The organism is Lysobacter sp. Root76 (assembly GCF_001428685.1).
In the GTDB taxonomy this organism is placed as follows: Bacteria; Pseudomonadota; Gammaproteobacteria; order Xanthomonadales; family Xanthomonadaceae; genus Lysobacter.
In genome coordinates this window covers 950353-1006222 of record NZ_LMIK01000005.1, presented here as the reverse complement: position 1 = coordinate 1006222, position 55870 = coordinate 950353, and the positions used below count along the sequence as shown (strand labels likewise).

Annotated in this window: 53 protein-coding genes, 1 other RNA gene, 1 pseudogene and 1 riboswitch (2 of these 56 running past the window's edge); of the genes and pseudogenes, 10 read left to right on the top strand and 45 right to left on the bottom strand. The window is 69.7% G+C overall.

Going from position 1 to position 55870, the window contains the following annotated elements:
• Window positions 1–837, bottom strand: partial view of a M23 family metallopeptidase gene (locus tag ASE10_RS11875; protein ID WP_055908585.1) — the 5' portion only. It extends 75 nt beyond the left edge of the window; only the first 837 of its 912 coding nucleotides appear in the window; it begins with the start codon at window positions 835–837; its stop codon lies beyond the left edge, outside the window.
• Between the two features lie 7 nt (window positions 838–844).
• Here ASE10_RS11875 and ASE10_RS19655 point away from each other — a divergent pair, with 7 nt between their 5' ends.
• A complete protein-coding gene (locus ASE10_RS19655; protein WP_156087587.1) occupies window positions 845–1294 on the top strand; it encodes a DUF721 domain-containing protein in 450 nt (149 codons plus the stop codon).
• A gap of 231 nt (window positions 1295–1525) precedes the next feature.
• Here the strand turns inward: ASE10_RS19655 and lpxC are convergent, their stop codons facing one another.
• From lpxC to rnpB, 16 genes are all read right to left on the bottom strand, one after another.
• On the bottom strand, window positions 1526–2434 hold the full coding sequence (gene lpxC / locus ASE10_RS11870; protein WP_055908588.1) for a UDP-3-O-acyl-N-acetylglucosamine deacetylase: 909 nt from the start codon (window positions 2432–2434) through the stop codon (window positions 1526–1528).
• A 377-nt stretch (window positions 2435–2811) separates the two neighbouring features.
• On the bottom strand, window positions 2812–4035 hold the full coding sequence (gene ftsZ / locus ASE10_RS11865; RefSeq protein ID WP_055908591.1) for a cell division protein FtsZ: 1224 nt from the start codon (window positions 4033–4035) through the stop codon (window positions 2812–2814).
• A 181-nt stretch (window positions 4036–4216) separates the two neighbouring features.
• Window positions 4217–5455, bottom strand: coding sequence for a cell division protein FtsA (ftsA, locus tag ASE10_RS11860; protein WP_055908594.1), 1239 nt, complete (start codon window positions 5453–5455; stop codon window positions 4217–4219).
• Window positions 5452–6207, bottom strand: coding sequence for a cell division protein FtsQ/DivIB (locus tag ASE10_RS11855; RefSeq protein WP_082575432.1), 756 nt, complete (start codon window positions 6205–6207; stop codon window positions 5452–5454). The genes ftsA and ASE10_RS11855 overlap by 4 nt, the downstream gene beginning before the upstream one ends.
• On the bottom strand, window positions 6204–7199 hold the full coding sequence (locus ASE10_RS11850) for a D-alanine--D-alanine ligase (RefSeq protein ID WP_055908597.1): 996 nt from the start codon (window positions 7197–7199) through the stop codon (window positions 6204–6206). Before ASE10_RS11850 ends, ASE10_RS11855 begins: the two co-directional genes overlap by 4 nt.
• Entirely contained in the window at window positions 7196–8629 is a 1434-nt protein-coding gene (gene murC / locus ASE10_RS11845) for a UDP-N-acetylmuramate--L-alanine ligase (RefSeq protein ID WP_055909367.1), read from the bottom strand. The genes ASE10_RS11850 and murC overlap by 4 nt, the downstream gene beginning before the upstream one ends.
• Window positions 8630–8637: 8 nt before the next feature.
• A complete protein-coding gene (murG, locus tag ASE10_RS11840) occupies window positions 8638–9753 on the bottom strand; it encodes an undecaprenyldiphospho-muramoylpentapeptide beta-N-acetylglucosaminyltransferase (RefSeq protein WP_055908598.1) in 1116 nt (371 codons plus the stop codon).
• Window positions 9750–11051, bottom strand: a complete 1302-nt coding sequence (gene ftsW, locus ASE10_RS11835) for a putative lipid II flippase FtsW (RefSeq protein WP_055908601.1) — start codon at window positions 11049–11051, stop codon at window positions 9750–9752. Before ftsW ends, murG begins: the two co-directional genes overlap by 4 nt.
• The gene (mraY, locus tag ASE10_RS11830; protein ID WP_055908605.1) at window positions 11051–12136 is read right to left on the bottom strand and encodes a phospho-N-acetylmuramoyl-pentapeptide-transferase; all 1086 of its coding nucleotides are present in this window, start codon (window positions 12134–12136) and stop codon (window positions 11051–11053) included. The genes ftsW and mraY overlap by 1 nt, the downstream gene beginning before the upstream one ends.
• The gene (gene murF / locus ASE10_RS11825; RefSeq protein ID WP_056304944.1) at window positions 12126–13532 is read right to left on the bottom strand and encodes a UDP-N-acetylmuramoyl-tripeptide--D-alanyl-D-alanine ligase; all 1407 of its coding nucleotides are present in this window, start codon (window positions 13530–13532) and stop codon (window positions 12126–12128) included. Before murF ends, mraY begins: the two co-directional genes overlap by 11 nt.
• The gene (locus ASE10_RS11820) at window positions 13529–14989 is read right to left on the bottom strand and encodes a UDP-N-acetylmuramoyl-L-alanyl-D-glutamate--2,6-diaminopimelate ligase (RefSeq protein WP_055909371.1); all 1461 of its coding nucleotides are present in this window, start codon (window positions 14987–14989) and stop codon (window positions 13529–13531) included. Before ASE10_RS11820 ends, murF begins: the two co-directional genes overlap by 4 nt.
• A gap of 17 nt (window positions 14990–15006) precedes the next feature.
• Window positions 15007–16950: a penicillin-binding protein 2 gene (locus ASE10_RS11815; protein WP_082559894.1), complete on the bottom strand. Its 1944-nt coding sequence runs from the start codon at window positions 16948–16950 to the stop codon at window positions 15007–15009.
• Window positions 16947–17213, bottom strand: a complete 267-nt coding sequence (ftsL, locus tag ASE10_RS11810; protein ID WP_055908611.1) for a cell division protein FtsL — start codon at window positions 17211–17213, stop codon at window positions 16947–16949. The genes ASE10_RS11815 and ftsL overlap by 4 nt, the downstream gene beginning before the upstream one ends.
• Window positions 17210–18151, bottom strand: coding sequence for a 16S rRNA (cytosine(1402)-N(4))-methyltransferase RsmH (gene rsmH / locus ASE10_RS11805; RefSeq protein ID WP_055908614.1), 942 nt, complete (start codon window positions 18149–18151; stop codon window positions 17210–17212). Before rsmH ends, ftsL begins: the two co-directional genes overlap by 4 nt.
• An 11-nt stretch (window positions 18152–18162) precedes the next feature.
• Window positions 18163–18609 carry a division/cell wall cluster transcriptional repressor MraZ gene (gene mraZ / locus ASE10_RS11800; protein WP_055908618.1) on the bottom strand — a complete coding sequence of 149 codons (447 nt, stop codon included), beginning with the start codon at window positions 18607–18609 and terminating at the stop codon, window positions 18163–18165.
• A 787-nt stretch (window positions 18610–19396) separates the two neighbouring features.
• Window positions 19397–19757: RNase P RNA component class A (rnpB, locus tag ASE10_RS11930), an RNA gene on the bottom strand.
• 91 nt (window positions 19758–19848) lie between these two features.
• On the opposite strand from rnpB, the gene ASE10_RS11795 reads away from it, so the two are divergent.
• On the top strand, window positions 19849–20187 hold the full coding sequence (locus tag ASE10_RS11795; RefSeq protein WP_055908620.1) for a hypothetical protein: 339 nt from the start codon (window positions 19849–19851) through the stop codon (window positions 20185–20187).
• 12 nt (window positions 20188–20199) lie between these two features.
• On the opposite strand, the gene rsmI is transcribed toward ASE10_RS11795, so the two are convergent.
• Window positions 20200–21024 carry a 16S rRNA (cytidine(1402)-2'-O)-methyltransferase gene (gene rsmI / locus ASE10_RS11790; protein WP_055908623.1) on the bottom strand — a complete coding sequence of 275 codons (825 nt, stop codon included), beginning with the start codon at window positions 21022–21024 and terminating at the stop codon, window positions 20200–20202.
• Window positions 21025–21094: 70 nt separating this feature from the next.
• Here rsmI and ASE10_RS11785 point away from each other — a divergent pair, with 70 nt between their 5' ends.
• From ASE10_RS11785 to ASE10_RS11770, 4 genes are read left to right on the top strand one after another with little or no spacing between them, the layout of a single operon-like run.
• The gene (locus ASE10_RS11785) at window positions 21095–22555 is read left to right on the top strand and encodes a penicillin-binding protein activator (protein WP_235567556.1); all 1461 of its coding nucleotides are present in this window, start codon (window positions 21095–21097) and stop codon (window positions 22553–22555) included.
• Window positions 22556–22569: 14 nt separating this feature from the next.
• Entirely contained in the window at window positions 22570–22962 is a 393-nt protein-coding gene (locus ASE10_RS11780) for a YraN family protein (RefSeq protein WP_055908626.1), read from the top strand.
• Between the two features lie 7 nt (window positions 22963–22969).
• Entirely contained in the window at window positions 22970–23506 is a 537-nt protein-coding gene (locus ASE10_RS11775) for a metal-dependent hydrolase (protein WP_055908631.1), read from the top strand.
• Window positions 23503–24885, top strand: coding sequence for an FAD-linked oxidase C-terminal domain-containing protein (locus ASE10_RS11770; protein ID WP_056304942.1), 1383 nt, complete (start codon window positions 23503–23505; stop codon window positions 24883–24885). Before ASE10_RS11775 ends, ASE10_RS11770 begins: the two co-directional genes overlap by 4 nt.
• A 259-nt stretch (window positions 24886–25144) precedes the next feature.
• Here ASE10_RS11770 and thiL read toward each other — a convergent pair whose 3' ends face one another.
• From thiL to glyA, 12 genes are all read right to left on the bottom strand, one after another.
• Entirely contained in the window at window positions 25145–26092 is a 948-nt protein-coding gene (gene thiL / locus ASE10_RS11765; protein ID WP_055908639.1) for a thiamine-phosphate kinase, read from the bottom strand.
• A 17-nt stretch (window positions 26093–26109) separates the two neighbouring features.
• Window positions 26110–26571, bottom strand: a complete 462-nt coding sequence (gene nusB / locus ASE10_RS11760) for a transcription antitermination factor NusB (RefSeq protein ID WP_055908641.1) — start codon at window positions 26569–26571, stop codon at window positions 26110–26112.
• Window positions 26568–27065: a 6,7-dimethyl-8-ribityllumazine synthase gene (ribH, locus tag ASE10_RS11755; RefSeq protein WP_055908643.1), complete on the bottom strand. Its 498-nt coding sequence runs from the start codon at window positions 27063–27065 to the stop codon at window positions 26568–26570. The genes nusB and ribH overlap by 4 nt, the downstream gene beginning before the upstream one ends.
• A gap of 129 nt (window positions 27066–27194) precedes the next feature.
• The gene (gene ribB, locus ASE10_RS11750; RefSeq protein WP_055908646.1) at window positions 27195–28328 is read right to left on the bottom strand and encodes a 3,4-dihydroxy-2-butanone-4-phosphate synthase; all 1134 of its coding nucleotides are present in this window, start codon (window positions 28326–28328) and stop codon (window positions 27195–27197) included.
• Window positions 28325–28933 carry a riboflavin synthase gene (locus tag ASE10_RS11745; protein ID WP_055908649.1) on the bottom strand — a complete coding sequence of 203 codons (609 nt, stop codon included), beginning with the start codon at window positions 28931–28933 and terminating at the stop codon, window positions 28325–28327. Before ASE10_RS11745 ends, ribB begins: the two co-directional genes overlap by 4 nt.
• A 131-nt stretch (window positions 28934–29064) precedes the next feature.
• A riboswitch (FMN riboswitch) is annotated at window positions 29065–29223 on the bottom strand.
• A gap of 407 nt (window positions 29224–29630) precedes the next feature.
• Window positions 29631–30392, bottom strand: a complete 762-nt coding sequence (locus ASE10_RS11740; RefSeq protein ID WP_055908653.1) for a class I SAM-dependent methyltransferase — start codon at window positions 30390–30392, stop codon at window positions 29631–29633.
• Between the two features lie 10 nt (window positions 30393–30402).
• A complete protein-coding gene (ribD, locus tag ASE10_RS11735; protein WP_055908656.1) occupies window positions 30403–31503 on the bottom strand; it encodes a bifunctional diaminohydroxyphosphoribosylaminopyrimidine deaminase/5-amino-6-(5-phosphoribosylamino)uracil reductase RibD in 1101 nt (366 codons plus the stop codon).
• Window positions 31500–32405, bottom strand: coding sequence for a hypothetical protein (locus ASE10_RS11730; protein WP_157488358.1), 906 nt, complete (start codon window positions 32403–32405; stop codon window positions 31500–31502). Before ASE10_RS11730 ends, ribD begins: the two co-directional genes overlap by 4 nt.
• Window positions 32406–32423: 18 nt before the next feature.
• Window positions 32424–33623, bottom strand: a complete 1200-nt coding sequence (locus tag ASE10_RS11725; protein ID WP_055908662.1) for a hypothetical protein — start codon at window positions 33621–33623, stop codon at window positions 32424–32426.
• A gap of 44 nt (window positions 33624–33667) precedes the next feature.
• On the bottom strand, window positions 33668–34186 hold the full coding sequence (gene nrdR / locus ASE10_RS11720) for a transcriptional regulator NrdR (RefSeq protein WP_055908665.1): 519 nt from the start codon (window positions 34184–34186) through the stop codon (window positions 33668–33670).
• Window positions 34187–34238: 52 nt separating this feature from the next.
• Window positions 34239–34901 (bottom strand): TonB family protein, encoded by a 663-nt coding sequence (locus tag ASE10_RS11715; RefSeq protein WP_082559896.1) that lies wholly within the window; start codon window positions 34899–34901, stop codon window positions 34239–34241.
• The gene (gene glyA / locus ASE10_RS11710; RefSeq protein ID WP_055908671.1) at window positions 34894–36147 is read right to left on the bottom strand and encodes a serine hydroxymethyltransferase; all 1254 of its coding nucleotides are present in this window, start codon (window positions 36145–36147) and stop codon (window positions 34894–34896) included. The genes ASE10_RS11715 and glyA overlap by 8 nt, the downstream gene beginning before the upstream one ends.
• Before the next feature lie 210 nt (window positions 36148–36357).
• Here glyA and lpxO point away from each other — a divergent pair, with 210 nt between their 5' ends.
• The 4 genes from lpxO (at window position 36358) to ASE10_RS11690 (ending at window position 41164) form a co-directional block, all read left to right on the top strand.
• Window positions 36358–37260: a lipid A hydroxylase LpxO gene (gene lpxO, locus ASE10_RS11705; RefSeq protein ID WP_056099823.1), complete on the top strand. Its 903-nt coding sequence runs from the start codon at window positions 36358–36360 to the stop codon at window positions 37258–37260.
• Between the two features lie 311 nt (window positions 37261–37571).
• Window positions 37572–39233, top strand: coding sequence for an energy-dependent translational throttle protein EttA (gene ettA / locus ASE10_RS11700; protein WP_055908674.1), 1662 nt, complete (start codon window positions 37572–37574; stop codon window positions 39231–39233).
• 64 nt (window positions 39234–39297) lie between these two features.
• A complete protein-coding gene (gene pyrF / locus ASE10_RS11695) occupies window positions 39298–40110 on the top strand; it encodes an orotidine-5'-phosphate decarboxylase (protein WP_055908678.1) in 813 nt (270 codons plus the stop codon).
• 97 nt (window positions 40111–40207) lie between these two features.
• Window positions 40208–41164, top strand: coding sequence for an MBL fold metallo-hydrolase (locus ASE10_RS11690; protein ID WP_055908681.1), 957 nt, complete (start codon window positions 40208–40210; stop codon window positions 41162–41164).
• Window positions 41165–41183: 19 nt separating this feature from the next.
• Here the strand turns inward: ASE10_RS11690 and ASE10_RS20575 are convergent.
• From ASE10_RS20575 to ASE10_RS11615, 15 genes and pseudogenes are all read right to left on the bottom strand, one after another.
• A pseudogene (locus ASE10_RS20575) lies at window positions 41184–42030 on the bottom strand (glycosyltransferase family 2 protein).
• Between the two features lie 28 nt (window positions 42031–42058).
• Window positions 42059–42895, bottom strand: coding sequence for a glycosyltransferase family 2 protein (locus ASE10_RS11680; RefSeq protein ID WP_055908689.1), 837 nt, complete (start codon window positions 42893–42895; stop codon window positions 42059–42061).
• 52 nt (window positions 42896–42947) lie between these two features.
• Window positions 42948–45164: a type II secretion system secretin GspD gene (gene gspD / locus ASE10_RS11675; RefSeq protein ID WP_055908693.1), complete on the bottom strand. Its 2217-nt coding sequence runs from the start codon at window positions 45162–45164 to the stop codon at window positions 42948–42950.
• 10 nt (window positions 45165–45174) lie between these two features.
• Window positions 45175–45996, bottom strand: coding sequence for a hypothetical protein (locus tag ASE10_RS11670; protein WP_056304941.1), 822 nt, complete (start codon window positions 45994–45996; stop codon window positions 45175–45177).
• Complete coding sequence (gspM, locus tag ASE10_RS11665; protein ID WP_235565899.1) at window positions 45986–46654, bottom strand: type II secretion system protein GspM; 669 nt, start codon at window positions 46652–46654, stop codon at window positions 45986–45988. Before gspM ends, ASE10_RS11670 begins: the two co-directional genes overlap by 11 nt.
• A complete protein-coding gene (locus ASE10_RS11660) occupies window positions 46644–47771 on the bottom strand; it encodes a PilN domain-containing protein (RefSeq protein WP_055909384.1) in 1128 nt (375 codons plus the stop codon). Before ASE10_RS11660 ends, gspM begins: the two co-directional genes overlap by 11 nt.
• A gap of 71 nt (window positions 47772–47842) precedes the next feature.
• Window positions 47843–48757 (bottom strand): type II secretion system protein GspK, encoded by a 915-nt coding sequence (locus tag ASE10_RS11655; protein WP_055908698.1) that lies wholly within the window; start codon window positions 48755–48757, stop codon window positions 47843–47845.
• A complete protein-coding gene (locus tag ASE10_RS11650; RefSeq protein ID WP_055908700.1) occupies window positions 48754–49428 on the bottom strand; it encodes a general secretion pathway protein GspJ in 675 nt (224 codons plus the stop codon). Before ASE10_RS11650 ends, ASE10_RS11655 begins: the two co-directional genes overlap by 4 nt.
• Window positions 49425–49886: a prepilin-type N-terminal cleavage/methylation domain-containing protein gene (locus ASE10_RS11645; RefSeq protein ID WP_055908702.1), complete on the bottom strand. Its 462-nt coding sequence runs from the start codon at window positions 49884–49886 to the stop codon at window positions 49425–49427. Before ASE10_RS11645 ends, ASE10_RS11650 begins: the two co-directional genes overlap by 4 nt.
• Window positions 49883–50416 (bottom strand): GspH/FimT family pseudopilin, encoded by a 534-nt coding sequence (locus ASE10_RS11640; RefSeq protein ID WP_082559897.1) that lies wholly within the window; start codon window positions 50414–50416, stop codon window positions 49883–49885. The genes ASE10_RS11645 and ASE10_RS11640 overlap by 4 nt, the downstream gene beginning before the upstream one ends.
• 7 nt (window positions 50417–50423) lie before the next feature.
• Window positions 50424–50855: a type II secretion system major pseudopilin GspG gene (gspG, locus tag ASE10_RS11635; protein WP_055909387.1), complete on the bottom strand. Its 432-nt coding sequence runs from the start codon at window positions 50853–50855 to the stop codon at window positions 50424–50426.
• A 252-nt stretch (window positions 50856–51107) separates the two neighbouring features.
• Complete coding sequence (locus ASE10_RS11630; RefSeq protein WP_055908708.1) at window positions 51108–52325, bottom strand: type II secretion system F family protein; 1218 nt, start codon at window positions 52323–52325, stop codon at window positions 51108–51110.
• Window positions 52326–52332: 7 nt separating this feature from the next.
• Window positions 52333–52797, bottom strand: a complete 465-nt coding sequence (locus ASE10_RS11625; protein ID WP_157480856.1) for a hypothetical protein — start codon at window positions 52795–52797, stop codon at window positions 52333–52335.
• A gap of 41 nt (window positions 52798–52838) precedes the next feature.
• Window positions 52839–54611: a type II secretion system ATPase GspE gene (gene gspE / locus ASE10_RS11620; protein WP_235565900.1), complete on the bottom strand. Its 1773-nt coding sequence runs from the start codon at window positions 54609–54611 to the stop codon at window positions 52839–52841.
• A 127-nt stretch (window positions 54612–54738) separates the two neighbouring features.
• A protein-coding gene (locus ASE10_RS11615) for an Ig-like domain-containing protein (RefSeq protein WP_082559899.1) crosses the window boundary here: on the bottom strand, window positions 54739–55870 show its end. 2231 nt of this gene lie beyond the right edge of the window; only the last 1132 of its 3363 coding nucleotides appear in the window; its start codon lies beyond the right edge, outside the window; it ends in the stop codon at window positions 54739–54741.

The following is a 55870-nucleotide window of genomic DNA, read 5'->3' as shown; positions in this document are numbered from 1 at the left end:
ATGCACGTGGGCGCCGGTCGAACGGCCGGTGGAGCCGGCCTTGGCGACTTCCTGGCCCGCGCGGACCAGCTCGCCGACCTTGAGCAGCAGGCGCGAGTTGTGCGCGTAGCGGGTCACGTAGCCGTTGCCGTGGTCGACCTCGACCACGTTGCCGTAGCCCGAACGCACGCCGGAATAGCTGACCACGCCGTCGGCCACGGCCAGCACCGGGTCGCCGACGTCGGCTTCGAAGTCGATGCCCTTGTGGAAGGCGCTACCGCCGTTGAACGGATCGGCGCGGCCGCCGAAGCCGGAGGTGATATAGCTGTTGGCGATCGGGGCGCGCGAAGGCACCGCATTCATGTCGAGCTGGCGGTTGAACAGCAGCGACTCCAGCACCGAGAGCTGCTCGCCGGAGGCCTTGAACTGGCCGTCCAGCTTGGCCATGCCCATCGATAATTCCGCCTTGGGCATGTCGCGGACCGGACCCGCGCCACCTTGACCGACCGGCTTGTTGAAATCGAACTCGCCGTCCTGCAGCTGGCCGATCCGGGTCAGCCGCTCGCCGAGGGCATTGAGGCGGTTGGCCTCGGCCTGCAGCTCGCCCATGCGCGCGGCCAGGGCGTTGATCTCGCGCTGGGCGTCGCGCCGGGTGGCGTCGATCTGGGCCTGCTGCTCGCGCACCTGGGCGCGCAGCATGACGTTGTCGGCGATGCCGGCGCCGGCGCCCAGCGCCACGCCGGTACCCAGGAGCAGGGCGACCGCTACGGCAGGACGGCGTCCGCCGAAGTGGCCGACGTGCTGGAAGAACGTCCCCAGCTGCGCCCGCGATTTGTTTACGATGGTTTGATAGGTCATTAGCTCTATGTCTGATTCCAAGTCCAAACCACCAACGCGCCCCCCCTCGACCCCTCGCGACGCGCTCGAAGCGCTGCTCGCGGAGCCGGCGGGGAACCCGATCCGTCGAGCGCTCTGGCTGGACGGTCTGGACCGACGGTTACGCCCCCTCTTGCCGCCTTCGCTGGCCGCGCACGCGCGGCTGGCTAACTTCGAGAACGGCAAGCTCGTATTTGTCGTCGATGCTCCGGTGTGGCGGGCCAAGCTGCGGCTCGCGGCTCCGGAACTACTCGACGCGGCCCGTTCCGTCGGGCTGGATGCAGCTGAACTGATCGTCAAAACGACAGCGCCGGTTCCCCTGCCTGTGCAGCCGAACCGGAAAGCCTTACCCATGTCGGCGTACGCGCAAAAAGCTTTGGCGGACGCCCTGGCATCGCTGAAGGAACCCGATCCTTCGGGCTCGGATGATGCCGCCTGACCCCCGTTCGACGACTGGCACGGTCTGTGCACGCCGCCGGCAACAGGCCGGGTCGGGGCATGCTAACGGCCTAAATCCTTGAATTTGTTAAGGACGCACTAAAGATTCGGTAAGAAACCGTTAAAATTTAGTTAAAGCGTCACCGGACGTTCACGTCTGTGATCCGTCGCACGTTGGGGTCATGCTTTGTGCACCCTGTGTCCCCAGGCTGTGCCAGGGCGGGTGGCAGGCTCAGGCCGTGACCGGGTCGCCGTAGGCCACCGGCGGCGCATCCACGTCGGTGTAGGTGACTTCTTCCCAGGCCGAACGCTCGGCCAGCAGGGCGCGCACGAGCTGATTGTTGAGCGCGTGACCGGACTTGTAGCCCTCGTAGGCGCCGATGATCGGGCGCCCGGCCAGGTACAGGTCGCCGACCGCATCGAGGATCTTATGGCGCACGAACTCGTCGGCGTAGCGCAGGCCGTCGTCGTTCAGGACCCGGAACTCGTCCAGCACGATCGCGTTGTCCATCGAGCCGCCCAGGCCGAGGTTGCGCTCGCGCATGTACTCCAGGTCGCGCATGAAACCGAAGGTACGGGCGCGGCTGACCTCGCGGATGTAGTTCTCGGTCGAGAACTCCACTTCCGCGCGCGACTGCGAGGCCGGGATCGCCGGATGGTCGAAGACCACGGTGAAGCCCAGGCGGAAGCCGTCGTAGGGCTCGAACCGGGCGACCTTGTCGCCGTGGCTGACCTCGATCGGGCGCTTGATGCGGATGAAGCGCTTCGGCGCCTCCTGCTCGGCGATGCCCGCCGACTGCAGCAGGAACACGAAGGGACCGGCGGAACCGTCCATGATCGGCACTTCGGCCGCGGACAGCTCAATGAAGATGTTGTCGATACCCAGGCCGGCCAGGGCCGACAGCAGGTGTTCGACGGTCATGACCTTGCCCAGGCCCTGGGTCAGCCCGGTGCACAGCACGGTCTCGGTGACCAGCTGCGCGGCCGCGGGAATCTCCACCACGGGATCCAGGTCGACGCGACGGAACACGACGCCTGCGTCCACCGGGGCCGGACGCAGGGTGAGAAAAACCTTCTCGCCGCTGTGCAGGCCCACGCCGGTGGCGCGGATCACGTTCTTGAGGGTGCGCTGACGCAACATGGATCGGTGGATACCTGGCTCTTGGCGGGAACGGCCGGTCTTGAAGGTATTGGAGCTTGGGGCCTGCGACCGACTCCATCTCTATGGGGCCGGGTCGAAACCGCGCAAGATTAGCACGCAGGCAGCTGAACCTGAACGGAAAGGACGCACTGTCCTACCGGTGGTCCGGCACCGAGAAACCGACCGGCCGACCCGCCTAGGGACGGGTCGACCGGTCCAAACGCCACGCGCCGGAGCGGGCGGCGGGGTGCTGCCGCTGGCCGGGGGACGAAGCCGGCCAGCGTTTCGGGCGGGCCGCGGCGCCGCGCTACGGCCGCGGAGACGGGAATGCGATCCCGTCCCCACCGCCGCGGCGCCGTGCCGCGACCGTCTTGCGATCAGTCCGCCTGGCGGCGCAGGAACGCCGGGATGTCCAGGTAGCTGCTGTCGTTGCCGAAGTCGGCCACGGCCGGGGCCGAGGTCTCGATCGGACGCGAGCCGCCGCGCAGGCTGCCGCCGAAGCTGGGCATCGGCGAGGACGGCATTTCGTCCATGGCCGAGAACTCCGGCTGACCGGTGGTCGCGTTGCGCACCAGCTGGATCGGCGCGCGCTGCGATTCGCGGTCGTAGCCCTGGCCGCGCACCGACTGCTTGGCGGCGACGCGGTTGAGGCCGGTGGCGACCACGGTGACCTTGACCTCGTCCTGCATGTCCGGATCGAGCACAGTGCCGATGACCACGGTCGCGTCTTCGGAGGCGAAGCCCTCGATCGTGCGGCCGACCTCGTCGAACTCGGCCATGGTGAAGTCCGGACCGGCGGTGATGTTGACCAGGATGCCGTTGGCGCCGGACAGGTTGACGTCGTCGAGCAACGGGTTCTGGATCGCCGACTCGGCCGCGGCCTGGGCACGATCGTCGCCGCGCGCCGAACCGGTGCCCATCATCGCCAGGCCCATTTCGGACATCACGGTGCGCACGTCGGCGAAGTCGACGTTGATCAGGCCCGGACGCACGATCAGGTCGGCGATGCCCTGCACGGCGCCCAGCAGCACGTCGTTGGCGGCGCGGAAGGCCTGGATCATGGTCGCGTTGCGGCCGAGCACGGTGATCAGCTTCTCGTTCGGGATCGTGATCAGCGAATCGCAGTGGTGCGACAGCTCCTCGATGCCCTTGAGCGCGACCTGCATGCGGCGGCGGCCTTCGAACGGGAACGGCTTGGTGACCACGGCCACGGTCAGGATGCCCATTTCCTTGGCGAGCTGGGCCACGACCGGCGCCGCGCCGGTGCCGGTGCCGCCGCCCATGCCGGCGGTGATGAAGACCATGTCGGCGCCGGTCAGCGCGTCCATGATGCGTTCGCGATCTTCCAGCGCAGCCTGACGGCCGACTTCCGGATTCGCGCCTGCGCCCAGGCCCTTGGTGACGTTGCTGCCCAACTGCAGCTGCAGCTTGGCGCCGCAGTTCTTGATCGCCTGGGCGTCGGTGTTGGCGGTGATGAACTCCACCCCGTCGACGTTGCCGCTGACCATGTGCGCCACGGCGTTGCCGCCGCCGCCGCCCACGCCGACGACCTTGATGACCGCGTTCGGGGCCATTTTTTCAACCAATTCGAAATGTGCCATGTCCTCGTCCTCGTTATGTGTTGCTAGTTATGGATAGTTCGCTGATACCGCTTGAAACCTTTCGCCTTCGCCGCCCTCGCCTGCCCGCTTGATCCGGACCTGCGTCCGGATCGGGAATCGGCGCCGCTGTCGCCCGGCTCGATTCCTTGAAACCCGCGTCGCTCACGACCGTTCGCATCGGTCAGAACTCGCCGCGGTACCAGTTCTTGATCTTGTTGAAGAAGCTGCCGGCGCGACCGGTCGGGATCACCGAGCTGCGCCGGGGGTGCTCGATCTGGCTGCCCATCAGCAGCAGCCCGACGCCGGTGGCGTGGACCGGGTTGCCGACCACTTCGCCCAGGCCGGTCACGTGCTGCGGGATGCCCACGCGCACCGGCATCTGCAGCATTTCCTCGGCCAGCTCGACCACGCCTTCCATCTTCGCGGCGCCGCCGGTCAGGACCATGCCGGCACGCACGTGCTGTTCGAAGCCCGAACGGCGCAGCTCGGCCTGGATCATTTCGAAGATTTCCTCGTAGCGCGCCTGCACCGCCTGCGCCAGCGAGTGGCGCGGCATGCGCCGCGGCGGCCGGTCGCCGACGCTGGGCACCTGGATCGATTCCTCGGCGGTCGCCATCTGCGCCAGCGCGCAGGCGTAGCGGACCTTGATCTGCTCGGCCTCGGGCGTGGGCGTGCGCAGCATGTGCGCGATGTCCTCGGTGACCTTGTCGCCGGCGATCGCCAGGCTCGCGCTGTGCGCGATCGCGCCCTGCACGAACACCGCGATGTCGGTGGTGCCGGCGCCGATGTCGACCAGGACCACGCCCAGTTCGCGCTCGTCGCTGGTCAGCACCGCGGTGCTGGAGGCGAGCACGCTCAGGATCAGGTCGTCGACCTGCAACCCGCAGCGCTGCACGCACTTGCTGATGTTGGCCGCGGCCGACTGCGCGCACACCACCAGGTGCGCGTGCACCTCCAGGCGCACGCCGGTCATGCCGACCGGATTGCGGATGCCTTCCTGCGAATCGTCGAGCACGTAGTCGCGCGGGATCGCATGCAGGATCTTCTGGTCTGCCGGGATCGCCACCGCCTTGGCCGCCTCCAGCACCCGGTCGAGGTCGCCGTAGGTGACCTCGCCGTCGCGGATCGGGGCGATGCCCTGCGAGTTGCGGCACTGCACGTGATTGCCGGAGATCGAGGCGTAGACCGAGCGGATCTCGCAGCCGGCCATCAGCTCGGCCTCTTCGATCGCGCGCTGGATCGACTGCACCGTCGACTCGATATCGACCACCACGCCGCGCTTGAGACCGCGCGATTCGTGCGAGCCGATGCCGATGACCTCGATCGGATTGCCCGGCGAGTACTCGCCCACCAGCGCGACCACCTTCGAGGTGCCGATGTCGAGACCGACGATCAGCGATTTGTCGCCTTTGCGATTCATGACTTTTCCTGCTGTTGCTGCGTTGCCGCCGTGGGCGCCGTGATCGGCGCCCAGGACAGCGCGAAACCGTTGGTGTAACGAAGATCGGCGCGGGCGAGGATCTGCACCCGCTGCGCCAGCAGTCGCGGCATCAGCCGCACGAAGCGCGCCAGCCGCGCGCGCGCCTGATCGCGCCCGACCACGACCTCGGTGCCTTCCGGCGCGGCGCCGTTGACCAGGCCGAGCGTGCAGCTGCCGCGCTGGTCGATCTCGACCCGCTGCACATCCATTCCGATCGGCGCGAACATCGCGCGCGACTCGTTGTAAAGCGCGACCACTTCGGCCACGCGCGTATCAGGCCCGGCGAACTGCGGCAGCCCCTTGGGCACCTCGACGCCCTGCGACGGGAACAGCCGGCCCTGCTCGGACAGCAAGCGGTCCTTGCCCCAGCGCGCGAACGGACGGTGCTCGGCTACGCTCACTTCCAGCACGTCCGGCCAGCGCTTGCGCACTTCGGCGTGTTCGACCCACGGCAGCCTGGCGACCGCACCCTGCGCCGAAGCCAGATCGACCGCGAAGAAGCCGCGCTGCGCGTACGGCAGCAGCGTGCGTCGCAGCAGCGCCTCGTCGACCCGATCGAACTGCCCGGTCACGCGCAGCTTGCGCAGCGGCCATTGGCCGGCGCCGATCCAACCGTTGAGCACGGCGACCACCGGCAGCGCGACCAGCGCCAGCGCGAGCAGCCAACCGATGAGGCGCAGCATGGCGTTCACGCCGGCGCACCTCCTCGCACGGTCGCTTCCAGCACGCGCCAGCACAGCTCGTCGTATTCGATCCCGACCTGGCGCGCGCCCTTGGGCACCAGCGAATGGCTGGTCATGCCCGGCGCGGTGTTGACCTCGATCAGGTACAGCTGACCGCTGTCGCGGTCGCGCATCACGTCGACCCGGCCCCAGCCCTTGCAGCCGGCCGCGACGAAGGCGCGCATCGCCAGGTCGCGGATTTCGTCCTCGGCCGCGCCCTCCAGGCCCGGGCACAGGTACTGGGTGTCGTCGGCGATGTACTTGGCGTGGTAGTCGTACCACAGCCCCTTGGGCACGATCCGGATCGACGGCAGCGCGGTATAGCCGTCGCCGTTGATCAGCACCGCCACGGTCAGCTCGTCGCCGACCACCATCTGCTCCATCAGCATCTCGCCGGGGTAGCGCGCGGCCAGGGCCACGGCCTCGTCGATGTCGGCGTCGTTGAGCACGCGCGACACGCCGACGCTGGAACCTTCGCTGGACGGCTTGATGATCACCGGCAGGCCGATTTCGCGCGCCGCCGCATGCACGTCGTCGCCCTTGGCGATGCGCTTGTAGCGCGGGGTCGGCAGGCCTTCGGCCATCCACACCTGCTTGGTGCGGATCTTGTCCATGGCCAGCGCCGAGCCGAGCACGTCCGAGCCGGTGTAGGGCACGCCGAGCGCTTCGAGCAGGCCCTGCAGCACGCCGTCTTCGCCGCCGCCCTTGTTGCCGTGCAGGATGTTGAACACGCGGTCGACGCGGCCAGCGCCGGATCGTTGACCGGCGATCACCGCTTCGATCAGCGCCGGGATGCCATCGACCGCGAATGCGTCGACGCCGCGCGAGCGCAGCGCTTCGAGTACGCCGCGGCCGGAATCCAGCGATACCTCGCGCTCGGCGCTGGTGCCGCCCATGAGCACGGCAACGCGTCCGAACACGGCCGGATCGGTGACGCGGAGCGGAGCGAACTGCGAACTCACTTGGATTCTCCCTGGAAACCTTGGCTGGCGATCTGCTGCGCGGCATGACCGATGTCGCCGGCCCCCATCATCAGCAGCAGGTCGCCGTCGTTGAGGACGTCGGGCAGTACCGCGGCCAGCTCGGCGGCACCTCCGACCACGACCGGATCGATGCGGCCGCGCGCGCGGATCGCGCGCGCCAGCGACTTGGCGTCGGCGCCGGCGATCGGCGCTTCGCCGGCCGGATAGATCTCGGTGAGCACCAGCGCGTCGACGCTGGACAGCACCGCGGCGAATTCGTCGAACAGATCGCGGGTGCGGCTGTAACGGTGCGGCTGGAACGCCACCACCAGACGCTTGTCCGGCCAACCGCCGCGGGCGGCGGCGAACACGGCCTCAAGTTCCTTCGGGTGATGGCCGTAGTCGTCGACCAGCTGCACGGTCGCGCCCTTGGCGGTGCGCAGCTGTGCGAGCAGGTTGAAGCGACGGCCGATGCCGGCGAAGTTCTGCAGCGCACGCGCGATCGCGTCCGGCTGCACGCCCAGCTGCCAGCCCACCGCGGCCGCGGCCAGGGCGTTCTGGACGTTGTGCCGGCCCGGCAGGGCCAGCGTCACCTCGGTGCGGGTCGCGTCCGGCAGGCACAGGGTGAAACGCATGTTCGGACCGTGCTGCTCGACATCCTCGGCGCGCACGTCGGCGGCCTCGTCGAAGCCGTAGGTCATCACGTGGCGCGGCGTTTCCGCGGCCAGCGCGGCGACCTTGGGGTCGTCGATGCACAGCACGGCCAGGCCGTAGAACGGCAGGCGGTGCAGGAATTCCTCGAACGCGGCCAGCACCTTGGCGAAGTCGCCGCCGTAGTTCTCCAGGTGATCGGCGTCGATGTTGGTGACGATCGCGATCTGCGGGTTCAGGCGCAGGAAGCTGCCGTCGCTCTCGTCGGCCTCGGCCACCAGCCACTGACCGCCGCCCAGGCGCGCGTTGGCGCCGGCGGCGAGCAGCTGTCCGCCGATCACGAAGGTCGGATCGATACCGCCCTCGCCGAGCACGCTCGCGGCCAGCGAGGTGGTCGTGGTCTTGCCGTGGGTACCGGCGACGGCGATGCCTCGGCGGAAGCGCATCAGCTCGGCCAGCATCTCGGCGCGCGGCACCACCGGAATGCGCTGAGCGCGCGCTTCCATCAGTTCCGGGTTGTCGCGCTTGATCGCGCTGGACACGACCACGCAGTCGCTGCCGAGCACGTTGGCGGCGGCATGGCCCCGGTGCACGGCGATGCCCAGCGAGGCCAGGCGGCGGGTGACCGCGTTGTCGGCCATGTCCGAGCCGGACACCTGATAGCCCAGCGTGCACATCACCTCGGCGATGCCGCTCATGCCGGTGCCGCCGATGCCGACGAAGTGCACGCGCGGAAAGGCCTTGGCCAGATCGCCCGTGTGCTGCAGCCGGCGGCGCAGGGCCGTACTCATGCCGGCTTCCTCATGTTCGATTGCTCCAGGACGATGTCGGCGACCCGTTCGGCCGCGTCGGGTTTGGCCAGGGCGCGCGCGGCGATGGCCATCTGCAGCAGGCCCTCGCGCTCGCCGAGAATTTCGATGGTGGCCGAGATGCGTTCGGCCAGATCGGTGCTCTGCGGCAGCAGCTGGGCCGCGCCGCGATCGACCAGGTACTGCGCGTTCTTGGTCTGGTGGTCGTCGACCGCCTGCGGGAACGGCACCAGCACACTGCCGACGCCGACGGCGCACAGCTCGGCCAGGGTCAGCGCGCCGGCCCGGCAGATCACCAGATCGGCCCAGGCGTAGGCGGCGGCCATGTCGGCGATGAACGGTTCGACCGAAGCGGTCACGCCGGCGTCGGCATAGGCGCGCACCGCGTCGTCGCGCAGCTTCTCGCCGCACTGATGACGCACCTCGCAGCTCAGGCGGCCATGCAGACCGGCGATCGCCTTGGGCACGGCGGCGTTGAGCGCGCGCGCGCCCTGGCTGCCGCCCAGCACCAGCAGGCGCAGCGGCCCGCTGCGTCCGCCGAAGCGTTCGGCCGGAGGCGCGACCGCGGCGATCTCGGCGCGTACCGGATTGCCGACGACTTCTTCGTTGCGGTTCGTGAAGGTGTCGGGGAAACCGGTCAGCACGTGGCGGGCGAAACGCGCGAGCACGCGGTTGGTCATACCGGGGGCGCGGTTTTGTTCGTGCACGATCAACGGAATGCCGGCCAGGCGCGCAGCGATGCCGCCGGGCCCGGCGGCGTAACCGCCGAAGCTGATCACCGCGCACGGCTGACGCTCGCGCAGGGTTTGCGCCGCTGCACGCACCGCCGATAGCACCTTGAACGGCGCCGCCAGCAGAGCGGCCACGCCCTTGCCGCGGATGCCGCGCACCGCGATGGTGTCGATGGCGATGCCGTGCTGCGGCACCAGCCGCGTTTCCATGCCGCCGTCGGCGCCCAGCCACAGCACCGGCGCGCCGCGCGCGATCAGCGCATGCGCGACCGCGAGCCCCGGGAAGATATGCCCGCCGGTGCCGCCGGCGAGGATCATCACCGGATGCAGGTCGGAGTCGGTGGCGGCGTTGTGCACGCTCATGCCGTCGTCCTCCCCAGGCTGGGTTCGGCGCGCTGGCGCAGGCGGCTGGTGCCGCGCGCGGGATCGCCAGCGACGCCCGGCAGCGGATTGGCGGTCGCCGGCACGCCGGCCGAAGGCTGCGCGGCCTCGTTGCGCAGGCGCGCGACCTGACGCTGGGCGCGGTCGAGCTCGTAGGACACCCGCAGCAGCACGCCCAGCGCGGCGCAGGTCATGATCACGCTGGAGCCGCCGTAGGAAATCATCGGCAGGGTCAGGCCCTTGGTCGGCAGCAGGCCCAGGTTCACGCCGATCGAGACGAAGCTCTGCAGGCTCATCCACAGGGCGATGCCGAAGGCGATATAGCCGGAGAAGTGGCGGCGCATCTCGACGCACTTCAATCCGATCCAGAACGCGCGCCCGGCCAGCAGCGCGTACAGGCCGACCACCAGGCATACGCCGAGGAAACCGAACTCCTCGGCGATCACCGCCAGGATGAAGTCGGTGTGCGCCTCGGGCAGGTACGACAGCTTCTGCACCGACGCGCCCAGGCCCACGCCCAGCCATTCGCCGCGGCCGACCGCCATCAGCGCGTTGGTGAGCTGGTAGCCGGTCTTGAACGGGTCCGCCCAGGGATTCAGGAACGAGGTCAGACGGCTCACGCGGTAGGGCTCGGCGATCGCGACGATCGCCAGCACCGGCAGGCCGATCAGCACCGGGCCGAACATGCGCGGCATGTTCACGCCGCCCAGCACCAGCATTCCGGCGGTGATCGCCAGGATCAGCGACGAGGAACCGAAGTCCGGCTGCATCAGCAGCATCGCCACCAGCACCACGGCCACGCCGATCGGCTTGAGCATCGCCAGCCAGGTCGCCGAGATATCCTCGCTGAAGCGCTTCAGATAGCTCGCCAGCCACAGGATGTAGAGCAGCTTGACCGCTTCCACGGCCTGGAAATTCGACACGCCCAGGTTGAGCCAGCGGCGCGCGCCGTTGACGCTCTTGCCGATGCCGGGCACGAACACCGCCAGCAGCAGGGCCAGGCACACCAGCAACAGCAGCTGGTTGTGCTGCTCGATGGTCTTGAGTTCGGTGCGCATCAGCCACACCGCCGCGACCAGGCCGATCGCCAGGAACACCGCGTGCCGGGTCAGGAAGTAGAACGGGCCAACGTCGTGGCCGTCGGCCACGCCGATGGAAGCCGAGCCGACCATGACCAGACCGACGCAGGCCAGCGCGCACGACACCGCCAGCAGCCACGGATCGTAGCGTCCGTGGATGGCGTCCAGTCGTGTTGCCTGGCGAGCGGCGGAGTCGTTCATCAGCGCACCTTCAAGGTCGCCAGGCCGACGAGGACGAGCACCACCGAGATGATCCAGAAGCGCACGATCACGCGCGGCTCGGGCCAGCCCTTGAGCTCGAAGTGGTGATGGATCGGCGCCATCCGGAACACGCGCTTGCCGGTGAGCTTGAACGAGGCGACCTGGATCATCACCGACAGCGTTTCGATCACGAACACGCCGCCCATGACCACCAGCACCAGTTCCTGGCGCACGATCACCGCGACGGTGCCGAGCACCGCGCCCAGCGCCAGCGCACCGATGTCGCCCATGAACACCATCGCCGGATAGGTGTTGAACCACAGGAAGCCCAGGCCGGCGCCCGCGATCGCGGCGCAGATGATCACCAGCTCGCCCGCGCCCGGTACCTGAGGGATCTGCAGGTAGTTGGAGAACACCGCGTTGCCCGAGGCGTAGGCGAACACGCCCAGCGCGCAGGCGACCAGCACGGTCGGCATGATCGCCAGACCATCCAGGCCATCGGTCAGGTTGACCGCGTTGGAGAAGCCGACGATCCAGAAGTAGGCGATGGCGATGAAGCTCACGCCCACCAGCGGCAGCGCGACCGACTTCAGCATCGGGATGTAGAAGGTGGTCGCGGCCGGGGCGTCGGCGGTGTAGTACAGGAACACGCCCGCGGCCAGGCCGAAGATCGACTGCAGCAGATACTTCCAGCGCGACTTCAGGCCGTTGGGATCGCGGTGCACGATCTTGATCCAGTCGTCGTACCAGCCGATCGCGCCGAACGCGAGCATCACCGCGATCACCAGCCAGACGTAGCGGTTGCGCAGGTCGCCCCACAGCAGCACCGAGGCCAGCACGGTCATCAGGATCAGCGCCCCGCCCATGGTCGGCGTGCCGGCCTTGGAGAAGTGCGACTGCGGGCCGTCCTTGCGGATCGGCTGGCCGCCCTTGTATTGGGCGAGCTTGCGGATCACCGCCGGCCCCCACCACAGCGACAGCCCGAGCGCGGTCAGCGCGCTGAGGATGCCGCGAAACGTCAGGTATCCGAACAGACCGAACAGGCTCTGCAGTTGTTCCAGCCAGCGCGTCAGTTCAAGCAGCATGCGTCGATTCCTCCCCATCCGGCGACGCGTCGCTGGCCAGCAGCGCAGTCACGATCCGATCCATCGCGCTACCGCGCGACCCCTTCACCAGCGCGCGCACACCCTCGCGCAGCTCCGCCGCGAGCGCCTGCGACAGCGCCTCGTGGCTTTCGTAATGCGTAGCGCCTTCGCCGAACGCGCGCGCCGCTTCGACGCTGAGCGGACCCAGCGCGAACAGGCGCTTGAGGCTGGCGCCCTTGGCACGACGGCCGGCCTCGGCGTGCATCGCCGCACCGTCCGGGCCGAGCTCGCGCATGTCGCCCAGCACCAGCCAGCCCTCGCCCGCGCGGCCGTGCGCGGTGGCGTCGGCGAGCGTGTCGATGGCCGCGGCCACCGAACCGGGATTGGCGTTGTAGCTGTCGTCGATCAGCACCGCGCCGCTGCGCAGGCGATGCGTGACCAGGCGCCCGGACACCGGACGCGCGGCGTTCAGGCCCTCGGCGATGGTCGCCAGAGCCACGCCTGCGCCCAGCGCCAGCGAGGCGGCCGCGAGCGCGTTGCGCACGTTGTGGCGGCCGGGGATGGCGAGCGCGATCGCGGCCTGGCCCTGCGGCGTGGTCAGCACGAACTGCGAACCTTCCTCGCCCAGGCGGATGTCGCGCGCGCTCACGTCGGCGCTGGCGTCCAGGCCGAAACGGATCAGGCGACGGCCGTGCGCGCGTTCGGCGAAGAACGGCGCGAACGCATCGTCGGCGTTGATCACCGCGACCCCGTCCGGCGGCAGCGTGTCGTAGACCGCGGCCTTGGTGTCGGCGATCGCGAGCAGGCTGCCCATGCGCTCCAGGTGCGCGGGCGCGACGTTGTTGACCACGGCCACGCGCGGCGGCGCGATCGCGGTCAGGTAGGCGATATCGCCGGGCGCGCCGGTGCCCATCTCGTAGACCGCGAACTGCGCGTCCTCGGGCGCGGCCAGCACCGCCAGCGGCATGCCGATCTCGTTGTTGCGGTTGCCCGGCGTCGCGTAGGCGCGGCCGGCGCGTTCGAGGATCGCGATGGTCAGGTTCTTGACGCTGGTCTTGCCGCTGCTGCCGGTGATCGCCAGCGTGGTCGTGGCCGTGCGCTCGCGCTGCACCGCGGTGGCGAAGGCGGCCAGCGCGCGCTCGGTGTCGGCGACGATCACCTGCGGCAGCGCCGTATCGAGCTGGCGCGACACCAATGCGCCGGCCACGCCGGCAGCGGCCGCGGCGCCGACATGGTCGTGACCGTCGAAGCGTTCGCCCTTGAGCGCGACGAACAAGGCGTCGCCCGCCTCGGCCAGGGCGCGGGTATCGGTGACGACAGCGGCGACCACGGCGTCCTCGCCGTGCAGGCGGCCGCCGGTCATGCGCGCGATCTCGGACAGGCGCAGCCGCTTCATGGCCTCGCCTCCAGCGCCGCATGCGCGATGCGAGTGTCGTCGAAGGGATGCTGCACGCCGTCTATTTCCTGGTAAGGCTCGTGGCCCTTGCCGGCGACCAGCACGATGTCGTCCGGACCGGCATCGGCGATCGCGCGCGCGATCGCCGCGGCACGGTCGCGCAGCACGATCGCGCGCTCGGGATGGGCGAAGCCGGCGACGATGTCGGCGACGATGGCATCGCCGTCTTCGCGGCGCGGGTTGTCGTCGGTGACCACGACCGTGTCGGCGCGGGCCTCGGCGATCGCCGCCATCTGCGGACGCTTGCCGCGGTCGCGCTCGCCGCCGCAGCCGAACACGCAGATCAGGCGCGCGCGCGCGTGGCCGCGCAGCGAGGTCAGCGCCTGCTCCAGCGCATCGGGGGTGTGAGCGTAGTCGATCACCACCAACGGACGGCCGGCGTCGCCGCCGAGGCGGTTCATGCGGCCGTGGATCGGCTGCAGCTGCGACAGGGTCGCGGCGATCTGCGCCGGCGCGTCGCCCAGCGCATACAGCGCGCCGGCCACGGCCAGCAGGTTGTCGACGTTGAAGCGGCCCAGCAGCGGCGAGACCACCGCATGGGCCTGGCCGTCGACCACCAGATCGAAGCCGATACCGCGGTTGTCGAAGCTCAGGCGCTCGGCGCGCAGCTGCGCATGGTCCGCGCCGCGCGAGCTCAGGCCGATCGCGCGCACCGTCGCCGGCAGGCTCGCGTGCAAACCGCGGCCGAACTCGTCGTCGAGGTTGATCGCGCCCGCCTTCAGGCCCGGCCACGCGAACAGGCGCGCCTTGGCCGCGCCGTAGCTGGCCATGTCGCCGTGGTAGTCGAGGTGATCGCGGGTGAGATTGGTGAACACGCCGACATCGAAATGGGTGCCGTCGACGCGGCCCTGGTCGAGCGCGTGCGAGCTGACTTCCATCGCCACGGCCTGGGCGCCGGCGTCGTGCATTTCGGCGAGCAGCTCATGCAACTGCAACACCAAAGGCGTGGTGAAGCCGGTCGGCACGACCTCGCCGTAAAGTCCGGCGCCGAGCGTGCCGATGGTGCCGCAGCGCAGGCCGCGCAAGGTCCAGGCCTGCGCCAGCAGCTGCACGGTCGAGGTCTTGCCGTTGGTGCCGGTCACCCCGACCACGGTCATCGCCTCGCTGGCCCGGCCGTGGAAGCGGTCGCCCATCTCGCCCAGGCGCGCGCGCAAACCGGGCACGGCGATGGCGTCGGCGGGCGCCGGCAGGTCGGCGGGCGCCGGCGGTTCGAACAGGATCGCGCTAGCGCCCGCGGCGCGCGCCTGGGCGACGAACTTCAGCCCGTGCGCGCCGAAACCGGCGATCGCGACGAAGGCGTTGCCGGCGCGCACGCTGCGGCTGTCCAGGGTCAGCCCGGTGATTTCCAGGTCCGCGGGAACGCCGGCCACGTCGGGCAGCAGTTCGCGCAAGAGCATGCGGCGGCGGACGGCGCTCATCGTCCGGCTCCGATCGGCGCGACCGCGCCGGCCGCCACCGGCGGCAGGTCGGCCGGCAGTTCCTCGAAGCCCTCGGCGACCGCCTCGGCGTCGACCGGCAGCACCGGGCCGCTGGGCTTGCCGCCGTTGGCCCTGAGGCGCTTGGCCTCGGCCGCCGACTGCGCCGCGAGCCAGGTGTCGATATCGTCGGGCGCCACGTCCATCAGGCGCAGCGCGCCGTCCATGACGTTGCGGAACACCGGACCGGACACCGAGCCGCCGTAATAGCCGCGCATCGACGGATCCGGCTCGCTGATGACCACGGTCATGGCGAAGCGCGGGCGCTTGACCGGCACCACGCCGGCGAACAGCGAGATGTACTTGTTGGAATAGCCGCCCGTGCCGCTGAACTTGCGCGCGGTGCCGGTCTTGCCGGCGACGTGATAGCCCAGGATCGCCGCGGCCTTGGCGGTGCCGCCGGGCTCGGTCACGGTCTGCATCATGCTCATGACTTCCGCCGCGATCTTCGGTTCCAGCGCCTGGCGCGGCTCGTTGCGCTGGCCGCGCACGAAGGTCGGCGCGATCAGCTTGCCGCCGTTGGCCATCGCCGCGTAGGCCATCGCGATCTGCAACGGCGTCGCCGACAGGCCGTAGCCGTAGGACATGGTCGCCTTGGTGGTGCCGCTCCAGCGGTCCGGCGCCATCAGCACGCCCGAGGACTCGCCCGGGAAGCCGCTTTCGGGCTTGCTGCCGTAACCGAAGCCCTTCACGAACTGGTAGTAGTAGTCGTTCGGCAGCGGCAGCGCGAGCTTGGCCGCGCCGACGTTGGAACTCTTGGTGATCACGCCGGTGACCGTCAGCACACCATAGTTATGGGTGTCGTTGATGCGGTAGCGGCCGTTGGCCATCGAGCCGGGCGTGGTGTCGACGATGGTGTTGGGCGTGACCCGGCCCGACTGCAGGGCCGCCGCGATGGTGATCGGCTTCATGGTCGAGCCCGGCTCGACCACGTCGGTGACGGCGCGGTTGCGGTGCGTGTCCGGGTTGCCCGAGCCGAGCAGGTTCGGGTTGTAGGTCGGCAGGTTGGCCATCGCCAGCACTTCGCCGGTGTCCACGTCCAGGACCACCGCCGAACCGCTGCTGGCGCCGGTTTCGAGCAGGGCGCGGCGCAGTTCGCGGTAGGTCAGGTACTGGATGCGGCGGTCGATCGTGAGCGTCAGGTCGTGGCCGGGCTCGGCCGACTTGAGCAGATCGACGTTCTCGATGATGCGGCCGGCGCCGTCGCGGATCACGCGCTTGGCGCCGGGCTTGCCGCGCAGCCAGTCGTCGAAGGCCAGCTCCAGCCCTTCCTGGCCGCGGTCGTCGATGTTGGTGAAGCCCAGCACGTGCGCCATCGCTTCGCCCTGGGGGTAGAAGCGGCGGAATTCGCGCTGCGAGAACACGCCCGGGATCTTGCGGGCGAGGATGCGGTGCGCCTCGTCCGGATTGATCCGGCGCTTGAGGTACAGGAATTCCTTGCCCGAGCGCTGGCTGAGCTTGCGGGTCAGGTAGTCGGTCGGCACGCCCAGCGCGGCCGCGAGTTCCGGCAGGCGGGCCGGATTCTTCAGCAGTTCCTTGGGGTTGCCCCAGATCGATTCGACCGGCGTCGACACCGCCAGCGGCTCGCCGTTGCGATCGGTGATCATGCCGCGCGAAGTCGGGATCGGAATCTCGCGCAGCGCGCGCGCGTCGCCCTGCTGGCGGTAGAAGTCGTTGCCGAGCACCTGCAGATAGAACGCGCGCCCGACCAGCGCCACCGCGCACAGGCCCAGGACGCCGCCGACGATCAGCAGACGGTTGCGCAGGTCGAAGCGGGCGCGGCCGCGCGGCTTGCCGCCACGGTCGGGGCCGCCGCGCTTGCCGCGCTCGCCCAGCAGGCGATCCAGCGGGCCGCTGCGATGGTCGTCGCGACGGCCGCTCATGGCTTGATCACCACGGTTTCGGCGCCTTCCGGGAACTTCATGCCGAGGCGGTCGCGCGCGACCTGGTCGATGCGGTTGCTCTCGGCCCAGGTCGCCTGCTCCAACTGCAGGCGGCCGAACTCGATGTTGAGTTCGTCGCGCTCGCGGTCGAGCTTGTTGAGCTGGATGAAGTACTGGCGGTGCTGATGGCGCGCGTAGACCACGGCCAGGGCCGAGGCCAGGTTCGCCACCACCAGCACGGTCAGGAGCAGGCGCAGGGTCATGCCGCCTCCCCCAGTTTCTCGGCCACGCGCAGCACCGCGCTGCGCGCGCGCGGGTTGTCGAAGGTTTCGTCGTGGTCGGCCTTCTGCGCGCCGCCGATCGCCAGCAGGGTCGGGGTGAATGCGATCTCGACCGGCATGCGTCGGTTGGCCGGCGGGGCCTTGCTGTGGCGCGCGATGAACTGCTTGACGATGCGGTCTTCCAGCGAATGGAAGCTGATCACGGCCAGCCGGCCGCCGGGCTTGAGCCGCGCCAATGCCGCGTCCAGGCCGATTTCCAGATCGGCCAGCTCGCGGTTGATGAAGATGCGGATGGCCTGGAAGCTGCGGGTGGCCGGGTGGATTTTCTGGTCGCCGCGCGGGATCACCGAGGCGATCAGGTCGGCCAGCTGCGCGGTGCGCAGCAGCGGCTGCTCGCCGCGGCGGGCGACGATGGTGCGCGCGATCTTGCGGCTCTGGCGCTCCTCGCCGTAGGTCCACAGCACGTCGGCGATCTCGCGCTCGTCCGCGCGCGCCAGCCACTGCGCCGCGCTTTCGCCGCTGTCGGGGTCCATGCGCATGTCGAGCGGACCGTCCTTGCCGAAGCTGAAGCCGCGCTCGGCCACGTCCAGCTGCGGCGAGGACACGCCCAGGTCCAGCAGCACGCCGTCCAGACCGGACGCGGTCGCGTCCCACTGCGCCAGTTCGGCGAAGCTGCCGCGGAAGATCGCCACGCGCGGATCGGCGCCGAACTCGCGTTCGGCGACAGCGATCGCTTCGGGATCCTTGTCCATCAGCAGCAGCCGGCCTCCGGCGCCGAGTTGATCGAGTACGCCGCGCGCGTGACCGCCACGGCCGAACGTCCCATCCAGGTACGTCCCACTCCCGTTGACCTGCAGGCCTTCCAGTACCTGCCGATACATGACGGGGAGGTGGCCGGACCGCGCACCCGGGCGCTCCATGCCACCGCCCGTCACAGCTGCAGGTCGAGCAGCTCGTCGCTCAGATCGTCGTCGGTAATGGTCTGACGGATCTGGGCGTGATGCGCCTGCTCGCTCCACAACTCGAATTTGTCGCCCATGCCCAGCAGCACGGCCTTCTTCTCTATGCCCACGGCGGCGCGATGGCTGGCCGGCACGGTGATGCGGCCGTTGCCGTCGAGCTCGACGAACGACGCCGCACCGACCAGCTTGAGCTGGATGTTGCGGTTGACCTTCTTGGCCTTGGGCAGGGCGTTGACCTGGTCGCGCACGCGCTCCCAGACCGTCAATGGATAGAGATAGAGGCTGCCGGCCTCGAACGGGTTGTAGGTGATGACCAGGCGGTTGCCGCAATCGCGCGCGACAAGATCGCGGTAGGCGGTGGGCACCGCCAGCCGGCCCTTGTCGTCGATCGTGATGGCGGTTTCGCCCTGGAACATTGCCCACCTTGTGCGGCGCCCCTCTCTACCGGACGGGTCGCCTGGTTAGGTCCGCCTTGTGGGCGGATTACCTGCGTTCTGGCCGCCAACCGGCGGCCAAGGCCTCTGAAAAACCACAAAAAACCCGGTTTTCCCTCAGATGCCCACCTTAGCACTGCGCACAAGGTTGTCAACAACTTTTGAGACGGAATTTCGCTAGGCGCATCAATGGCTTGCGGCAATCTTCAGAGTTTTATTCAAGACTTATCCACTAACCTTTGTTTCGTCTCATGTTTTGAGATTCTGGCGATTAGTTTGACCGTCGTCGCAATCCTGAACCGGAGCCGAGCGGGCGTGCTGCGGTGCAACAATAAATCTCAGCGTGTCGTGAGCCGGCGGAATGGACAGGGAAGCGGTCAGAGTCGGTCAGAAATAGGAAGAATCTCACCGATTGACGCGACTAGGTCGTCTCAACGTCGTCGATTTCATGCGTTTGCGCCTGCGGCGCGCCCTCACCCCAGCCCTCTCCCGCAAGCGGGAGAGGGAGCGAAAAGCGCGTTCGACATAAATGCACGCATCGCATGCAATTCGTCAGAGGCCCAATGCAGGAACGCGAGAAAACCGGCGCCCGTTTCACCCTCTCAATCTGAAACGCCCAGACCACAAACGGAGCGCTGCCCCGCTTATGGAGAGCCCCCTTAGTAAGGGGGCGCGGCGACAGCCGCGAGGATTGGAGAAGTGGCCCGGGGCCCAAAGTTTGCTCCGCAAACTTTGGGGCTTTTTTAGACGCCCTCGGCGTCTAAAAAAGCGGCGGAGCCGGCCATAAGCCGGGTTCTGTCGTGAGCAGTCATTCCTCTAGGCGCAGCGTCACCGCTACGCTCAAGCAGCCTACCCGGAGACACCGCGGGCCGCGGCATAGTCTCCCTATTTGGCCTTGCTCCCGGTGGGGTTTGCCGTGCCGGTCCGTTGCCGGACTCGCGGTGCGCTCTTACCGCACCGTTTCACCCTTACCACGCACGTCTTGCGACGCCGTTCGGCGGTCTGCTCTCTGTTGCACTTTCCGTCGGCTCGCGCCGCCCAGGCGTTACCTGGCACCGTGCCCTGTGGAGCCCGGACTTTCCTCGGCACCCGATCTTGCGATCCGATGACGCGACTGCCTGGCCGACTCCGCCGCGCGCATTGTCGCACGTGCGACGCCGCGGCACCGCTAAATTGGCGATTACGACGCAGCCCGCGCTCAGGCGAGGATCAGTTGGTTCCATGCGAAGCGACGACCCGGAAGACCATTACCCGCTGTATCCGCTGGGCATGCTGCGCCGTCATGGCCTGATCGGCGCTCAGGATCTGGCCGAGCGCCTGCCCGACTGGACCGAACGGCAACTGCGCGACGCCTTCTGGCCCGCCTATCGCTCGATCCGCGAGACCGAAGCCGAACTGGAGCAGGTGTCCGGCATCGACGGCGGCGAGCGGGTGATGCTGCTTAACGGCCTGCCGATCTTCGTGTCCGAAGACATCTGGAACTTCCAGGTACTGGCCGGCCCGGAATTGATGGATCGATTGGTCGCCGCGCTTGCGCACCCACGTCCGCCGCGAACATAGGCGCGGGACGTTTCAATCGCCGCCGTACAGCGCCTTGCGCGGCGCACCGCTGAGTTCGGCGGCGAGCTTGGCCGCCTGCGAGGGCTTCAGGTACTCGACCAGTTTCGCGTACAGCCTGCGCCCCTCGACTACCTGGGCGTCGGCGTCTTCGCCCGCTCCTTCGATCATCACCACGAACTCGCCCTTGCGCTGGTTCGGATCGGCGGCGACGCGTTCACGCAATTGCGCCAGGGTGCCGTCGAGCACGGTTTCGAACAGTTTGGTCAGTTCGCGCGCGATCACCGCCGGGCGCTCGTCGCCGAACGCCGCCGCCATGTCGGCCAGCGCTTCCTCGATGCGGTGCGCGGATTCGTAGAACAGCAGGGTCCGAGGTTCCGCGGCCAGCCGCGCCAGGCGCTCGCGGCGCGCGGAGGCCTTGGCCGGCAGGAAGCCCTCGAACGCGAACCGGTCCGAGGCCAGCCCGGCCACGCTCAGCGCGGCGATCGCGGCGCAGGCGCCGGGCACCGGCGAAACCCGGATGCCGGCGGCGCGCGCGGCCCGCACCAGGCGGAAGCCGGGGTCGCTGACCAGCGGGGTGCCGGCGTCGGAGACCAGCGCCAGCGAATCGCCCGCCTGCAGGCGTGCGACCAGCTGCGCCACCTGCGCGTCTTCGTTGTGCTGGTGCAGGGCCAGCAGCGGCCGCTCCAGGCCGAAGTGGGCGAGCAGCTGACGGGTGTGGCGGGTGTCCTCGGCGCAGATCGCGGCGACGCCTCGCAGGGTCTCGAGCGCGCGCGGCGAGAGGTCGCCGAGGTTGCCGATCGGGGTCGCAACGATGTGGAGGGTACCGGGGCTTTGCATCGTGCTTCCGTGTCGGGGCCGGGTAGAATCGTACCCGGTCCCCCAAGGAACGCCGCGTCGCGGCGAAATCATGCCGATGCGCCTTCAGCCCGAGATCACCGGATCCCACTCCACGCGCTCCCACCCCACGCGCTCCGCCGCGCGCGCGCGCGCCGGTTGGCGCGGCGCCCGGATCGCGCTCGCCGCCCTGGCCCTCGGCCTGACCCTGGCCGGCTGCGGCACGGTGACCACCCACACCGGTCCGGCGCCGGCACGCACCGCCGGGCATCCGCTGGTGGTCCAGGCCAGCGAACTCGCGCGCAACGGCGCGGCCCTCAGCGGCGCCGCGCGCACCGAGAACGACAGCCAGATCGAGCGCCTGCTGACCCAGCTGGACAACGACAGCCTGGCGCGCGAAGCCGCCGCGCTGCCGCCCGGCGACCCGCTCTACAACTACGCCGGCCGCGCCCTGCTGCGCCGGGGCCTGCCGCTGCCGCGTCCGTTCGACCGCGGCGAAGGCTGGCGCTTCGACGCCAAGCGTCCGCCGGCCGACAGCGACGGCTACCGTCCGCCGACCAAGATCGCGGTGCTGCTGCCCTTGTCCGGCGCCATGGCCACTGCGGCCTCGCCGGTGCGCGACGGCTTCCTGGCCGGCTACTACGGCGAAAACCGCCGGCGCCCGGACGTGGTGTTCTACGACACGCTCGGCACCGCCGGCGGCACCCTCGCCGCCTACGACAAGGCCGCCGCCGAGGGCAACGATTTCGTGGTCGGCCCGCTCGGCCGCGACGAAGTCAGCGCGCTGTTCGGCAAGGGCGCGCTGCCGGTACCGGTGCTCGCGCTCAATCGCGGCTCGGTCGCACCGCCGTCGGGCAATGCCAGCTTCTCGCTGTCGCCGGAAGACGAAGGCATCGCCGCGGCCGATTACCTGCTGAGCCAGGGCGCGCGTCGCGTGCTGGTGGTCGGCGGCGCCGACGACGGCCAGAACCGCGCGGTGGCCGCGTTACGCGCGCGGCTGGGCGACCGCGGCGGCAGCGTCACCGACGCGGTCGGCGAAGGCACCGCGGACTTCGCGCCGTTCGCCAGCAAGGACGGCGGCGTCGATGCGGTCTTCCTCGCGGTCAAGGGCGCCTCGGCGCGCACGCTGATGCCGAAGCTGGCCCTGGCCGGCCTGGGCGGCAAGCCGCGCGTGGCGACCTCCTACGTGCTCTCGGGCACCGGCAAGCCGGAACAGGACCGCGTCCTCGACGGCGTCGTGTTCCCGTCCGAAGCCTGGACCACGCGCGGCGTGCGCGGCCTGCCGGCGGCGGCGGCGGCCGGTCAGACCCTGCCGACCGCACGCGGGCCGGCCGCGCGCCTGTTCGCGTTCGGCTACGACGCCTGGCTGCTGTCTGCGTATCTGGAACGCCTGGCGACCGCCGCCGACGGCCAGGTCGCCGGCGCGACCGGCACCCTGCGCGTCGACGGCTTCGGCAATGTGATGCGCACGCCGGCCTGGTCGGTCTTCAGCAGCGGCGTGGCCGTCTCGTTGAGCGACGTCGCGCGCCATTAAGCGGGCCTGAGCGCATGCCCGCGCCACTGGACCGACGCAGCCGCGGCGCGGCGGTCGAGGCGGCCGCGCGTGCGCACCTGCTCGCACAAGGGCTGCGCGAGATCGCGGCCAACGCCAGCTTCCGTTTCGGCGAACTCGATCTGGTGATGCTCGACCCGGGCCCGCGCGAGCCGTGCGTGGTGTTCGTCGAAGTGCGTTACCGCCGCAGCGCAGCCTTCGGCGGCGGTGCGGTCTCGGTCGATGCCGGCAAGCGCCGGCGCCTGGTGCAGGCGGCGCTTGCCTTCCTCGCCGCGCACCGCCAGTACAGCAACGCGCCCTGCCGCTTCGACGTGATCGAAGCCGACGGCGATCCCGACGCGCCGCGCCTGCATTGGCTGCGCGATGCCTTCCGTGCCGACGAGATCTGAATCCGCCATGCCGACCGTCATCAGCCATGCCGTGGTCCCGCTCGCCCTGGGCTGGGCCCTGGGCCCGCGCCGGGTCGATCGCCGGCTGCTGATCGCCGGCGCGCTCGCGGCCATGCTGCCGGACGCCGACGTGGTCGCCTTCAAGCTCGGCATCGCCTACGCCGACGATTTCGGCCATCGCGGCGCCAGCCATTCCTTCGCGTTCGCCGCCGCGGTCGGCGCGCTGGGCGCGCTCGCCAGCCGCTGGCTGCGCGCGCCGCCGCTGTGGGCGGCGCTGTGGCTGGCGCTGTGCGTGGCCTCGCATCCGCTGTTGGACGCATTCACCGACGGCGGGCTCGGCGTCGCCCTGCTGTGGCCGTGGTCGGATGCGCGCCTGTTCGCACCGTGGCGGCCGATCGCGGTGTCGCCGATCGGCGCCGGCTTCTTCAGCCTGCGCGGATTGCAGGTGCTGTGGTCGGAGGTGCAATGGGTGTGGTTGCCGGCGCTGTTGCTGGCCGCACCGTTGGCCCTGATCGCGCGTCGGCGCCGGGCCGCGCCGGCATGAGCGCGCTGCCGGCCGATCTCGCGCGCACGCTCGCCGGGCTGCTCGGCGACGGCTGGCTGACCGATCCCGGCGAACGCCTGGCCTACGCCTACGACAACTCGCGCCGGCAGGCGCTGCCCGATGCGGTCGCGCTGCCGCGCACGCGCGAGCAGGTGCAGGAGCTGGTGCGCGCCTGCCGCGCGCATCGGGTGGCGGTGGTCGCGCGCGGACGCGGCACCAATACCACCGGCGCCTCGGTGCCGGTCGCGGCCGGTGTGGTGGTGTCGTTCGAACGCATGAACCGCATCCTCGACATCCGCCCCGGCGACCGCTGCGCGGTGGTCGAGCCCGGAGTGATCAACGGCGACCTGCAGGCGGCGCTCAAACCGCACGGCCTGTTCTGGCCACCGGACCCGACCAGCGCCGCCTTCAGCACCGTCGGCGGCAACCTCGCCTGCAACGCCGGCGGGCCGCGCGCGGTGAAGTACGGCGCCAGCCGCGACAACGTGCTCGCGATCACCGCGGTCACCGGCGCCGGCGAACTGATCGTCTGCGGCACCGCCACTACCAAGGGTTCGACCGGCTACGACCTGCACCGTTTGCTGGTCGGCAGCGAAGGCACCCTGGCGCTGATCGTCGAGGCCAGCCTGCGGCTCACGCCCTCGGCGCCGCAACGACGCGCCGTACGCGCGATCTACCGCGACGTCTCGTCCGCGGCGCAAGCGGTGGCCCGGCTGATGGCGCAGCCGGTCACGCCGTCGATGCTGGAATTCATGGACGGCCACGCGCTGCGGCTGGCGCGCGACGTCGGTGGCGCGGATCTGCCGCACGAGGCCGGCGCCCTGCTGATGATCGAAGCCGACGGCGATGGCGACACCTTGCCGCAGGCGATCGCGGCCTTGAAACGCGCGGCCGCCGGCGATGGCCTGCTGGCGCTGGACGATGCCGCCGACGAGGCCGCGAGCGAAAAACTTTGGGCGGCGCGCAAGGCGCTGTCGCCGGCATTGCGCACGCTAGCGCCGGGCAAGATCAACGAAGACGTGGTGGTGCCGGTATCGCGCATTCCGCAACTGGTCGACGGCGTGCAGGCGCTGTCGCGCGAGTTCGCGCTGCCCATCGTCTGCTTCGGCCATGCCGGCAACGGCAACCTGCACGTGAATCTGCTGTACGACCCCGCCGACGTTTCCCAGAGCGAACGCGCGAACGCGGCAATGGCGCGCGTGTTCGGCTTGGCCCTGGCTTTGGGCGGCACGCTCTCGGGCGAGCACGGCATCGGGCTGGCGAAACGCGACTTCATGCCGCAGGTCATCGACGCGGCGACGCTGGCGCTGATGCGGCAGCTGAAGACGGTGTTCGATCCGGACGGGATATTGAATCCGGGGAAGCTGTTGCCGCAGTGACGTGGCGACGATTCGATCGGCTTGTGAGCACACTGCCGATCGTAGGATCGCAGCTTCGTCGATCGCGACTTACGTCGCTCCCACAGGGAGCAAGTGGACGGCCTCGTACCTGTGGGAGCGGCGTAAGCCGCGATCGCGTGACTCGGCAGCTGCGAACCAGCACAACACCCTCAGGATGCGGTGAGCCGCAGGCAAACCGCGTCGTCGCGGGGCCGCGCGCAGGCGCGTACCACCGACGCGAAACGCGCCCCATGAACGCCTACGCGGCGAAGTGGTCGTAACCGGTGTTCTGGGCTTGCCAGGGCGAACCGTCCGCGCGGAACGCCGATACGCCCTCGCCCGCCGCCACGCGACCGATCGCCGTCACCGCCACGCCCGCGTCGGCCGCAGCGCGCGCGATCGCCTCGCGCGCCGACTCCGGCGCGGTGAAGCAAAGTTCGTAGTCGTCGCCCCCGGTTGCCTGCAATCTGCGCCGGGTTTCGGCATCGAAGCTGGCGCGTAAGGCCGCAGAGGCCGGCAATGCATCGATATCGACCTGCGCGGCGACGCCGCTGGCCGCGCACACGTGCCCCAGGTCGGCCAACAGACCGTCGGACACGTCGATGCAGGCGTGCGCCTGCCGCAACGCCGGCAGCAAGGCCAGGCGCGGCGTCGGCCGGTCCAGGCGCGCGCGCAGATAAGCATCCATCGCCGCTCCGGCGCGCCACTGCGCCAGTGCGCCGGCCGCGTCGCCGAGACTGCCGCTGATCCAGACCGTGTCGCCGACGCGCGCGCCGTCGCGGCGCGCCGCGCGGCCCGGTTCGACCAGACCATGCGCGGTCACGCAGACCGATAGCGGGCCGCGGGTGGTGTCGCCGCCGACCAGGGCGACGCCGTGCTGTTCGGCCAGACCGAGGAAACCGTCCAGGAACGCGTCCAGCCAAGCGGCATCGGCCTGGGGCAGCGACAAGGACAAGGTGCACCACGCCGGCTCGGCAGCCATTGCGGCCAGGTCGGACAGGTTGACCGCCAGCGCTTTCCAGCCGATGTCGGCCGGTGCGGTGTCGTCGGGGAAATGCACGCCCGCGTTGAGCGTGTCCATCGCCACCACCAGCTCGCGACCGGCAGGCACGCGCAGCAGCGCGGCGTCGTCGCCGATGCCGAGCGCGACGTCGTCGCGCGCGGCGACGCGTCGGCGGATGCGCGCGATCAGGTCGAATTCGGCCATCGCGGCGGCGGCGCGCCTTACTTGGCGCGCGGCGACTGCACTTCGACCGGGCGCCAGGCCGCGGCTGCGTGGTCGAGCACGCCGTTGACGTAGGTATGGCCGTGCTCGGCGCCGAAACGCTTCACCGTTTCGATGGCCTCGTTGAGGACCACGCGATACGGCACGTCGGGGCGGCGGCGCAGCTCGTAGGCGGCGATGCGCAGCACCGCGCGCTCGATCGGATCGACCTGCTCGATGTCGCGGTCCAGGTACGGCGCCAGGGCGACGTCGAGTTCTTCCTGGAACTTGTCGACGCCGCGCACCAGATCCTCGAAGTACATGAGGTCGGCGACTTCGTGCGCCTGCTCGTGGGCGAACTGCGAGATCACGTCCTCGACGCGCGCCCCCGACAGCTGCCAGGCGTACACGGCCTGCAGCGCGCGGCGGCGGGCGCGCGAACGCGCGACCGGGTCTATGCCATCGTGGCGGCGGCGATTCATCGCGTCGACTCCCGTGATTCGTACTTGAGCGGCGCCTGCACCAGCAGGTGCGCCATTTCCAGTGCGGCCAGTGCGCACTCCTCGCCCTTGTTGCCGTGGCTGCCGCCGGCGCGGGCCTCGGCATCCTCGTGGCGTTCCACCGCGAGCACGCCGTTGGCGATCGGCAGGCCGTAGTCCAGCGCGACCCGCATCAGGCCGTCGGAGCAGCCGTCGGCGACCTGCTCATAATGGCGGGTGTCGCCACGCACCACGCAGCCCAGCGCGACCACGGCGGCATGCGCGCCGGAGCGGGCCAGGCGCGCGGCCACCACCGGCAGCTCCCATGCGCCGGGCACGCGGATCACGTCGATCGCGTCCTCGGCGACGCCGTGTTCGGCGAAGGTGCGGCGCGCGCCGGCGACCAGCGTATCGGTGATGCGCGGGTTCCAGCGGCTGGCGATGATGGCGTAGCGCGCGCCCTCGGGGCTGCGCAGATCGCCTTCGTAATGGGGCATGGGGGAACCGTCTGGACGAAAGGGGTAGTTTAGCGGCTGGGGCGGCCAGTGCCGACGAATCGGCGCCGCCGCGGCCACCGTAACGCACGAAGACGACCACCGAAGGTCGTCTTCGTCCATGGCCCGGACTCAGGCCAGCGTGGCGGGATCGACGTATTCGACGACTTCCAGCCCGAACCCGGCCAGGCCGACCTGGCGCCGCGGCGTGCCCAGCACGCGCAACCGGGCCAGGCCGAGATCGGCCAGGATCTGGCCGCCGGCGCCGTTTCGGCGCCATTCGGCCAGGGCGTGGCCGCGGCTGGGCGCTGCGGCGACGGCTTCGGCCTCGTGCGCGGCCGCTTGCTCGCGCACCCGCGCCAGCAGGGCCTCAGCGTCGGGAGCGTCGCCCAGCAGCACCAGCGCGCCGCGCCCCTCGCGCGCGATCGCCGCCAGCACGTCGCCGACCGCCGGGCCGAAGTCGGCGCGCCGCCAATGCAGGCTGTCGGCCAGCGGGTTCTGCACGTGCACGCGCACCAGGGTCGGGACGCTCGCGTCGGCCTGGCCGCGCAGCATCGCGAAATGCAGGCCGTGGCTGAGGCGGTCGCGATAACTGATCAGGCGGAACGGACCGTACTCGGTGTCGATCTCGCGCTCGTCGACGCGCTCGACCGTGTGCTCGGTCGCCAGGCGGTAGCGGATCAGCTCTTCGATCGAACCGATCTTGAGACCGTGCTCGGCCGCGAACGCTTCCAGCTGCGGACGCCGCGCCATGCTGCCGTCGGGGTTGAGGATCTCGACCAGCACGCCAGCCGGTTCCAGACCGGCCAGCATCGCCAGATCGCTCGCCGCCTCGGTGTGGCCGGCGCGGTTGAGCACGCCGCCGGGCTGCGACATCAGCGGGAAGATATGGCCGGGCTGGGCCAGATCGGCCGGCTTGGCGTCCGGACGCACCGCGGTGCGTACCGTGTGGGCGCGGTCGTAGGCCGAAATGCCGGTGGTGACGCCCTCGGCGGCCTCGATGCTGACGGTGAAGTTGGTGTGGTGCGAGGAGGTGTTGTCGCGCACCATCGGCCCCAGGCCCAGCTGCAGGCAACGTTCGCGCATCAGCGACAGGCAGACCAGGCCGCGCGCGTGCGTGACCATGAAGTTGATGTCGGACGGCCGCACCAGCTCGGCGGCCATGATCAGGTCGCCTTCGTTCTCGCGGTCTTCGTCGTCGACGATCACGACCATGCGGCCGTTGCGGATTTCTTCCAACAGTTCGGGAATGCTGGCGAAATTCATGCGCCGGTCTCCGCTTGGGCGCCGAGCAGGCGTTCGACGTAACGCGCCACCAGGTCGATTTCGAGATTGACCGCCGCGCCGACCGCAGTCTGCGCGAACGCGGTGTGGGCGACGGTGTGCGGAATCAGCGCGACTTCGAAACTGCGCGCATCGGCTTCGTTGACGGTGAGGCTGACGCCGTCGACGCAGATCGAGCCCTTCTTGGCGATGTAGCGCGCCAGCGCGGCCGGCACTTCGAAGCGCCAGCGCTGGGCGCGCGCGTCCTCGCGCACCTCGAGCACGCGGCCGACGCCGTCGACGTGGCCGCTGACCAGGTGCCCGCCGAGGCGGTCGCTGGGCCGCATCGCCCGCTCCAGGTTGAGCATGGCACCGTCGTGCAGGCCGCCCAGGGTGGTCAGGGACAGGGTTTCGGTGGACGCGTCGGCTTCGAACCAGTCGGCGCCGAAGCCGATCACGGTCAGGCAGACGCCGTTGACCGCGATGCTCTCGCCCAGCTTGGGCTGGTCGAAGTCGAGACTGCCGGTGGCGACGCGCAGCCGCACGTCGCCGCCCAGGTTTTGGCGACCGGCGAGCGCGCCGACGCCTTCGATGATGCCGGTGAACATCAGCGCGTCTCCCCGAGGGTGAGCGCGCAATGGCAAAGGTGGAGCTTGGACATGAAACGTTTCCCGCATGATGGTGAGCGAAAAACGCCTCAAGGCACGAGGCAAGCGCACGGCGACGCGCGCCATGCGAAAGCCGTCTTCTTTCATCCGGACTGTGACCGTCGGCTCCGGCGTCGGACCGGATCTGCTGACCCTCCGGTGCGGCCGGAGGCGCTCGCGGGCTCGCGCGGAGACCCTTCGGCCCTGCGCCTACCGCCGGTGGGGAATCTCACCCCGCCCTGAAGACGTTACGTTGTGGTGCCGGAAACCGGCGCGGGCATTCTAGCATCGGGGGTGGAGGGGGCCGGTCGGACGCAGTGTTCTGGGGGGCGTTTAAGAGCGAATCCCCCCTAGCCCCCCTTTTTCAAAGGGGGGAACAGCAAAAAGCGGCGCCGCGTCGTCGGAGCTGCTGACTCTCAGTAGAGAAGGCGCTTGCCGGTCTTCCTATTTTGAAAAAAGCGCCTGCTGATCCTCCCCTTGGAAGGTGGCGCCTGCTGGTCTTCTCCCTTGGAGAGGTGGCGCCTGCTGGTCTACCCCTGGAAAGGTGGCGCCCGCTGGTCTTCCCCCTTGGAAAGGCGGCGCCTGCTGCCCCCCCCTGGAAAGGTGGCGCCCGCTGGTTTTCCCCCTTTGAAAAAGGGGGATCGAGGGGGATTTGCTTCTAAGCCTTACGCCGCAAATGCAGAAACAGCGGCCACTGCAAGGTCCGCACATCCTCCGCCGCTCCCCAGGCCGCGGCCAGTGCCGGGGCATGGCGCGCGACCGGGTCGTCGCCGGTGGCGGCCAGGCAGCGCGCGCTGGCCGACATGCTGGCCAGGTAGCCCAAGAACCGCGACAGGGTCCATTCGGCCTCCAGCCATAGCGCCGGCGCCGGCAGCGCCGGGAACGGCCAGGCGTAACCGGCGTAGGCGGCGTCGATCTGGGCCCGCTCCGGCGGCCAGTATTCCTCGATCTGGGCGCGGAACGCGGCCACCGGGTCCTGCATGCCTTCCGGGGCCAGGAAGTCCTGATAGCCCCAGGCCGCCAGCACGCCGCCGGGCGCGAGCACGCGTTCGCATTCGCCGAAGAACGCCTCGCGATCGAACCAGTGCAGGGCCTGTGCCACCGCGATCAATCCGACACCGGCATCGGCCAGGGCGGTGCGCTCGCCGGGTTCGACCGCGAGCGTGATCCGCTCGGCGCCCGCGTTCGCCCAATGCTGTGCGATCTGCTGCGCGCTGGGATCGCTGGCGTAGACCCGGGCGAAGCGCGCGGCCAGACCGCGCGTGGCTTGGCCGCTGCCGCAGCCGGGTTCCCAGACCCGCGCCGAAGCCGGCACCACCGCGCGCAGCGCATCGAACAGCGCATCGGGATACTCCGGGCGCGCGGCCGCGTAAGCGCCGGCGACGCCGGAGAAATGGTCTTTGAATCCGGGCTCGCTCATGCGCGGCTCCTCAGGCGCTGCTTTCCGGCCGCAGCAGCAGGCGCATGTCGTCGCCGATGCGCCGCGACTCGACAATGTTCAACCGCAGCTTCTGGGTCATATCGTCGATCTGCAGGCCGTCGAACAGCGGACGCGCATTCGCCCCCAGCAACACCGGCGCCACGTACAGCAACACCTCGTCGACCAAACCCGCGGCGAGGAAGGCGCCGGCCAAGGTCGCGCCGGCTTCGAGCTGGATCTCGTTGACGCCGCGCTCCGCGAGCAGGCGCAGCACCGCCTCCAGGTCGAAGCAGCCGTCGCGCACCGCCACCGCGGCGTGCTGGGCGCTGAACTCGCGCGGCGGCTTGGCGTCGGGCGCGTGCAGGTACAGCGTCGGCGCATCGCCCTCGCGCACGCGGCCGCGTGCGACCGTGGCCAGACCAGGGTCCAGCACCACCCGCAGCGGCGCCACGAACGCAGTGTCGTCGCCCAGGCGCACGGTCAGCGAGGGGTCGTCGGCGAGCACGGTGCCGGCGCCGGTGACGATCGCGCCCGCGCGCGCGCGCCAGCGCTGCACGTCCAGGCGCGAGGCTTCGCCGCTGATCCACTTCGATTCGCCGCTGGCCAGCGCGCTGCGGCCGTCGATGCTGGTCGCCAGCTTGACCCGCAGCCACGGCCGGCCGCGTTCGATCCGCGACAGAAAGCCGCGATTGAGCGCACGCGCCTGCGTTTCCATTAGCCCGCTGGCCACCTCGATGCCGGCCGCCTGCAGCTTCGCAAGACCGGCGCCATCGACCTGCGGGAACGGATCGCGCATCGCCGCGACCACGCGCGTCACGCCGGCTGCGATCAGCGCCTCGCTGCAGGGACCGGTGCGGCCGGTGTGGGCGCAGGGTTCCAGCGTCACGTAGGCGGTCGCGCCGCGCGCACGCTCGCCGGCCGCGCGCAGGGCATGCACTTCCGCGTGCGGCTCGCCGGCGCGCTCATGCCAGCCTTCGCCGACGACTACGTCGCCGTGCGCGATCACACAACCGACCATGGGATTGGGCTTGGTGGTGTAGGCGCCCTTCTCGGCCAGGCGCAGCGCGCGGGCCATGTGGACGTGGTCGGTGGCGGTGAAGGACGTGGTCATGGCGCGCGCTTGAAATGGGTGGCGTCGGGAAAATCGGAGACCAGGCTGCCATCGGCCTGCACGGTCAAGGTCATCGCCCCGCCCTCGGCGGCGCCGATGGCGTTGGCGTCGAATTCGATCAGGTACAAGAGCTTGGTCGCATCGTCCACGCTTAGCCAGCGCGGTCGGTCGGGCTGCTCGGGGAAGCGTACGCCGACGGCTTTCACCGCGGCATCGGCCGGCAAGGCAGCGAACTCGAACTCGCCATCGCCGCCTTGCTTCGCGGTTTGTTCGATCACCCGACCGTCGGCCAGACGCAACATGGCCTTGGCGTCGCCTACCGCCAGACCGATACGCGGCTCGTACACTTTGACCCACACGGTCTCGCCGGCGCGACGCGGCCGATGCGCCCACCAGCTGCCGACCGGCAACAGTCCCGCGTCCACCGCCTGCTGCAGGGTTTCGATACCGTCGCCGCGCACCGCGTTCAGATCGGCCTCGGTCAAGGGCGGCGGCAGTGCGCGCCTGATGCCGTCCACGCTGTCGGGCGCGCGCTCCACCAGCGTCACGCTGCGGTCGCCGCCTTGCCAGCAGCCGCTCACGTCCATGCCTGGCATCGGCACGTCGCGCATGCGGAAGCTGCCGTCCGGATTCAATTGCAGGCTCGGCTTCGTGTCCCCGGCGGTTGCGGCATAAGGCCCCGCCAGCGCCGTGTCGCCGGATGCGCAGCCGGCGTCGGCGGGCGATGCGAGCAGCCAGGCGCACACGATCGCCAGGACCGGCCACGCACCGGCCGCGCGCGCAACGCTGAATGGTTTGGACGTCATGCGTTCCGCACTCCCGAAGTCGAGATCCGGAGCGTACGCCCGCCGGCTGCGGCGAAGAGCGCGATCAGGGAACGCGCTTGGGAGTTCATCGCGCACTGCGTGCTCTGCAAGCCGTCAATGCCGTACATAGCGGCCGGGCACCCGCGGTGCGATCAGAGCGCCGTCGTCCTGGCTCAGGATGATCTGGTCGAACGGCACCGGCATCGCCGCCGCGCTGTCCAGGCCGATCGCGAAAATACGGCCCCGGCTTTCGTCCAGCGCCAGAGCTTGAGCCGGAATGTCGGGGGCCTGCAGGATCACCTGCTGCAAGCGCGCGCCCGGACGCCGTACCGCCAGCGCCCAGCCGCTGGGACCGGTTTCGGTGCGCTCCGTGCGCCCGTCGGAATACACGAAGCCGACGCCGATTCCCTCGGCGCGTTGACCGCGCTGCGGATCGCCGATGACGACCGCGTAACCCTCGCCTTGCGCGTCCGCCTCGGACGGCGGCAGGCAGCGCCCCGAATCGAAGGTCGCGGGGCGCAGCTCGGGCGTGCGGCGATCGGCCATCGCATGCAGGCGCCAGACCTCGTGCAGTCGCTGCAGATAGGTTTGCGCCGCACGCTCCGCCGCTTCCATCTCGTCGACGGGGACGGCGTCGGCCGGCGTTTGCCCTTGCAAGGCGGCTTCGGTCGCGGCGGCGGTCGCGGCGGCGGCGGCGGCCTCGGCCGCCGACAGGAGCGGCGGCGGCCGGCGCTCGGGTTGCGCGGCCCTCGCCTCGATCGCCGCGCCACCCGCCGTTTCCAGCGCCCGCCGCGCCTGTTCGAGCGCAGCCAGCGCCGGCGCCAGGGCCGCCTCGGCTTCGCCGCGGCGCGCGGCATCGGTCGCAGCGCTTACGTCCGCGATGGCGGCCAGTTCGCCCAGCTCCAGCCCGAGCCGATAGGTCTTCACGAAACCGCAGGCTTCTTCGATCAGCGCCTCGCGCCGCTCTTCCGCGAACTCGCCGAGCCGCTTCTGCGCATCCGGATTCCACGGCAGGGTCTGGTCTAGCGAGAACGCGGGCTTGCTGGGCACCGGCGCCTGCGTGGTCAGCACGACGCGATCCCCGCCCACGTTCCATCGGCCGCTGGCGGATTCGACCATCAAGCCGTAGCTGAGGCTCCATTCGAAACGCCCGTCGGGTTCGAGCAGCAACTCCGAGGCCGCGTCGGCCGCGCCTTCCAGGACGTAGCGGCCGGCCAAGGCCGCGCGCTGCCGGTCCTCGATCGGGTCGGCGGCCTGCGCCGCGCCGGCGAGCAGGCCCAGGACGAGCAGCGAAAATCTCAATGCATTCGACATGCGCGAATTCCTTTCGGCGCGTAACGGGGGTTTTGCGCCCGGGCTCAGCGCTTCTTCTTGTCCGGCCGCGGCTCGTCCTCGCCCAGCAGAGGCAATTGCGCGTCGCCCGGGATGTCGCGTTCCAGACGGTCGAGCTCCTCGCGGAAATCGGCCACGTCTTCGAAGGAGCGGTAAACCGAGGCGAAGCGCACGTAGCCGACGTGGTCCAGCTTGCGCAGTTCGGCCATCACGAACTCGCCGACCCGGCGCGAAGGCAGTTCGCGTTCGGCGGTCATGCGCAGCTGGTGCACCACCGCGCGCACCGCCGCTTCGATCTGTTCTTCGGCCACCGGCCGCTTCTGCAGCGCGCGGTCGAAGCCCACCCGCAGCTTGCGCGCGTCGAAGGCCTCGCGGCGGCCGTCGCCCTTGATGATCATCGGCAGTTTCAGCTCGATCGTCTCGAGCGTGCTGAAGCGCTCTCCGCAGGCCTCGCAGACGCGGCGCCGACGGATGGTGGCGCCGTCGTCGGACACGCGCGAATCGATCACGCGGGTGTCCTGGTGCTGACAGAAGGGGCAATGCATCAGGGCACCATAGGCTTGTACGGAAGCGAGGAACGCCAGCGCCCGGAGTCGATCATTTGTGCCGCCGGAACCCGTATTTCGGCCCGTCCGGGTAAAAACGCATGCTCACATTGCCATAGTCGGCAACCGGTCGGCCATCGCGCAGCGCCGGCACGAAGGTCACCTGCCTGGCGAACGCCAGCGCGGGCGCGTGGAATACCGGGTCGTTGCTGCAGATCACCATCGCGTCGCGAGTGCGGCCCTTGGCGTCGATGATGACCTTGACCACCACCTCGCCGACCTTGTCGCCGGCGGCGACTGGGTAGACCGCCTCGGGGCGGTTGTTGGGCTCCGGCGCGCGGCTGCCGTCTTGGGTATAGGCGGCCTGCGATCGGTCGCGATCCGCCTCCGACAACCAGGCCACGCGGTTGCGCGCATGGAAATCCGAGATCTCGCGCCAGGTAGTCCGGTACGGCCCCACCCCCGCCGACATCTCGCACATCGGGACGTAGTAGGTCTCGGTCATGCCGATACTTTCGCGCAAGGCGGGCGACAGCGGCGGCGGCGCGGGCGCGTTGATCTCGACGACCGTCGCCTGGGCGGCTTCGGCCGGCGTCAGCGTCTTGTACTCGATCGCCGGCGGCGGGTCGTTTCCGGCCGGCGGAGCCGCGGCCGCCTGCGCGCTCAGGCACGCAAGCACACCGATGGCCGCCAGCCGTAAACCGGCCTTAGCCATACACCGGGAACTGGGCGCACTGCTTGGTCACGTTCTCGCGCACGCCGGCGATGACCTTGTCGTCGTTCGGGTGATCGAGCACGTCGCAGATCCACTCGGCCAGGGCCACGCAGTCGGCTTCCTTGTAGCCGCGGGTGGTGACGGCCGGGGTGCCGATGCGCAGGCCCGAGGTCACGAACGGCTTCTGCGGGTCGTTCGGCACCGCGTTCTTGTTGACCGTGATGTGGGCCTTGCCCAGCGCTTCCTCGGCGGCCTTGCCGGTGATGCCCTTGCCGATCATGTCGACCAGCATCAGGTGGTTCTGGGTACCGCCGGAGACGATCTTGTAGCCGCGCGCGACGATAGTCTTGGCCATGGCCTGGGCGTTCTTGACCACCTGGGCCTGGTAGTCCTTGAACTCCGGCTCCAGCGCTTCCTTGAACGCGACCGCCTTGGCCGCGATCACGTGCATCAGCGGACCGCCCTGGATGCCCGGGAAGACGATGCTCTGCAGCTTCTTGACCAGGTCCTCGGACGCGTCCTTGGCGACGATGATGCCGCCGCGCGGGCCGCGCAGGGTCTTGTGGGTGGTCGAGGTGACCACGTGCGCGTGCGGGACCGGGTTCGGGTAGACGCCGGCGGCGATCAGGCCGGCGACGTGGGCCATGTCCACGAACAGGTAGGCGCCGATCTTGTCGGCGATGGCGCGGAAGCGCGCCCAGTCGACCACCTGCGAATACGCGGAGAAGCCGGCCACGACCATCTTCGGCTTGTGCTCCAGGGCCAGGCGCTCGACTTCGTCGTAATCGATCAGGCCCTGGTCGTCGACGCCGTACTGGATGGCGTTGAGCAGCTTGCCGGAGATGTTGACCTTGGCGCCGTGGGTGAGGTGGCCGCCGTGGGCCAGGCTCATGCCCAGGATGGTGTCGCCCGGGTTGAGCAGGGCGAAGTACACCGCCTGGTTGGCCTGCGAGCCCGAATGCGGCTGGACGTTGGCGTAGTCGGCGCCGAACAGCTGCTTGACCCGGTCGATCGCCAGCTGCTCGGCGATGTCGACGTACTCGCAGCCGCCGTAATAGCGCTTGCCCGGGTAACCCTCGGCGTACTTGTTGGTCAGTACGCTGCCCTGGGCTTCGAGCACGCGCGGGCTGGCGTAGTTTTCCGAGGCGATCAGTTCGACGTGGTCTTCCTGGCGGCGCGCTTCGGCGGCGATGGCCTGGGCGAGCTCGTCGTCGAATCCGGCAATACGGGTCTGGCTGGGGAACATTCGCGGCCTCGGAGGGAAAAACGGACGGGGGGAGGGAGAGCGGCGCGTCGGGCCTGAGCCGGCGTTAACCTTCGAGCAGGCTTGACGGAAGACCTGAAATGTTAGCCTAGGGGCGTATGGCGGCCAACCGCCCTGTTGGGCTCGCAGCCCCCCGGGACGCCCGAAAGCGCTCCCGCACCCCACCCCACCGCTTTGCTGGATGTCCCGACCGTGAAATGGGTCTTCGTCTTCCTGTTCCTGGCCAGCGCCGTGTACGTGCATCTGCGCGGCAAGGTACGCCACCGTCTGGGGCGGCAGCTGCTGGACCATTCGACCTTCATGGCGCCGATCAACGTGCTGATGTACGCCTGTTCGCGGGTGCCGACCAGCCCCTTCATCGAGCCCGACCGCCATTTCCCCGAGCTCGAGCCCCTGCGCGCGCGCTGGCGCGAGATCCGCGAGGAAGCGCTGCACCTGCGCGAGTTGCAGCACATCAAGGCCGCCGACGGCTACAACGACGTCGGCTTCAACTCGTTCTTCCGGCGCGGCTGGAAGCGCTTCTACCTGAAGTGGTACGACGAGGCACACCCCTCGGCCGCCGAGCTGTGCCCGCGCACCACCGAGCTGCTGCGGCAGATCCCGGCGGTCAAGGCCGCGATGTTCGCCGAGCTGCCGCCCGGCGGCGAGCTGCGCCCGCACCGCGACCCGTTCGCGGGCTCGCTGCGCCTGCACCTGGGCCTGGACACGCCCAACGACGACGCCTGCTTCATCGACGTCGACGGCCAGCGCTACAGCTGGCGCGACGGCGAGTGGACCATGTTCGACGAGACCTACATCCACTGGGCCCAGAACGGCTCGCAAGCCAACCGCATCATCCTGTTCTGCGATATCGAGCGGCCGATGCGCTTCGCCTGGGCGCGCGCCATCAACCGCTTCGTGGCCAAGCATTTCATCGCCGCCGGCGCCTCGCCGAACATGGAAGGCGACAAGACCGGCGGCATCAACCGCCTGTTCAAGTACTTCTACGCCCTGCGCCTGAAGGCCAAGGGCCTGCGCGAGCGCAACAAGACCCTGTACTACGCGCTCAAGTACGCCCTGGTGCTGGCCGCGATCGGCTTCGTGATCTGGCTGTAGGCCCCACCGACACCCCTGTGGGAGCGGCGTGAGCCGCGATCGGGTCCGACCGACCCAGCCCTAGCCAGCGCCGCCCATGGTGCCCACTGCCTCCCCAGGGAGCGGCCTGCGCGGGTATCGGGAGCGGCGCGAATCGCGGCTCACGCCGCTCCCACAGAAGGCGGCTTGCGTCGCCTCGGACCCGACCGGATGAACGCCGGCGGCCTCCGCGCTGGAACCCCGCCCGCGCCTGCGGGATAATTGCCGCTTCCCGCCCCGCCCCCTCCGGCCATCCCCGGCCTGGCTAGGCGCGCCCATGCTTCGGAGTCCGCATGCAATACATCTACACCATGAACGGCGTCAGCAAGACCGTGCCGCCGAAGCGTCAGATCATCAAGGACATCTCGCTGTCGTTCTTCCCGGGCGCCAAGATCGGCCTGCTCGGCCTGAACGGCGCCGGCAAGTCGACGGTGCTGAAGATCATGGCCGGCGTCGACCAGGACTTCACCGGCGAAGCGCGCCCGGCCAACGGCATCAAGGTCGGCTACCTGGCCCAGGAACCGCAGCTGGACCCGGCCCATACCGTGCGTCAGGCCGTGGAAGTCGGCCTGGGCGAGATCATCAACGCGCAGGCCGCACTGGACGCGGTCTACGCCGCCTACGCCGAGGAAGGCGCCGACTTCGACAAGCTCGCCGCCGAACAGCAGCGCCTCGAGTCGATCCTCGCCGCCGGCGATGCGCACACGCTGGAGAACCAGCTCGAAGTCGCCGCCGATGCGCTGCGCCTGCCGCCGTGGGAAGCCGTCGTCGGCAACCTCTCCGGCGGCGAGAAGCGCCGCGTCGCGCTGTGCCAGCTGCTGCTGCAGAAGCCCGACATGCTGCTGCTCGACGAACCGACCAACCACCTCGACGCCGAATCGGTCGAATGGCTGGAGCAGTTCCTCGCCCGCTACACCGGCACCGTGGTGGCCGTCACCCACGATCGCTACTTCCTCGACAACGCCGCCGAGTGGATCCTCGAGCTCGACCGGGGCCGCGGCATTCCGTGGAAGGGCAACTACACCGACTGGCTGGTGCAGAAGGACGAGCGCCTGAAGCAGGAAGAGAACCAGGAAAAGTCGCGCCAGAAGGCGATCCAGAAGGAACTCGAATGGGCGCGCAGCAACGCCAAGGGCGGCCGCAGCAAGGGCAAGGCGCGTCTTGCGCGCATCGATGAGCTGCAGTCGGTCGATTACCAGAAGCGCCAGGAAACCAACGAGATCTTCATTCCGCCGGGCGAGCGCCTGGGCAACAAGGTCATCGAGTTCAAGAACGTCACCAAGAAGTTCGGCGACCGCCTGCTGATCGAGGACCTGAGCTTCAGCGTTCCGCCGGGCGCGATCGTCGGCATCATCGGCCCCAACGGCGCCGGCAAGTCGACCCTGTTCAAGATGATCATCGGCAAGGAACTGCCGGACTCGGGCACCATCGAGACCGGCCCGACCGTCAAGCTGGCCTACGTCGACCAGAGCCGCGAGGCCCTGACCGGCAACCACAATGTGTTCCAGGAAGTCTCCGGCGGTCTCGACATCCTCAACATCAACGGCATCGAGATCCAGTCGCGCGCCTACATCGGCCGCTTCAACTTCAAGGGCCAGGACCAGCAGAAGATGGTCGGCTCGCTGTCGGGCGGCGAACGCGGCCGTCTGCACATGGCCAAGACCCTGCTGCAGGGCGGCAACGTACTGCTGCTCGACGAACCGTCCAACGACCTCGACATCGAAACCCTGCGCGCGCTCGAAGACGCTCTGCTCGAATTCCCGGGCAACACCTTCGTGATCTCGCACGACCGCTGGTTCCTGGACCGCATCGCCACCCACATCCTGGCCTTCGAAGGCGACTCGCACGTCGAGTTCTTCCAGGGCAACTACCGCGAGTACGAGGAAGACAAGAAGCGCCGCATGGGCGAGGAAGGCGCCAAGCCGCATCGCCTGCGCTTCAAGGCGCTCAAGTAAGCCGCAGCACCCGGCGCCCACCCGAAACGGTGGGCGTCTTCGCAAAGACCGACAGGACACCCCCATGAGCTTCATGCAGGCGCTGCGCACCCGCTGGACCCAGTCCGACTCCCTGGTCTGCGTGGGACTGGACCCGGAACCGGCCAAATTCCCGGCAGCGTTCGCCGCCGATCCCGACGCAGTGTTCTCGTTCTGCCGCGACATCGCCGACGCCACCGCGCAGTACGCCTGCGCGTTCAAGCCGCAGATCGCGCACTTCGCCGCGCTCGGGGCCGAGGACGCGCTGGCGCGGCTGATCGCGCACATCCACGCCGTGCACCCGGGCGTGCCGGTGATCCTGGACAGCAAGCGCGGCGACATCGGCAGCACCGCCCAGCACTACGCCAGCGAAGCCTTCGATCGCTACGGCGCCGACGCGGTCACCGCCAACCCCTACCTCGGCCGCGATTCGGTGCAGCCCTTCCTCGACCGCGCCGAACGCGGCGTGATCGTGCTCTGCCGCACCTCCAACCCGGGCGCCGGCGACCTGCAGGACCTCGTCGTCGACGGCCGTCCGCTGTACCAGCACGTCGCCCACAAGGTCGCGCACGAGTGGAACGCGCACGGTAACTGCGCGCTGGTGGTCGGCGCGACCTGGCCGGAACAGCTGCGCGAAGTGCGCGCGATCGTCGGCGAGGTGCCGTTCCTGGTGCCCGGTGTCGGCGCCCAGGGCGGCGATGTCGAAGCGGTGGTCAGGAACGCCAAGACCGCCGACGGCACCGGCCTGATGGTGAGTTCCTCGCGCGCGATCCTGTACGCGTCCGGCGGCGCCGATTACGCCGAGGCCGCGGCGCAGGCCGCGAAGTCGCTGCGCGACGAGATCAACCGCCACCGTTGAAGCGGTGCGCCGGCCTCGTCCGGCGCAAGCCACGCGGCAGGCGGGCCATCGCGTTTCGTCATGAGCGGCGCGGCGCGTTCGCGCTAGGCTTGCCGGCATGGACCACCCCGCCGATGCCGCTCGTCGCCGCCTGCTCGCCGCCGCCCCGTTCGCGCTCGCCGCAGGCGCCTGGCCCGTCGCTCCCGCGCTGGCCGCTTCCATCGCCCGCAAACGCACGCGCCTGATCCTGCTCGGCACCGCCGGCGGACCGACGCCCAAAGCGCTGCGCGCCGCGCCCGCCAACGCGGTCGTGATCGACGATGCGGTCTACGTGATCGACTGCGGCAACGGCGTGGCCCGGCAGCTGGCCTTGGCCGGGCTGTCGCTGGGCGCGATCCGCGACGTCTTCATCACCCACCACCATTCCGATCACAACGCCGACTACGGCAACCTGCTGTGGCTGGCCTGGGCCGCCGACCTGCGCCGTCCGGTCGATGCCTGGGGGCCGCCGCCGCTCAAGCGCATGACCCGGCAGTTCCTGCAGCTCAACGACAGCGACATCCGCACCCGCATCGCCGACGAAGGCCGGCCGCCGCTGGCGCCGCTGATCCGCGCGCACGAGCTCAAGCGCGGCGGCGTGGTGATGCAGGACGAACGGGTGAAAGTGACCGCCGCGCTGGTCGAGCATCCGCCGGTCGCGCCGGCGTTCGCCTACCGCTTCGACGGCCCGGACCGCTCCATCGTGTTTTCCGGCGACACCCGCCCCAGCGCGGCCCTGGTCGAGCTGGCGCGCGGCGCCGACGTGCTGGTGCACGAGGTCATGTATCTGCCGGCGCTGGAGAAGCTGATCGCCAGCGAGCCCAACGCGCAGCGCCTGCGCCAGCATTTGCTCGACAGCCACACCACCACCGAACAAGTCGGGCGGCTGGCCAGCGAGGCCGGCGTGAAGACTCTGGTGCTGAGCCACTTCGTGCCGGGCGGCGATGCCTCGCTGACCGATCAGGTCTGGCGCGACGCGGTGTCGCCCCACTTCCAGGGCGAGCTGGTGATCGGCCGGGATTTGCTCGAACTCTGAGCGGCCGCGACCGCCGCGCTCAGCGCAGCCAGGCGCGCGCGGCCGCGATCGGAAACCGCAGCCAGATCGCGGCGAACACGCCGAGGCGGGTCCACACGCCGCGGCGGCCGGCTTCGAACTTGCTGAAGTAGCGCCACAGGCCGCGGTGCTTGTGCCACTCCACGAACAGCGGCCGCGAGCGGCTGGAAACGCCGCGCACGTGCAGCACGCGCACGCGGTTGGCGACCGCGACCACGGCGCCGGCTTCGCGCGCGCGCCGGCACAGGTCCAGGTCCTCGGCATGCAGGCGATAGCCGGGGTCGAAACCGCCGATGCGCGCGAACAGCGCGCGCGGCATCAGCATCAGGGCGCCGGATACGGCCTGCACGCGTTGCAGCGGCTGGCTGTCGTCGGCGGCGAGATTGAGCGCGGCGCGCGGCGCGCGGCGCGCGGCCCAGCGCGCCGGCCAGCATGCCGGCGAAATCGGGATCGTTGCGCCGCGCCGCGCCGTCGCGCACGCCGTCGTCGTCGACCAGGTCCGCGCCCAGCAGCGCATCGCCGAGCGGCGCCGCCAGCGCGCGCAGGCGCGCGAGCGCGTCGGCTTCGAGCAGGCAGTCGGGATTCACGAACGCCAGCCACGCTGCCGGCGCATCGCCCAGATCGTCCACGCCCTGATTGCAGCCCACGCCGAAGCCGGGATTGTCCGGGTTGTCGATGAAACGCACGCGCGCGTCGCCGGCCGCGTGGCGCTGGACGATTTCCAGGGTGCCGTCGCTGGAATGGTTGTCGACCACGCGGATCGCGCTCACGCCCTGCGCGGCGCGCAGGCGGCTGAGGCAGTCGTCGATGGTCGCCGCGCTTTGGTAGCTCACGACGATCGCGGCGATGCCGTCGTCGCTCGCGCGCGGTTGGGAGTCAGGTGAAGAGGTCACGTTGCGGATCCGGTGGGCCGACGCCGTCGAGCAGGCCGGTCAGTCGTTCGCGCGATCCGTGCAGCGGATCGCTCATCAAGAATCCCGCCAGGCGCGCGTGCCAGTCCGGCCAGCGCACCGCGAGGTGGTCCATGTCGCCGTCGTAAGGGCCGCCCTCGCCGCGGCGGGCGACGAAGGCGGTATCGCACAAGGCATTACGCCAGCCCAGCCCGGACAGGCGCAGCGACAGATCGATCAGCGCCGCGTACCAGGAGCCGTAGCTGGCGCCGTCCAGGCCGCCCGCGCGCTTGCGCGCGCTGCCGCGCAGGGCGACGGCATGGCCGATCGCGGCCGGCAGTTCGGGATACAGCGCGGGCATGCCGGCCGCGGCGCGCGACAGGCGTTCGAGGTCGGCGGGCACCGCGGCGATCTCGCCGATGCGCGGCCAGGACGCGGCCTCGCCGGCGTTGCTCCACGGGGTCGCGGTCGCGATCGCGCCGTCGCTGGCCAGGCAGCCGCTCAAGCGCGTCAGCCAACCCGGCGCGGGGATCGCGTCGGGCGCCAGCACCGCGACGTCGGCGTCGCCGCAGGCGGCCAGCACCTCGCTGACGTGGGCGGCCTCGCCGATCGGGCGCTGGCGGCGGGTGCAGTCGGCCTTGAGCGGGGTGCGCGCCATCCAGCGTTCGATGATGGCGTAGCCGCGCGGCCCGGCCTGGGCGTCGTCGGCCAGCCAGACGCGGGTGCCCGGCGGCGTGCACGCGTCCAGCGCGGCCAGGCAGGCGTCCAGCGCGTCGTCGTCGACGCCGACCGGGACCACGACGATGGGCAGTTCGGGCGGCATGCGCAGACGATCCGCGATCGCTCGCGGATCCGTCAAGCCGGGGCCTGCGCGGTCACTTGTTGCGGCGCGGCTTGTTCTGCAGCGGCTCCAGGGCGCGGAAGCGACGGCCGTACTCGTCGGTCAGGTCGCGCGCTTCCTGCGGATTGCGCACGATGGTCGGCGTCAGCAGGATGATGGTCTCTTCGCGCGCGTTGTTCGAGTTCTGACGCCCGAACAGGCCGCCGATCACCGGAATCCGGCTCAAGCCGGGGAAGCCGGACGAGCCGCGGGTGACGCCGTCGCTGATCAGGCCCGCCATCAGCACCGTGTCGCCGCTTTGAATCGCGGCTTCGGTCTTGAGCTTGCGGGTGTCGATGCGGACGTTGCCGTTGCGGTCGGCCTGGCCGGTCGGGCTGCTGACCTCCTGGACGATGTCCAGGAACACCATGCCGTCCTTGCTGACGCGCGGACGCACCTTGAGGATGATGCCGGTGTCCAGGTACTGCACCTGGCTGTAGGTGTTGTCGTTGTTGGAGCCTGGGTTGACCGTGACCGAGGCGATCGGGATGCGGCTGCCGACGTTGAGGGTGGCCTCGGCGTTGTTGCGCACCAGGACCGACGGCGATTGCAGCAGCTGTACGTCGGTGACCGCGTCCAGGGCGCTGATCACCGCGGCGGCGTTGCGGCCGAGGAAAGTCCAGCCCAGACCGCCGGTGCCGGACGCGGTATCCACCGGCTTGATGCTGCCGGCCAGGGTGCTCCAGGTGGTGCGGCCGACCGCGTCGGGCAGGCCGTTGTCGGTGACCGCGCGCTCGAAGAACCAGTTCACGCCGTAGGACAGGTCGCCCTTGAGCTGCACGGTCGCGACCTGGGCCTCGATGTGCACCTGCATCGGCATGACGTCGAGCTTGTCGATCACGTCGCGGATCGAACGCCAGGCGCCGGGGCTGCTGCGTACCAGCAGCGAGTTGGTTTCCTCGACCGCGGCCACGCCCACGCGGGCGCCGTCGATTTCCAGGGTCACGGCACCGTTGCCGCTCTGGCGCGAGCCCAGCGACATCTCGCCGCCGCTACCGCCGGTGCCGCCGGTACCGCTGTCCTTGCCGCCGATGTTGGCGGTGGAGCCGTTGGCGCCGTCCTGCAGCTCGACCGGTTCCAGCCCGGGCATCAACGAGGGCGCGCCGGCGCCGGAATCGCCACCGCCGCCGCGGCCGCCGCCGAACACTTCCGACAGGCGCTGGGCCAGTTCCTTGGCCTTGATGTACTTGAGTTCGTAGGTGAACAGCTGCATCTCGCCGCCGGCGCCGTCGATGCGCTCCAGCCACTGCTGGATGTCGTCGAGGTAGTCGGGCTGGGTGCTGATCACCAGCACCGCGTTGGCGCCTTCCAGCGGCATGAAGCGGAACATGCCGGCGACCGGCGACTTGCTCTGCTCGCCGAACACCTTCTCCAGGTCGGCCACGACCTTGGCGGCCTTGCCCGACTGCAGCGGGAACACGCCCACCGACATGCCCGACAACCAGTCGACGTCGAAGATCTCGATCGTGCGCAGGTAGTTCTCCAGCTCGGCGCGGCTGCCGCCGATGCTGATCACGTTGCGCGCGCCGTCGACGTTGACGATCGCGTTCGGGCGCGCGTACGGCTTGAGGATCTTCTCCATCTCGGTGGCCGAGATGTAGCGCAGCGGCACGGTGCGTACTTCGAAACCGCGCGCGGTCGAGGCCGAGCCGGTGCGCGGCGCGACGTTGCCGGCCAGGGCCTGGTCGGCGGGCACGATGTTGTAGCGGCCGCCGCTGTAGACCAGGCGCGCGTTGTTCCAGCCCAGCACCATTTCCAGCAGGTTCATCGCCGCGGCCGGGCTGACCGGCTTGGGCGTGGACAGGGTCACGGTGCCCTGCACGCCCGGCGCGATCACGTAGTTCTGGCCGAGCATGTCGCCGAGGATGGCCTTGACCACCGCGTGCAGCGATTCGCCTTCGAAGTTGAAGGTCGCCGAGCCGCTGGTGGCGCCGATGCCGGGCGGCGCTTCGGCGGCGGCACTGCGGTTGATGACCTGGCCGCTGCCGCGACGGATCTGCGGCCGCGGCCCCCGGCTCTTGTCGTCCAGCGGCTGCGATGAGACCTGGTCGGCGGCGGCGGTGCCGGCGGTACCGGCCTTGCCGCGCAGCGCCGCCGGATCGGCGTCGCGGCGTATGTCGGCGACCGGCGCGCTGGCGCAGGCCGCCAGCAGGCTGGCGATGGTGAGGCCGACGAGGGCACGGGACGCGGTTGGGTTGTGACGTAGCTTCATGCGTTCACTCTCACGGCGTCTTGGCCGGGGGTTGCTGGGCTTGCTGTTGCCGCAATTGGGCGCGACGCGCCTCGATCCTTTTGCGGATGGCTTCCATCTGTGCCTGCTCGGTCATCGGTTCGGTGCCGGAGGTATTCGGGTTGGTGCTCGTGGCCGGTTTGGGCGGGCCGGGATTGAGCTGCTGCGGCATCGGCGCGGCGGCGTTGCGGCCCGGCGGCTGCGGCTGCGGTTGCGGCTGCACCTGCGGCGGTTGCGGCGCGCGCGCCCCGGGCGAGGCCGCACCAGGGACTGGCGGCGGCACGGCGATCGCGGTCGGCGCTTGTCCGCCCTGGCCGTCGTACACGCGCAGGTCCATCTCGCGCCGGCCTTCGGGGCCTTCGAACACGGCCTTGCGCGGCTCCAGCGCGATCAGGCGCCAGGCCGGATGCGATTCGGGCACGTCGCCGAGCTTGACCCGTACCGACTCGCTGCCGTCGGCCGGCTGCAGGATCGCCATCTTCAGGTCCGGCGTGATCAGCACGCTGCTCAGCACGTAATCGAAGGTGTTGGCCTGCGCGGCCTCGTCGCCCTTGCCCTGGACGAAGAAGGCGCGCGGGCGGCGGTCGTCCATCAACAGCGGACGCGCGCCGATCTCGGCGTACTGGGTCAGCGGCCCGACCCGTGGCTTGGCCGGCGCGCGCGATTGCGGCAAGGCCGCGACCAGGCTGGCGTCGTCGTCCAGCAGTTGCGCATTGCGGCCCATGCCGGCCAGGGCCAGCAGCCAGACCAGTACGGCCCAGCCGGCGACGGTGGCGAGCAGCCAGGTGCGGGGGCTGGCGGCATCAAGACGCATCGACGGCCCCCGGGACGTTGGCGGCCTTGGGTGCGGCGGGCGCGGCGGGACTGGGACGCAGGTAACCGTAGAGGTCGAAGCTCACGTCGATGCCGCCGTCGGACGAAGGCCGGCCGGTGCCGGGCACGAAGTAGCCGCGCGCCGACAGCAGATTGAGGTTGCCGACGAACAGCCGCGGCGATCCGCTTTCCAGCGAATGCAGCACGGCCGCGGTCTCGCTGGTGCCGCAACGCAGGCGCACCTGCACCACCACGCGCGTGTAGCGGTCGCGGCGCGAGTTGTCGGCCAGCGGCGAGCGGTTGTCGATGCGGCAGCTGCGGTTGCCCGGGCTGGCCTGGGCGACCACGTTTTCCAGACGCTGCACCAGCGCGGCGCTGGCGAGTTCGGCGCTGGCCTCGGGCAGGAACCCCGGCTGGCCGGCCTGTTGCCGGCGCACCTGCTGCAGGCGTTGCTGCACCTGCGGCGCCTGCTGCAGTTGCATGCGCTGGCGCAGTTCCCGTTCCTTGAGGCTGTCGAGGCGTTCGTTGGCCTCGATCATCGGCACGGTCCACCACGGATGCACCAGCACCGCGTAGGCCAGCGCCAGCGCGGCCAGCAGCAGGCCCAGCGCGACCCAGCGGTCGCGTTCGATGCCGCCTATTTTGAGGTCATTGGCCACGGGCGGCCTCCGCTCGCGGCGGACCGATCTCGGCGGTCAGGGTGAAACGGTCGCGGCCGCTGGTCGGATCGGGCTGGACCGCGCCGGTCAGCGCCGGCGAGCGCCACAGCGGCGTGCCCTGCAGGCGCGCGATCAGCGACGAAGCCTCGCGGCTGAGGCCGATCAGCAGCAGGCTGTTGTCCTCGATCGCGAGTTTTTCCAGATAGGTGCTGTCGGGCAGGCGCTTGCTGAGTTCGTCGATGAGCTCGACCGTGCTCGGGCGCTCGGCGGCGGTGCGGTCGAGGAAGGCCTGGCCTTCGATCAAGCCGATCAGTTCCTGACGCTGCGCGGCGGCGTCGCGCGCGGCGGCGGCATGGCTGGCGATGGTCTGCTCCAGGGTGTCGGCGGCGCTGCGGCGATTGGCCAGCAGCTGCCACAGGGTCGCGGCGATCGCGATCAACGCGACCGCGACCAGCACCAGGTTCCACAGCCGGAACGGATCGCTGTGACTGCGCCGCTGCGAGGGCGGCAGCAGATTCACCGACAGCGGCGCGCCGTCGGCGCCGGCGACGTCTACGCCGGCCAGGCTTTCGGCGAGCGGACCGATCGCGGCCAGTTGCGGGTTCAGGGCCTGACGCGGCACCGCGACCAGTTCGGCGTCGAGCTGGCCGTCGCCGTCGCGGCGCGCGAGCACGCGCGCATCGAACGCGACCGCGTCGGCGGTGAACGGGGTCTGGCGGTCGATTTCGAAACCCACCACATCGCGCAGGCGTTCGGCCGCGGCGGCGGGCAGGGTCAGACGGCGGCGCAGGCTGCTCGCCGCCGGCAGCAGCAGCCAGCGCGGCAGATCGGCCAGGCCGGACGGCAGCAGCGGCGCCAGCGGATCGTTGCTGCGTGCGCCGACGGCGTGCGGCGCGGTCAGCGCGCCGAGGTCGGCCATGGCGAAGTCGGCCAGGCCGGGCAATACACCCAGTTCGCGCAGTTCGGCGCCGCGCTGCAAACGCAGCGACAGCGATTCGCCCTGCACCTGCAGCAGCAGACGGCCGCGGTCCATGCCCAGCGCCTGGCGCGCGCGCAGCGGCAGCCAGGCGGCGAGGTTGCGTCCCCACCACGACAGGAAACCGCCCGCGCCGGGCATCAAACGGCCGCCCAGGCGTCGCAACGGATTGTCCGTCTGCCAGCTTCCAGGCCGGCTTTCGACTTGCGAGTTCATCGTGGCGAAGCTCCCTCCTCCCAACGCAACGGCGTATAGGCCATGCCTGGCACGGCACCGCCTCCCGCGCGCACGACTGCTCGCAATACCGACTCGCGGCCATCGGAGAGCCGCGCGCGGCTGTCGATACTATAGGTGCCACTGCCTTCGCCGACGAGCCCGGGCAATTGCCCGGGCACGCCCCCACCCGGCATCGGTGTGCCATCTGGGTTACGGCGGCCACGCTGCGCGATCACATCGGCACCATTCAGACCCATCGCATCCAATACCGGTGCCGCAGCGAACGCGGGATCGGGCTGGGAACGGCCGCTGTAGACCGTCAGGTAGGGCTCCAGCTTGGCGTACAGCGCCGGAGTGAAGCCCAGCACCTGTTCCAGTTCGGCCACGCTTTCGAATTCGGCGTCCTTGGCCCCGTAGGGCAGGCCCGCGGAGGCGTAATCGGGGTCTTCGGCGCCGCCGGAGACCTGGGTCAGCGGATCGGGATCGCGCCAATCGGCGATCGCCGAAGCCAGCCGCGCCGCGTCGGCCTGCTGTTCGATGCCGCCGGCGCCCTGTATCAACGCGGTCAACAGCGCCGGATCGGCCTGGTTGAGATCGATCTTGCCGTTCTCGTCGATCAGCTTCACTTCGACCTCGGCACCGGCATAGGCCCAGCGATACGGCGTGCCGTCGGGGCGCCATTGCAGGCGCGGATCGCTCTGGGCGACGCGAGTCAGTGCATATTCCATGCCAGCGCGCGCAGCGTTTTGCGCAACCATGCCACGCACCAACAGCCGGCCCTGCAGGTTCTCGACCCGCGCCATCAGCGCGAAGCTGCCGATCAGCGCGGTCAGCATCGCGATCAGCCACATCACCAGCAGCAGCGCGGCACCGCGCTGGCGCAGGAACGCGGGCGTGCGCGGCGCGCTCATATCTGCCCCGGCACGATGCCGCGCGCGGCGCTGGCGGCCAGCGGCAGCGACACCACCAGCGGCGGCCAGTCGTGGCCGTCGGCATCGGTGAACGTGACCTCGACCATCAGCGGCAATTGCTCGACCGCCTGCCAACGCTCCTGCCATTCGCCGAGCTTGCCGGTCTCGTCCAGCGCGCGGTAACGGAAGCGCGCCGACTTCAGCCCTTCCACCAGCAACTCAGGCGGACGCTCCTGTTCTTCCTCGACGGTCTGGCCGGCGAGCACCATCGACAGCGACAGCATGATGCGCGTCCGGTCGCCGTCGCTTTCGATCGCGAAATCGTGCAGATACGGGCCGCCGCGGCCGAGATAGTCCGGCAGGTCGGCGACGAAACGCATGCGGTCGGGATCGCCGATGAAACGCTGCGGCAGCGCGCTGGCCTGGTCGAAACCGAACGGCACCGGCCGGGTCGCGGTCAGGCGCTTGCGCATGAAACCTTCGACCGCGCGCTGGCGTTCGCTGCGTTGGGCCATGGCTTCGCCGCGGGTCGCGGTCTGGGTCGCGGCCGACAGGGTCGCGAAGGCCAGCGCCAGGCCCGCGGCCAGCAGCACGGTCGCGAGCAGGATCTCGATCAGGGTGAAACCGGCGACGGCCTGCCGGCGCGGCAAGGAACGCGGCGCGCGGATCATGGCAGCGCCGCCTCGGCGCCGGGCAGCGCGCTGCGCAGGCTGCGCAACTGGAAGCGCTGCGCGGGACCGCCGTCGCCCCACTCCACCGCCAGGGTCAACTCGAACAACTGCGGGCCGTTCACGTCCACCGGCTGCGCCGCCGCGGCCACGGCGCGGTCGCGCCAGGGCGCGACGCCCAGGGTCCAGCGGTAGCGGCCTTCCTCGAAATCGCCGCTTTGCTGACCCGGCGTCAGCGGCGCGGCCACGCCGACCTGGTCCAGCAGCGATTGCGCATGCAGCGCCGCGCGCCCGGCGTCGCCGGACCAGCGCACCTGCCGGGCCGCGCCGGTCAGCGTGCCCAGCAACAGCGTCATCGCCAGCGCCAGCAGCGCGAACGCGATGATGACTTCGATCAAGGTGTAGCCGCGCGCCGCGCGCGGCGCGCTCCAGCCGGACCGACGCAGCGGCGCGGCGCTCATGGGCGTGCCTCGGTGCGCTTGAGCCGCACTTCGCCGGTGAGCCAGGTCACATCGACGTTCCAGGCGGCGCGTTTGGCGCTGATCTGGATGCGGCCGCCGGTGGAAGCGCCGTCGTTGAAGAACGCGATCGCGCCCTCGCCATCGCGCGGCTGCACCTGGCGCGCGCCGAGGAAGGACACTTTCAGGGATTTCGGAATCTCGCCGGAGCGCCCGTTCGGCGCCGTCCAGGTATGCGCGCCCGGGTCGATGGTGAAGGTCTGCTTGTTGCCGGTCGCAATCGCCTGGGTGCGGGTGTAGCGCAACTGCGCGGCGATCTCCTTGGCATTGCTGCGCAACTGCATGCCGGCGATGCCGCCGGTGAACGCGAACGCCGCCAACAGGCCGATGGCGGCGATCAGCGCGATCACCAGCAGCATTTCCAGCAGGCTGAAACCGCGCGCCGCGCGTGCCGGCGCCGCGGCCGCCCGCGCCGCGGCAGGGCCCCGGTCTCGCCTCGCGGGAGCGGAAGGGCGATGCCGCAACAGCTTCATCGGCGGCTTACTCGAACTTGATGTCGCCGTCGACGCTGGTGCCGCCGGGCTTGCCGTCCTTGCCCAGGATCACCACGTCGAAGTCGCGGCCTTCGCCCGGCGAACGGTATTCGATCGGATGGCCCCAGGGGTCCTTGAGGTCGCTTTCCTTGACGTAGGGGCCGAGCCAGCCGCTGGCGTCGGACGGCGCCTTGACCAGTTCCTCCAGCGATCCGGGGAGGCGGCCGGTGTCCATCTGGAAGGACTCGACCTTGCCGGCCAGGGTCTGGACCTGGGTCTTGGCGAGCTTGAACTTGGCATTGTCGTTGGCGCCGAACACCTTGGCTCCGACCACCGTCATCACCGCGCCGATCAGCACGATCACGATGATGATTTCGATCAGGCTCATGCCGCGCTGCAGGGCGGCGGACGGGCGACGCAGGGAACGGGGGTTTCGCATTTCGTTCATCCGTAGGTGGTTGGGTACACAGAAGAGGCGGTCCCGCTGCCCCCGGGCTCCGATTCGACCGCCGCTCGCCGGAACGATTCCGGTGCGGCGAGGTCCAGCTCGATTCTGTGCCGCGATCCCGGCGCCGGAACAGCCGCGCGGGAAGCGGTACAGCTTGCGTTCAAAACGGCGGAATCGCGCCGATCCGGACCGCTAGGCGCGAGCCTGAACGGGGCAATCCGTCGCAGTTCCGCGGCCCCGCGTTCAGCCGATCGCATTGGTCAGATCGTACAGCGGGGTCAGCACCGCCAGCACCACGGTGCCGACCACGCCGGCCAGGACCACCGTGATCACCGGCACCATCGCCGCCAGCATGCGGTCCAGGGCCAGGCTGGTTTCGTGCTCGAAGGTCTCGGCGGTCTTGACCAGCATGGTGTCGAGCGCGCCGGATTCCTCGCCGACCTGGATCATCTGCAGGGCCAGGCGCGGGAAGCGCTTGCCCTTGCCCAGCGCGGTCGACAGGGCGACGCCGTTCTTGACCTCCTCGGCCGCGGCCTCGACATCGGCCGCGAGCACGCGGTTGTCCAGCACGTTGCGCCCGATCCCCAGCGCGGTCATCAGCGGCACGCCGTTGCGCACCAGGGTGCCGAGCGTGCGCGCCAGGCGCGCGGTTTCGATCTTGGCGACCAGGGCGCCGGCGAACTTTCGCTTCAGCAGCCAGCCGTCCAGCGCCTCGCGGAACACCGGATCGCGGCGCTTGCGGTCGAACCACCACACGCCCAGCGCCGGCGTGGCGATCAGCAGCACCCACCAATCGCGCACGAACAGACCGATGCTGAGCACGATCTTGGTGAAGAACGGCAGCGGCGCGTCCAGGCTTTCGTACATGGCCGCGAACTGCGGCACCACGTAGCCGAGCAGGAACAGCAGACTCGCGCCGACCATCACCACCAGGATCGCGGGATAGATCAACGCGTTGATGACGCGGCCCTGCAAGGCGCGGCTGCGCTCCAGGTAGTCGGCCAGGCGCGACAGCGTCTCGTGCATGCTGCCGCCGGCCTCGCCGGCACGGATCATGTTGATGTATAGCCGCGAAAACGTGCCGTGCTGGCGCTCCAGCGCCGCCGACAGCGAGGCGCCGCTGCGCACCGCGTCGCGCACATCGGTGATCGTGCGCTGGGCCGCCTCGTCCTCGGGCAGTTCCAGCAGGATCGTCAGCGCACGGTCCAGCGGCTGGCCGGCGCCGAGCAGGGTCGCCAACTGCTGGGTGAACTGGACCAGGCGCGCACCGGCGAAGGGCTTGGGCTTGAACAGCCCCTTCCACACCGACGCGCCGCCGGATTCGCTGGCGAGCTTGGCTTCGACCGGCAGATGGCCCTGCTCCTGCAGGCGCTGCACGACCTCGGCGTTGGTCGCCGCCTCCATCTGCCCGTCGAGCATTTCGCCGCGGGCGTTAAGGGCCTTGTAGTGGTACAGGGGCATCGGCGGCTCAGTCGCAGGCCATGCGCCCGGCCGGCACCACGCGCGGGTTGCCCAGCGCGAAGGCCCGGATCGGACGCGACCACATCTCGAAACTGGAAATGCCCGGCGTCACCGCACAGGAACTGGTGTACTCGAAGCGCTCGCCATCGGACGACACGTACAGATCGAACTTGAGCGCGACCGCGAGATCGTGGCGGATCGTCAGCATGGTCTCGCCGCCGTCGGCGCTGCCGCTGGCGGTGACGTTGGCCTGGGCGGCGTCGCTCACCACCGTGCTCGTGGCCTGGCCGTCGGCGAGTTCGACCTTCAGCGCCAGCGGCGGCTGGCCCTTACCGATCGCGAAGCCGGCCGGCAGCGCGGCCTTGTCCAGCGATTTCGCCGCGGGCTTGCCCGCCGCCTGGGCGGCGCCGGCCAAGGCCAGCGCGGCGGCCAGCAGACACACGCCCGATATCCTTACCGTTGCGATCTTCATACGCTCTGCCTCTGTGGATGTTGCGCGCGGCCGCGATGCGGTCACGCGTCCTCGGTGACGCGCAGCACTTCCTCGATCGTGGTGTAACCGGCCAGCGCCTTGGCGATGCCGTCCTCGTACATGGTGCGCATGCCGGCCTCGCGCGCGAGCTGCTCGATCTCGCCCATGCCGGCGTGACGCATCACCGCGCGCCGCAGCTCGTCGTTCATGACCAGAAATTCCATGATCGTGGTGCGGCCGTGGTAGCCGGTCGGCGCCAGCGCCGAACCGCGCGGGTGGTACAGGAAGATCTCGCCCTGCGGCTGGTACTTGCGCAGATCGAACTTGTCGATTTCCTCCGGCGAGGCCGGGTACTTCTCGGCGTGGGTCGGCTCCAGCCGGCGCACCAGGCGCTGGGCCAGGATGCCGTTGATGGTCGAGGTCAGCAGATAGTCCTCGACGCCCATGTCGAGCAGGCGGGTGATGCCGCCGGCGGCGTTGTTGGTGTGCAGCGTGCTCAGCACCAGGTGACCGGTCAGCGCGGACTGGATCGCGATGCGCGCGGTTTCCAGATCGCGCATTTCGCCGATCATGATGATGTCCGGATCCTGTCGCACGATCGAGCGCAGCGCGTGGGCGAAATCCAGGCCGATCTGCGGCTTGGCCTGGATCTGGTTGATGCCCTCGATCTGATATTCGACCGGGTCTTCGACGGTGATGATCTTGACGTCGCTGGTGTTGAGCTTGCTCAGCGCGGTGTACAGCGTGGTGGTCTTGCCCGAGCCGGTCGGGCCGGTCACCAGCAAGATGCCATGCGGCTGGTCCAGCACTTTCTGGAACTGCGGCAGGAAGTTGTCGGTGAAGCCCAGCTTGTGGAAATCGAACACCACCGTCTCGCGGTCCAGCAGTCGCATCACCACCGACTCGCCGTGCGCGGTCGGCACCGTGCTCACGCGCAGGTCCAGCTCCTTGCCCTGCACGCGCAGCATGATGCGGCCGTCCTGCGGCAGGCGGCGCTCGGCGATGTTGAGCTTGGCCATGATCTTGATGCGGCTGATCACCGCCGCGGTCAGGTTGGCCGGCGGGCTCTCGCCCTCGGCCAGCACGCCGTCGACGCGATAGCGCACCTTCAGGCGGTTCTCGAACGGCTCGATATGGATGTCGGAGGCGCGCAGCTCGACCGCGCGCTGGATCACCAGGTTCACCAGCCGGATCACCGGCGCCTCGGAGGCGAGGTCGCGCAGATGCTCGACATCGTCCAGATCGCCGCTGCCCTCGCCTTCGGCGGTCTCGACGATCGCGCCCATCGCGCTGCGGCCCTGGCCGTGCCAGCGCTCGATCAGGTCGCCGATCTCCGAGCGCAGCGCCACGTACGGGCGGACATCGCGCTGGGTGGCCAGGCGCAGCGCGTCCAGGGTGTAGACGTCCTGCGGGTCGGCCATCAGCACTTCGACCGCCTGCTCGGTCTCGCGGACCGGGCAAACCGCGAATTGCTTCATGAATTTGGGTGTCAGGGCGACACCTTCCGGAGGTAATTCCGGTGCGTCCTTGACGCTGACCAGGGGCAGGTCCAGCACCGCGGCCACGGTTTCGGCGTGGTCGCGCTCCGATACCAGGCCCAGCCGGGCCAGCAGCGCCAGCAGGCTGCCGCCGGTTTCCTCCTGCAGGCGGCGCGCGCGCGCCAGGTCCGGCTCCTTGAGCCGGCCCTTGGCCAGCAGGGCCTCGACGATGGCCGCGTCGACGGCGGCCTGCGGGCCTCCGGCCCCGGCCTCGGCGGTGGCCGGCCCGGGTTCCGGATCCCCGGGCGATCCCATATTGGTGGCTACTGCGTTCACGTCACCCTCCTGCGCGTGAACCCGGACTTTAGCAGTTTCGTTTGCTCGCTCGACGTCAGCGGCCCCAACTTAACGGCATTTACCCAGTCTTAAGTCTTAAGCGCGCCAGCCCAGGCTCTACCTCGTGTCACTCCTGCGCCTGCCCGAAGATCACGGAATGGATCACCGCCTGGGGCGTCGGATACTTCTCCGCAGTAAGGAGCGCATTGCCGGTCGCCGCATTCGCCGCCATCGACAATCCGATAGGAGTACCTAGGGCGCGACTGACCGCAGCGCCGGTTGCCAGCCGTCCCATGATCCGAGACTCCAAACGGACGCGCTGGGAAGGGCTTGAATGCTTAAACGCATTCCACGCGACATCCTTCACTAATCCAGGATTCTTTGCCGCGAATTCGAGAGTCGCCGCCACATTCGAGGCAGCAATAGCCGAATCCTTTTGCGCTTCGCCCCCCAACAATCCAGCCTGTGCGAGTACGTTCTTGTAGTACCCATACAGGCCGACGACGTAGCTTCTCCCACCCTCGGCAAGGCCGACAGGATTCGCCACAGCACCCTTTACCACCTCAGCCGCAAGATTGCTCTGCTGTTTGGCCGCAAACCTCTGTTCAACAACCTCAGCCCCCGAAGCCAGCGATGACCCCAGCGTGGGATGCGCGCTCATGGACGTCCAGTCGGTGCGCTCCTCCGCGTCACGGCCATCCGGATCGACGAACGAATACGGATTGTTGTGCACATAAGCGTAACGGTTGAATAGCTCGGGACCGTTCTCATACGCCGTAACCGGATCTACGCTCAGGAATCTGCCTAGGCTTTGGTCGTAGTACCGCTGCTGCATGTAGGTCAGCCCGGTAGCGCCATCCATCACATGGCCGGTGTAGCCCACGCCGTTGTAGTTCGGCTTGCCGATCGCCGCGCCGTAAGGCTCCCAATCGGTGCGATCGATCACCGCGCCAGAGGCATTCGTGACCGCGATCGGGCTGCCCAGCGCATCGGTGTGGTGGTACTTGAGCTGACCATTGCCCGCCGCCCGGTTCCATTCGATCGTCGCCAGCAGACTGCCGTTCAAATAGACGTGCGGCACGGTGAGTTCGGGATGGCTGTCGTTCTGCGCCTCGCCGGTGTGGTGGTCCTCGCTCATCAGCAGCTGGCCGTCGAGGCTGTAGAACGACCGCGAGTACGTGGTGTCAGGGCGCCCGGTCGTGGCTACGCGCCGGCCTTGGGCGTCGTACAGGTAGGCCTCCTTATCGACCACCGCGCGC

Coding starts and splice junctions, on each gene's coding strand:
- ASE10_RS11655 (WP_055908698.1), bottom strand. CDS start 48,757: ATGAGCGCGCCGCGCACGCCCGCGTTCCTGCGCCAGCGCGGTGCCGCG.
- ASE10_RS11725 (WP_055908662.1), bottom strand. CDS start 33,623: ATGTCGAATGCATTGAGATTTTCGCTGCTCGTCCTGGGCCTGCTCGCC.
- ribH (WP_055908643.1), bottom strand. CDS start 27,065: ATGCCCCATTACGAAGGCGATCTGCGCAGCCCCGAGGGCGCGCGCTAC.
- ASE10_RS11820 (WP_055909371.1), bottom strand. CDS start 14,989: ATGCTCTTGCGCGAACTGCTGCCCGACGTGGCCGGCGTTCCCGCGGAC.
- ASE10_RS11785 (WP_235567556.1), top strand. CDS start 21,095: ATGCCGATGCGCCTTCAGCCCGAGATCACCGGATCCCACTCCACGCGC.
- ASE10_RS11780 (WP_055908626.1), top strand. CDS start 22,570: ATGCCCGCGCCACTGGACCGACGCAGCCGCGGCGCGGCGGTCGAGGCG.
- ASE10_RS11670 (WP_056304941.1), bottom strand. CDS start 45,996: ATGCGTCTTGATGCCGCCAGCCCCCGCACCTGGCTGCTCGCCACCGTC.
- murG (WP_055908598.1), bottom strand. CDS start 9,753: ATGAGCGTGCACAACGCCGCCACCGACTCCGACCTGCATCCGGTGATG.
- gspD (WP_055908693.1), bottom strand. CDS start 45,164: ATGAAGCTACGTCACAACCCAACCGCGTCCCGTGCCCTCGTCGGCCTC.
- ASE10_RS11815 (WP_082559894.1), bottom strand. CDS start 16,950: ATGAGCGGCCGTCGCGACGACCATCGCAGCGGCCCGCTGGATCGCCTG.
- rsmI (WP_055908623.1), bottom strand. CDS start 21,024: ATGCAAAGCCCCGGTACCCTCCACATCGTTGCGACCCCGATCGGCAAC.
- ftsW (WP_055908601.1), bottom strand. CDS start 11,051: ATGAACGACTCCGCCGCTCGCCAGGCAACACGACTGGACGCCATCCAC.
- nusB (WP_055908641.1), bottom strand. CDS start 26,571: ATGAATCGCCGCCGCCACGATGGCATAGACCCGGTCGCGCGTTCGCGC.
- ftsA (WP_055908594.1), bottom strand. CDS start 5,455: ATGAATCGCAAAGGCGACAAATCGCTGATCGTCGGTCTCGACATCGGC.
- ASE10_RS19655 (WP_156087587.1), top strand. CDS start 845: ATGTCTGATTCCAAGTCCAAACCACCAACGCGCCCCCCCTCGACCCCT.
- ettA (WP_055908674.1), top strand. CDS start 37,572: ATGCAATACATCTACACCATGAACGGCGTCAGCAAGACCGTGCCGCCG.
- murF (WP_056304944.1), bottom strand. CDS start 13,532: ATGAAGCGGCTGCGCCTGTCCGAGATCGCGCGCATGACCGGCGGCCGC.
- ASE10_RS11645 (WP_055908702.1), bottom strand. CDS start 49,886: ATGAGCGCCGCGCCGCTGCGTCGGTCCGGCTGGAGCGCGCCGCGCGCG.
- rsmH (WP_055908614.1), bottom strand. CDS start 18,151: ATGGAGCGCCCGGGTGCGCGGTCCGGCCACCTCCCCGTCATGTATCGG.
- ASE10_RS11630 (WP_055908708.1), bottom strand. CDS start 52,325: ATGCCCCTGTACCACTACAAGGCCCTTAACGCCCGCGGCGAAATGCTC.
- lpxC (WP_055908588.1), bottom strand. CDS start 2,434: ATGTTGCGTCAGCGCACCCTCAAGAACGTGATCCGCGCCACCGGCGTG.
- ASE10_RS11745 (WP_055908649.1), bottom strand. CDS start 28,933: ATGTTCACCGGCATCATCGAAGGCGTCGGCGCGCTCGCCGGTCGCCAA.
- ribD (WP_055908656.1), bottom strand. CDS start 31,503: ATGACCACGTCCTTCACCGCCACCGACCACGTCCACATGGCCCGCGCG.
- glyA (WP_055908671.1), bottom strand. CDS start 36,147: ATGTTCCCCAGCCAGACCCGTATTGCCGGATTCGACGACGAGCTCGCC.
- ASE10_RS11680 (WP_055908689.1), bottom strand. CDS start 42,895: ATGCCGCCCGAACTGCCCATCGTCGTGGTCCCGGTCGGCGTCGACGAC.
- ASE10_RS11640 (WP_082559897.1), bottom strand. CDS start 50,416: ATGAAGCTGTTGCGGCATCGCCCTTCCGCTCCCGCGAGGCGAGACCGG.
- mraY (WP_055908605.1), bottom strand. CDS start 12,136: ATGCTGCTTGAACTGACGCGCTGGCTGGAACAACTGCAGAGCCTGTTC.
- ASE10_RS11775 (WP_055908631.1), top strand. CDS start 22,970: ATGCCGACCGTCATCAGCCATGCCGTGGTCCCGCTCGCCCTGGGCTGG.
- ASE10_RS11795 (WP_055908620.1), top strand. CDS start 19,849: ATGCGAAGCGACGACCCGGAAGACCATTACCCGCTGTATCCGCTGGGC.
- ASE10_RS11690 (WP_055908681.1), top strand. CDS start 40,208: ATGGACCACCCCGCCGATGCCGCTCGTCGCCGCCTGCTCGCCGCCGCC.
- ASE10_RS11660 (WP_055909384.1), bottom strand. CDS start 47,771: ATGCCCGGCGCGGGCGGTTTCCTGTCGTGGTGGGGACGCAACCTCGCC.
- nrdR (WP_055908665.1), bottom strand. CDS start 34,186: ATGCATTGCCCCTTCTGTCAGCACCAGGACACCCGCGTGATCGATTCG.
- ASE10_RS11650 (WP_055908700.1), bottom strand. CDS start 49,428: ATGATCCGCGCGCCGCGTTCCTTGCCGCGCCGGCAGGCCGTCGCCGGT.
- pyrF (WP_055908678.1), top strand. CDS start 39,298: ATGAGCTTCATGCAGGCGCTGCGCACCCGCTGGACCCAGTCCGACTCC.
- mraZ (WP_055908618.1), bottom strand. CDS start 18,609: ATGTTCCAGGGCGAAACCGCCATCACGATCGACGACAAGGGCCGGCTG.
- gspG (WP_055909387.1), bottom strand. CDS start 50,855: ATGCGAAACCCCCGTTCCCTGCGTCGCCCGTCCGCCGCCCTGCAGCGC.
- ASE10_RS11740 (WP_055908653.1), bottom strand. CDS start 30,392: ATGAGCGAGCCCGGATTCAAAGACCATTTCTCCGGCGTCGCCGGCGCT.
- ASE10_RS11770 (WP_056304942.1), top strand. CDS start 23,503: ATGAGCGCGCTGCCGGCCGATCTCGCGCGCACGCTCGCCGGGCTGCTC.
- ASE10_RS11625 (WP_157480856.1), bottom strand. CDS start 52,797: ATGAAGATCGCAACGGTAAGGATATCGGGCGTGTGTCTGCTGGCCGCC.
- ftsL (WP_055908611.1), bottom strand. CDS start 17,213: ATGACCCTGCGCCTGCTCCTGACCGTGCTGGTGGTGGCGAACCTGGCC.
- ASE10_RS11715 (WP_082559896.1), bottom strand. CDS start 34,901: ATGGCTAAGGCCGGTTTACGGCTGGCGGCCATCGGTGTGCTTGCGTGC.
- thiL (WP_055908639.1), bottom strand. CDS start 26,092: ATGGCCGAATTCGACCTGATCGCGCGCATCCGCCGACGCGTCGCCGCG.
- ribB (WP_055908646.1), bottom strand. CDS start 28,328: ATGAATTTCGCCAGCATTCCCGAACTGTTGGAAGAAATCCGCAACGGC.
- ftsZ (WP_055908591.1), bottom strand. CDS start 4,035: ATGGCACATTTCGAATTGGTTGAAAAAATGGCCCCGAACGCGGTCATC.